The sequence below is a fragment of the Geomonas limicola genome (assembly GCF_014193675.1).
GTDB lineage: Bacteria > Desulfobacterota > Desulfuromonadia > Geobacterales > Geobacteraceae > Geomonas > Geomonas limicola.
In genome coordinates, this window is sequence record NZ_BLXZ01000009.1 from 173,014 (window position 1) to 230,684 (window position 57,671).

Genomic DNA, 57,671 nt, shown 5'->3' on the forward strand with positions numbered 1-57,671 from the left:
GTTGATCTCGTTGAAGTACATCTCGAGGATCTGCGCCTTCGAGTATTTCTTCTCGAAGTCCATGGCGAGCTGCGCTTCCTTCACCTTGCGGTCCAGGGTCTTCTCGCCGGTCAAGAACTTGTTCTTGATGAGCTGCTGGGTGATGGTCGAGCCCCCCTCGGCCATGCGCCCCTTGGCGACGTCCTTCACCAGGGCGCGCGCGATCCCTTTCAGGTCGATGCCGTTGTGTTCGTAGAAACGGGAGTCCTCAACCGCCACCAGGGCGTCCTGCAGGAACTTTGGGATCTGGTTGATGGGGGTCCAGTAGCGCCCTGTGGGGAGGATCCGTCCGGCGAAGCGGCCGTCGCGGTCGAAGACCCGGATCGAGCCGGTGTTGGCAGGGAGCAGGGGGAAGGTGGCGACCTTTTCCGCGAACGCGGAAGAAAGCGGGAATACGATCAAAAAGGCCGCCAGGGCAAGAGCCTTGAGCAGCCTGGTGGACAGCGGGGTAACGGGAGACGACAAGATAGGTTCTCCTTTGCAAGCGGGATGACGCTCGGTAATTTTTACTCCTTCCGGCCAAGCTGCGTCAAGCTGCAAATGCCAATGCTGCGGCAGAAGCGGCTTCACGGCAAAGAAGGAGGAGGATGCGGAACTGGTACCACGGTTTTCCCTTGACGCACATACCCCCAAGGGGTATCTTCAGTTCATACGATACCCCACCGGGGTATAAGGGAGTCTGCCATGGAAGAGAGTCAGAAAAAGCTGGTGGCCCGGGTCAAGAGGATCGGCGGACAGGTGGCAGGTGTCGAGCGGATGCTCAACGAAAAACGCTACTGCGTGGACATCCTGAACCAGATCGCCGCCATACGCTCGGCGCTGGATGCCCTGGGGGTGGAGCTTTTGACCCGACACCTGGAGAGCTGCGTGCTCGGCCACGGCAGTGACAACGAACACCCGGAAGCGAAGGCCATGTCGCAACAGGAACTTTTGGCCGAAGTGAAGACCGCCCTGTCGCGGTTTCTCTAGAGGAGATGGACCATGACTACAGCTAAGAGAGCACGCTGCGAACTGCCGCTGGTCGGCATGCACTGTGCCGGTTGCGCGGGGCGCATCGAGAAGGCGCTGGCCCAGGCAGACGGCGTGGAAACCGCCAGCGTCAACTTCGCCACCAGCCGCGCCACGGTCAGCTACAATCCGCAGGCGACGGGCGTGGAGGCATTGAGCCAACTGGTGCGCGATATGGGGTACCAGGTTATCGACACCCCGGCCGGGGCCGAGGGGGCAGCCAGCGAGGAGGTCCAGGCGGCCGAGAGCGAGGTGCGTGCGGCCGAGTACCGGGAGCAGAAGATCCGCTTCCAGTTCTCCCTGGCGCTCTCCCTCCCGGTGATCTTCCTTGCCATGGCGGGGCACCTGGTGCCGGCCTGGGAAGAGTTCCTGGATTTCCCGGGGCGTAACTGGCTGGAACTCGCCCTCACCACGCCGGTCCTTTTCTGGGCCGGGCGCGGCTTCTTCACCGGCGCCTGGGCCGCCGCAAAACACCGGGTGGCCGACATGAACACCCTCGTTGCCCTGGGGACGCTCTCCGCCTACCTCTACAGCCTGGCGGCCACCCTCTTCCCCTCCTGGTTCGCCGCGGCGGGCGGCAGCCACGCGGCCCACGCCGGTGCACCGGTCTACTACGAGGCGGCGGCGGCCATCGTGACCCTCATTCTCATGGGGCGGCTTTTGGAGGCCCGCGCCAGGGCCAAGACCGGCGGCGCGATCCGCGCGCTCATGGGGCTGCAGCCCAAGCTGGCCCGCGTGGAGCGCGACGGGGTGGCACTGGATCTTCCGGTGGCCGAACTGCGGGTAGGCGATCTCGTCCTGGTGCGCCCCGGCGAGAAGGTGCCGGTGGACGGTGAGGTCGTCGAAGGGGGGTCGAGCGTCGACGAGAGCATGCTGACCGGCGAGCCGCTCCCGGTCCAGAAGAAACCGGGTGACACGGTGATCGGCGCGACCCTCAACAAGACCGGCGCGTTCAAGATGCGCACGACCCGGATCGGGCGCGACACGGTGTTGCAGCAGATCGTGCGCCTGGTCCAGGAGGCGCAGGGGTCGAAGGCCCCCATCCAGCGGCTCGCCGACCTGATCGCCTCCTATTTCGTCCCGGTGGTACTCTGCCTGGCCATCGCCACCTTCGTCGTCTGGTTCGACCTGGCCCCGGCGGAGTCGCGGCTCACCATGGCGCTGGTCACCATGGTTTCCGTGCTCATCATCGCCTGCCCCTGTGCCCTGGGACTCGCCACCCCCACCGCCATCATGGTGGGGACCGGCCGCGGCGCGCAAAGCGGCATCCTGATCAAGGGGGGCGAGGCCCTGGAGAAGGCGCACCGGCTCACCACCGTGGTCCTGGACAAGACCGGCACCATCACCCGGGGGGTTCCGACGGTGACCGACCTCGTGGCAGCGAACCTCGAGGAAACCGCGCTGCTCACCCTGGCGGCCTCCGCCGAGACCGGGAGCGAGCACCCGCTGGGCGAGGCTATCGTCCGCTCGGCGCAGGAGCGTGGGCTCCCCGGCTACCCGGCCAGCGGTTTCCAGGCACTCCCGGGTCAGGGGATCGAGGCAGAGGTCGAGGGACACCAGGTCCTGGTGGGGACGGCGGCGCTCTTGCGCGAGCGCGGCCTTACGGTCGATGAAGACGCGGCGCACCGGCTGGCCGACCAGGGGAAGACACCGGTATTTGTCGCACTGGACGGCAGCTTTGCCGGCATCATCGCGGTCGCCGACCCGGTGAAGGAAGGGTCGCGTGAAGCCATCCAGCGCCTGCACGCCCTGGGGCTCGAGGTGATCATGCTGACCGGCGACCACCGGCGCACCGCCGAGGCGATCGCCCGCGAGGTCGGTGTGGACCGGGTCCTCGCCGAGGTGCTCCCCGAGGCCAAGAACCAGGAGATCAAGCGGCTGCAGGGAACCGGCAAGCTGGTCGCCATGGTGGGCGACGGCATCAACGACGCTCCGGCGCTGGCCCAGGCCGACGTCGGCATCGCCATGGGGACCGGTACCGACGTGGCCATGGAGGCGGCCGACATCACCCTGGTGCGGGGCGACCTGAACGGGGTGGTCGCGGCAATAGCACTCTCCCGGGCCACCATTGCGAACATCAAGCAGAACCTGTTCTTCGCCTTCATCTACAACATCCTCGGGATCCCGATCGCCGCGGGGGCGCTCTACCCCTTCACCGGCTGGCTCTTGAGTCCGATCATCGCCTCGCTCGCCATGGCGCTTTCCTCGGTGAGCGTGGTGAGTAACGCCCTGCGACTGCGCGGCTTCAAGGTAGAGAGGAGCTAAACCATGGACGGCATCCAGATTATGGTAACCCTGGGCGGCATCGCCCTCATCGCGGCAACGCTCTGGTTTTTCTTCGGCGCGAGCACCGGTCCCGGGGCAGGGAAAAAGAAGTTCGCCTGTCCCATGCACCCCTGGATCACCAGCGACGATCCCGCGGTCCCCTGTTCGTTGTGCGGGATGCCGCTGGTTCGCAGCGATGAACTGAAAACCTGAGGAACCGGCGTTTCCCGGTCCCTCCCCGCGTCAAAATGACGACTCGCGCAGGCTGGCTTTTTCCAAAAAATTGGCGGTAGCGCCGGAGGGAGCAGGTCTGGACAGTGGACCGGCCCCTCCGCCCCCCGGCAGCCCTAAAGGTTCGAGATCAAACGAAAGTCAGCTCCCCCCACCGGATAACCTGCAACGCCAGGAAAAGGCAAACGCACGCGATTCCCCTCTCCCTCTCCCGACCGACGCCCCGGGCCTGACCACCCACCAACTGCAACATACCGATTTGACAGCAGTTTACCCCTCCATCCCCCAGGACAGCTTCCTTTTACCGTACTTTACCTATCTTTACCTTCGGCAAACCTAACCGAGCAATCCGCAGCACGCTCCTTGCTCCCTCCCCTACTGCGGGCCGCTCCCGGGCAAACCGGGTCCTGGTCCGGAATCCATTCAAGGAGGTACCGGCAGACATGACCACAGCATCGGCACGAGGCCCCGGCTAGCGGGTGCTTCCAGCGGACCTGAGACCACGGCAACCAACCACCACAAGGAGGCACCACGATGTCAATTTCCGCAATTTCCTCCGGTAGCACCAGCTACCTCGACCTCGCCACGTTGCGCGAGGAGTTCAAGAACCTCGGCAGTGCGCTCACCTCGGAAAACCTCTCCGACGCCCAGAGCGCCTACAGTGACCTGAAAACCGACAGTGCCAGCGCAGGCAGCGACACCAGCAACCCGATGGCGAAGGACCTGAGCAGCCTGGGGAGCGCCCTCGATTCGGGAGATCTCTCCAGCGCCAAAGAGACCTATGCCGAAATCCAGAAACACCTCGCCGGTCACGGCGCATTCGCCCGGCAACAGATGGAGCTGAAAACGGCCTGGGACAGCACGAGCGACTCCTCCACGAGTTCGGCGGACCAGGAAAGCGGCACAAGCTCCACCGACCAACTGGGCCAGGAACTGCAGAGCCTGATCGCAGCCCTTGGCTCCGGCAACCTCTCCGACGCCCAGGCCGCCTTCGCCACCTTGCAAAGTGACGTTTCCTCGAAAACTGGCGGCAGCTCCGACGACCCCTTCAGCAAAGACCTGCAGAGCTTGGGGGATTCGCTCACCTCGGGAAACCTGAGCGAGGCCCAGCAGCAGATGGCAAAGATCGAGGACAAGCTGAGCCAGCGCCCGCAAGGTCCGCCGCCGCCCCCGCCGCCGCAGAGCGGCTCCGAGGAAGACAGCAGCACGCTGCAAAGCGACCTCGACACCTTGAGCGCCGCGCTGCAATCAGGCGATCTCTCTGCGGCCCAGAAGGCCTTCGCCAGCTTCGAGAGCGACCTCACCGGCCAAAGCAGCGACACCACAACCGGCGCGACCGGCACCTCGGGGACCAGCCAGGTGAAGCACCACCACCCGCACCACTCCTCGGCGACCAGTGCCCAGAGTTCCACCGACTCCAGCGCGGAGAGCAGCACAACCGCCAGCACTGCCAGCAGCACCAGCTCCGAGACCGGCTCCAGCGCCAGCAGCGCAACGAGCGTCGAGTTGAGCCGGTTGCTTCAGACGGCTCTTACCAGCTACCTGCAATCAAGCAGCAAGTACTCCGCGCAGGATTCCGCGTCGGCCGCGCTGTTCATGTAACTCGGCGACGCAGGGTGTAGGCTGGACCGACCACCAGGAAGCCTCTCCGCGCCGACCGACCGAAGCGCGGGACACCGCACGCTGCACAGCACGAGGGTCAGCCGTATCCAGGCTGGCCCTCTTTTCGTAGCGTCGGGCGCGCCGGCCCTACCCTCGTGAAAGTATTTCGCCCCCCTCCAGGGGGAGGTTTCCCGAACAGGATCTTGAGGCACCTGGTGCCGCAGCGAAGTGGTGATCACGATCACAAACTGGCACTGATTGTGCTTCAGCAAGTAACTGTTGGGAAAGTAACTATGCCGGTTGACGCCGGGATGGCGGTAAGGAAGAGGAGCCGACGATGCTTGTTCAGGTTCAGTGGACCAACAGTATGTACGACTACGTTCAGGATGTCCTGCTCGACGATCTTATCGAGGCGGGCGGGGTGCAGCGTTTCCTGCGCAGTTCAGGATGGGCGACCATCGGCGTGGACCAGATCCGCTCCAAAACACCTGCAACGGGGTACATCGGCCCGGAACGCCGGGGGACCTGGCAACCCGACCCGCAGGCGGAAGCCACCGAGCTCCAGGCACACAGTTTTAACCACTGCGGCGCCTGCTGAAGGTCCCCGTGATCCGGGCTAACGCTGCGAAGGATCGGGCTGGGTCTTACCCCTGCGCCCCATGATCAGCCCGCCGGATACAACCGCCAGGGCAGCCAGTACCAGGTTCGCCATGAGGAAGGCGTAGCCCCGTCCCCGGTGTTCCAGCGATCCCCAGAGTACCCCGGCCAGCAGACTCCCCAAGGCCTGCCCCACCACCCGCGCGATGGAGAGGAGCCCCGAGGCCACCGAGTCGGTCTCCTCCGGAGCCAGCGAGAGCACCGCGGCGTTGTTCGCCGCCTGGAACAAGGCGCGCCCCAGCCCGATCCCGCCCAAGCCCAACGCCACACTCCCGGTGATCCCCTGCAGACAGGAAGAGAGCGCCATCACCGCGCTCCCTGCCCAGCTCACCAGGTTGAACCCCTTGCGATCCGAGAGTTTGCCTGCCCAGGGCCCCAAAAACAGCAGCATGAGCGGCGGTACCAAAAGCACCAGCCCGACCCGCCCCGGGGTCATCCCCCCCGCCTCCAGGTAAAAAGGCCACAGCAGGTTGGTACCGAAGGATTGGGCGAAGAAGAGCACCGTCGCCAGGAGCGCCAGCAGAAAGCGCGGCGCTCGCGCTGCCCGGCGCAGCCCTTCCTTAAGCCCCACCCCGCGCAGCTCCCCCAGGCGCCCCGACAGCGCCAACGCCACCATCCCCAGCGGCAGGTTCATATAGAAGATGCTGCGCCACCCCAAGAGATCGACCAGGAAGCCTCCCACCGGCGGTCCGGTCAAGGTGCCGGCAGCCACCGAACCGGCCACCATTCCCAGCGCCCACCCCTTGCGTTCCGGGAAGGTCGCCGCAGCAAGCCCCGGCACGAGCCCAATCACCCCGGCCCCCGCGATCCCCTGCAGGAACCGCAGCGTAAAGAGCCATCCCAGGTTGGGGGAGACCCCCAAGAGCAGCGAGATGGCGCTGAAGGTGAGCAGCGAGACCCGGTAGACCCGTACCGTCCCGTAGCGGCCGGCGAGCCCCGACAAGGGGAGAAAGGCGAGCGCCGAGCCGATCAGGTAGAGCGAGGCCGCCCACTGCACGGTAGCGGCATCGGTGTGGAAATGGGCCGCCAGCGAAGGGAGCGCCAGGTTCAGTGCACTCGCATCCAGGGTGGAGAGGGTGACGCCGATGAGCAGCGCAGCCAGGCGCAGGTCGGCGCGAAATAGGGTGAATCGTCGAAACATCTGAAGCTTCCTCGCTGCAAGCCGTGCCGTGGTGCCTGGGCACTTCATCACGCCGGGCTTGGTTGGAGCGGCATTTCGTAGGCCTACCGGCGTACACACCGGCAAGGTGAAGGGTGCCAAATTGAAACAGTACTCCTTTTTTGGTCAGCGCAACAGGGATCGTAATTCTAATGAGTTAACTGCCGGACTTGGCAAGCCCTCGCAATTAAGCACACCCTTCCCGTTCGCCACCTCGCAGCACTTCCACGTCTTTTCGATCACTTACAAAGATTAACAATCTGGCACCATTCCTGAATTGTCTCATGAAAGGATCCGGGATACGCCGGCAACCATTACACCGGAGCCGGATCACTTGATATGTCATGCAAATGGGGAGGAATTATGAAAAGGAGATCCGTTGTTTTGTTGTTGTTCTGCTGGGCGCTGCTCATTGCCGCGTGCGGCAAGAGCTCGTCGGGGATCGTGGTCCAGGCGAGTTCCGGAAAGGACCTTCTGGATCCACTGGCACTGCAGCAGTTCGCCAGCGACCTGCCGCTCATTCCCGTGGCGGTGCCGGATACCACGAGCGTCCCGGGAGCCGAGTACTACACGGTGGTTGCCGAGCAGACTGCCGGCTACGACTTCGGCCTGCGCAGGAAGGACGGCAGCGAGCTGGTCAACCCGGCAACCGGCGCCCCGATCCGCACCACCGTCTGGGGCTACACCACCAACGGGATCAAGGCGGGCTACCTGGGCGCCACCATCGAGGCACGCTCCACACTCCCCGGCGAGACCGGGAAGCCGGTGCGGGTCAAGTACCTCAACAACCTGCGGGGCTCGGACGGTCAACTGCTCGCCAAGCACCTGCTCACCGTGGACCCCACGCTGGGGGGTGCGGGCATGGGCGACCCTGAAATACGCATGGTGACGCACCTGCACGGCGGCCATGTGGCACCCGAGATGGACGGTCACCCCGAAGCCTGGATCACCAACAACCCGGCGGCAGCCGGACTCCCCGCCGACCCGGTCAGCGGCCGCCCCGAGCGCCCGGCCGGCAACACGGTCACCTACAGCTATACCAACGACCAGCCTGCCAACCAACTCTGGTACCACGACCACGCCATGGGGATCACCCGGCTCAACGTCTACGCCGGGCTGGCTGCCAACTACCTGTTGCGCGACAGCAAGGAGGACGCCCTCAACCTGCCGCGCGGCGCCTACGAGATCCCCCTGGTGATCCAGGACAAGTCCTTCAACGAGGACGGCTCGCTGCACTACGACTCGAACGCCCTGTTGAACCCGGACGGCACCCCGGTGACGGTGGACGGCAAGCCGGTGTTCAGCTCCAACCCGGAGTTCTTCGGCAACGTAATCACCGTTAACGGCAAGGCCTGGCCCAAGCTCGAGGTGGAGCCCCGCAAGTACCGTTTCCGCATGCTGAACGGCTCGGATTCCCGCTTCTACCACATCTGGCTCGAGCGCAGCGACGGGCTCCCGATCCCCGCCGGCGCCATCACCCAGATCGGCAACGACGGCGGTCTCATGCCCGTTGCGGTTGCGGACATCGGCAGTGGAGAGGAAAAGGGATTGCTGCTCGCCCTGGCCGAGCGCGCCGACCTGATCGTGGACTTTTCCAAGTTCCCGGCCGGCACCAGAATCACCGTGCGCAACGACGCCGCCACCCCCTATCCGAGCGGCTCCGAGGTAAACCCGGCAAGCACCGGACGGATCATGCAGTTCAGGGTCAGTAAGCCCCTGGCACAGGCCGACACGACCCAGGTCCCGAGCAACCCGCGCCCGCTGGTGGCGCTGGGTACGGCCGACAACGTGCGCCTGGTCGACCTGCAGGAGACCGAGGAGAATGGCGCCTACCTGTACGACCCCATGACCGGATCGATCTCGAAAAGGCTGAAGATCCTCTTGAACGGGCTTCCCTTCGACGCACCGGTTACCGAGAACATCCGGCTCAACGACGTAGAGGACTGGATCATCATCAACAACACGGTGGACATGCACCCGATGCACCTGCACCTGGTGCACTTCGAGGTAGTCGAGAAAGGGAGTATCGCCCCGGGCGCCTACACGCCGGCCGACGGCGCGGGGGGGATGCCGCGGGTGGCACCGGGCGGGCTGCGCCCTTCTATCAATCCGGACGGCACCGCCGCGGACGCCGATTCACCCTACACCGTGCAACCCCAGGAAGGTGGCCTCAAGGACACCGTCCGGGTTCCCCCTGCCGACGACGTGCTGGGTGCCCAGGGGTACGTGCGGGTCCGGGCCAAGTTCGACCTGATCGGCACCTACATGTGGCACTGCCACATCCTGGCCCACGAGGACCACGAGATGATGCGCCCGTTCAGGGTGCAGTAGCTACGGCTCGATGACCGGTAACAAAGAAGCGGCGCTCCCCTGCGGGGCGCCGCTTCTTCTTTGCCAGGCAAGGGCAGGGCCCGAGGTACTAAGCTCCAAATCATCGGCCCATCGGGCAGCCAGCATCCCAGTTCCCTGATTCCTGCCCCCTTATCACTACTCGCCAGTCCCTACTCGCCACTCCCTACTCCCTACTCCCTACTCCCTACTCCCTACTCCCTACTCCCTACTCCCCAGTCCCCAGTCCCCAGTCCCCAGGCCCCAGTTCCTAGCCCTTAGTCCCTATTGGCCAAAGCCTCTCGACAACCTCGCGCCGGTAGGCGAAGATGGCGCGGATCTTTTTGCGGACCATGCCGGAGGCGATGCGCCCCAGGGGGCCCAGCGGCAGGGCGAAGTGCACGATGTCGCGCATTTCCACCCCCTGGGGCACCTCGCGGAACAGGTGCTGGTGGTGCCAGAGCCGGTACGGTCCCAGGCGCTGCTCGTCGATGAAGTAGCGCGGCGCCTCGCAGTGGGTTATCTCGGTTACCCAGGAAAGCGGCAGCCCCAAAAGAGGGCGCACCGTGTAGGTGATGATCATGCCCGCGTACATCTCGGGCTGGGGGGGCGAGGTCACCTTGAAGCCGAGCCAAGGGGGCGTTATGGTGGCCAGGTTCTCGGGGCGGCCGAAAAAATCCCAGGCCTTTTCCAGGGTGATGGGGAGCAGGTGCACCTGCTCAAAGCGTTCCACAGACATCAGTCACCTTCCTTTGGTTCGGGGGACGGCGCGCAGATCACCACGAACCGCCCGTCGAAGTACTGTTCCAGGAGCGGCCGTACCTCGCTCCAACTAAGGCCGCCGCCACCGCACCCCGGCCGCGGCACCAGCACCCGGTCCCACCCCTCACGGTCCGCCAGCTCCCTCAATTCCCCGGCCGAACGGGCGATGAGCCTCAGGTCGGGATTGGCCCAGGCCGATTCCTCGACCGGGAAGCTGACGATACCGTGCTCGAGGAGGTGCACGTGGTTTCCGCTGCGGCCGATGATGCCACCCAGCAGTTCGGGGAGTTCCGGGTAGCGCTGTGCCGCCTGCCCCGCGACGCCGCGCCGCAGTACCGCCCTCCCCTGCCGGCTCACGCTACCGCTCGTGGTGATGGCGATGATGGCCCGTCCCGCTTCGGCCCAGATGTCTCCGGATGCCTCGATCATGTCATGTCATCCTCATAGGGCTGAACGTCGCTGTCTGATCCACCCGAAGGTGATGGCATACAACCTACCAGAGTTCGAGGTGTGACTCAACCGCTGTGCACCGGTTTATCTGTGAGTGAACCGGTAGTGGCAGCAAATGGGTTTCACATTGACATTGGTAACGGCTTGACCTAATTTACCTGCACACGGTTCCTTGGGCGTCTGGCTCGGCTCCACCCAGGTTCAGTCGAGCGGATGCACCAGATTCTACCATCCCGCAAAACCAGGAGGTACTATGAAGAAGTGGCGCTGCATCATCTGCGATCATATCCACGAAGGCGACGATCCGCCGGCAACCTGTCCGGTGTGTGGAGTTGACTCCAGCAATTTCGAAGAGGTCGCCTAGCGGCACGAGCCCGCGCAGTTGCGGGTCGTTGTGGCGAGAATGACAAAGGGGGCGCACCGGATGGTGCTCCCCCTTTTTTTGCGCTGAGGCTGCGGGATCCGGGACGCAGATTTCCGCAACCGGAACTCGTGGTATGGCAAGGGATCAGTGGATGGTCTGGTCCGCGAGCATGCTGACATTCTTGCCGCTTCGTTTGGCACGGTACAGCGCCTGGTCGGCCTTGGCCAGCACATCCTTCAGGGTGCACTCCCGCTTGTCGCTCCGGCTCGCGACGCCGAGGCTCGCGCTGACCTGGACCGTGAGCGGGCCCATGGCAAGCCGCAGGTTCGCGATCCGGCTGCGGATGCGCTCCGCAACCCGTAGGGCATCCTTGGCGCGGGTCCCCGGCAGGAGCACGGCGAACTCTTCACCACCGTAGCGGGTGGCCAGGTCGGCTCCGCGCAGCGCGTCCCGGATCACCCCGGCGACTTCGGCGATGACCTGGTCCCCGGCGGGATGACCGAAGGTGTCGTTGAGCGCCTTGAAATCATCGATGTCGATCATGATGAGGGCCTGGGGGCGCTCCTCGCGGCGTCCCTCCTCGATCTCCAGGAGTTCCTCGAAGGCACGCCGGTTCAGGAGCCCGGTGAGTGCGTCGCGCAGCGAGAGTTCCTGGAGTTCCCGATACTCACGCGCCTTTTCCAGTGCGGCGGCCAGGGACTCGCCGATGCCGGAGAGAAACTCGGTGGATACCCTCGGGCCGGCTGCCTCGCTCATCCTGAGCGTCCCGAGCCCGGTGGGCAACTGCACGGTGATCTCGTACCCCTGGTCCTGCGCCCCAGCGGGGACGCTGAAGCGCCGCGGCTGAGCGGCAGCCCCGGAGATGCGGGAAACCTCGGCTGGCGCGTGCTGGGAAGCGCCGGGAAAACTCATGTTCTCCAAAATGTCGTTAGGAAAGGCAAAATGGGCCTGGCTGAAACCGAAATAGCGGTGCAGCCACTGTGCGGCGGTAGCACAGACCAGCTTGGGGTCGCGCTCCCCGAAGACGGCACAGCAAAAAGCGGCGAGGAACCGGGCCTCGTTGAGCAGCTGAACATCGCTCGGGCTCGGTTTCACACCCACCTCCACAAAGTTCGAGGCAGGTGCAGACTCCTCGAAGCCCTCGTACACCTGATACGCCATTTCTGAACCACGGATTCTCGGACTCACGGTTGGTCCTTTCGTCGGGCTGGCACCCTCTGGAAAATCTGCTGCGGTTCCCGTAAACAGCAACCACCGTGCCAACGGTAGGCCTTGTCTTACATCCACCGCCCGGAGGGGCCGCGACCCACCCGAAGAGGCAGCACCCCTTGTGCCTGCGCCCTTCCGCTGCCATTGCAGATGCTCCGGTCCCGGGACGACACCCACGTAAAAAAAGCGCCGTCGTTACGGCCTAAGGTCAAAAAACCGTCACGCGTCGCTTTTTTGGTGTCAGAAAATGCTGGAAGCCGCAGCGCTATGTGGAGGTTACTTGGTCTGCGGGGGGCCCGGAAGGTTCGAGGAAAGCGACAGGGGGGCCGACGGCTTCCCCTGGTGAGCCTGCGACTCGGCAGAGATCAGCTCGGCAGTGACCCTCCCCAGGGCGATGGTGGTCACCATCTTCACCGGGACCTTGCGCGCGTCGTCGGTCATCCAGATCAAGAGATCGCCGGTACGCCTGAAGATGCCTGCCGTTTTCTGCACCGGTTTCACCACCACGGTTGCCACCTTGTCGAAGTTGGCGAGGCGGATCTCCTCCTTGCGCAGGACTTCCACCGGGACCTCGGCGTAGACCTCCGAGTCGTAGATGTGCAGGAATTCGGTCTTTCCTACTTCCAGTTGCCGGTTGCGCAGGTAGTAGATACCGGAGAGCGAGTCGAGCACGTCGTCTTCGGGAACATCGGTGCGCAGCACGCGGTGCTGCAGGAAATCCACCCAGTTGACCTGTTTTTTCCCAAGGTTGATGGTGATCATTTCGTCACTTTGGAAGCTCCCCTCGGTCTGGCGGATCTTGGTCATGATGAATTGACCGTCCACGTGCCGGGTCTCGATCAGGTCGTCGACCGGGTAGAAACTGGAGATGGCGGCGTTGGACCTGACCCTGAGGACGATGCTGGTGGTGCCGTTTTCCAGCTTGGCCTCAAGCTCGGCGCTGCCGATCGGTACGCCGTGCATGCTCAGGACATAACTCAGTTTTTCCTGTTGTGAGGAGAGGAAATCGCTCCCTTTCAGGCGCGGGCCCGGTGCCTGCGCCACGACACGACGCAGCGGGAAATCGGCAGGCAAGGGGGCGGGGGTTGGAAGCGGTCGCGCCACCCGGGCGCTGGGGCGGCGCACCCTGGGTTTGCGGATCCGGGGCTGCTCCTCTTCCGGATCGACCGGCTCGCTGGACGCAGCCGGGGTTACAGCCGGTGGCTCTGGCTGGTTAGGAGGGGCATGCGGTTTTAGTTGCGGTTCGGGCTCAGGCGCGGGTTCGGGCTGGGCAGCGGGGGGCGCTGCGGCGGCCTGCACCGGTTGAGCCGCGGGGAGCTTGGCTGCGGCAACCGGGCTGGGCGGGGGCACCGCCCGAGCCGGAGCGGCAGCGCTCTTGGCCTCGGCGAGATCCACCATGACGACCGGTGGCTGCTGGACCGGAGCCCCGAAATTGTAACTGGCAAACATACCCAGGAGTAGCCCGGGGAGAAAATGGAGGAGCACCGAACAGGCGAGGCAGAGTGCGAAGGTTCGTATCTTGTGCGGGCGGAGTGTCATGACCTTAACGATGCAAGTTCTGCACCGCGCGAAGGGAGCCTAAAGGGGGGGGCGACGCATGCGGAATCTTGTCCGCCGGACGTAGCACTCCCGCGCACCGGCGCCTGGGCGACGGGATCGGGGTACGACAGGCGGCGTGGGCCAAGCGCAGGCTAGAGACAGCTCAGCTGACGCAGACAGCAGTGGGTACGGGGTTGGGCGGGAAGTTTCGGACAGGGCTTCAAAGAGGAGACGGCGATCCACCCGGTGGCACCCAGAAACTCGCTGATCAACCCATTGTCGATCAGCTCTTCCAGCTTGGACGCCAATGCAACGGTTACCGATTGATCGGGGCAGCGCACGAGGATTACCATGGCGAGTCTCCTGGGCCGTAAGAAACCGGCGCTAGATGCTGCTGTTACGAAAATACATGCGTAGTCTGGGGGGAATGACTTTCGGTTTATACACAACCTGCGGGGAATAGTAAAGCTTAAAATGCACTAAGACTTCCCTGTCCCGCAACTCACGCTTTTTAGCCGTGTCAGCACGACGTTGGCAGCCGCCTCCTGGGCAGGGGGCGGGTTCAAGATTCCGGGCACCTTCAGCCGGCCGCCCCGCGCCGCAGCTACGAAAAAGGGGCGCCGTCGCTGGCGCCCCCTCCCCTTTCAACCAGTTGATCACCTGCATCTAAGTCCCCAGGGCGTGCTGCAGATCCTGGTCCGCCGTCGAGATCGGGCCCAGGTCGTAGTTCTTCACCAGGACGTCCAGCACGTCGGGCGAGACGTAGGCCGGCAGGGACGGCCCGAGCCGGATCCCCTTCACCCCGAGGTAGAGCAGGCTCAAAAGGATCACGTGGGCCTTCTGTTCGTACCAGGAGAGGATCATGGAGAGCGGCAGGTCGTTCACGCCGCAATGGAAGGCCTCGGCAAGCGCGGTGGCGATGCGTACCGCGGAGTAGGCGTCGTTACACTGCCCCACGTCCAAGAGGCGCGGGATCCCGCCGATGTCGCCGAACTCGAGCCGGTTGAAACGGTTCTTGCCGCAGGCCAGGGTCAGGATCACACAGTCCTGGGGCACCTTCTCGGCGAGTTCCGTGAAGTAGTTGCGTCCGGACTTGGCCCCGTCGCAGCCGCCGATCAGGAAGAAGCGGCGGATGGCGCCGTTTTTCACCGCATCGATGACCCGGTCCGCCACCTTTAACACCGCCTCGTGCCCGAAGCCGACCAGGATCTGCTGCCCCGGCATCTCGGGGAGGTCGGGAAGCGAGAGGGCCTTGTCGATCACCGGGGTGAAGTCGTGCCCTTCCAGGTGTGGGATCCCCGGCCAGGCCACCTCCCCCCAGGTGAAGAGCCGGTCGGTGTACTCGCCGGCAGGCTTCTGGATGCAGTTGGTGTTGAAGACGATGGCCCCCCTGAAGTCCGGGAGCTCCTTCACCTGGTTCTGCCAGGCGGTGCCGAAGTGCCCGGCGAAGTGCGGGTACTTCCTGAGGCCGGGGTAGCCGTTGGCCGGAAGCATCTCGCCGTGGGTGTAGACGTTGATCCCCTTTCCGTCGGTCTGTTTCAGGATCTCTTCCAGCATGGGGAGGTCGTGCCCGGAGACCACGATCCCCTTGCCGCGCCGGGTTCCCAGGTTCACCAGCATCGGTTCGGGTGCCTGGAAGCGCTCTGCGTGCCCCTGGTAGAGCAACTCCATGGTGCGCAGGTTCCACTTGCCGCACTCAAGCGAGAGGTTCACGAAGTCGTCCAGGGTTGCCTGAGGGTTCTCGGTCATGGCCAGCGAGTGGTGGATGAAGGCGTAGATCTCGTCATCCTCCTGTCCCAGTTCGGTGGCATGCCAGGCAAAGGCCGCCATCCCCATCAGGCCGTAGATCAGGATCTCGATACCGGAGAGGATGTTTTGATCCTGGTGCCAGGTAAAGACGCCGTGCTGGCGCCCCTGTTCGATGAGTCCCTGGGTGTCCCCCGCCGGGGTCCACTGGGCCGGCCCCTCGCCAAGTTCCGGGGCCGCTCCTCCGTTTTTGGCCTGGTAGGCGTCCTGGTAGAGCACCTTGGCCCGCTCCTTCATCAGGTGGCACTTCCTGAGCCGGCGCGCGATGTCCTCGGGGTCGAAGTTCACGTTGGTCACCCGGGTGAAGAACCCGTCGAGCATGAAGCGATCCACCTCCTGGTCCTTTTGTCCCAGGGTGCGTGCCTGGTTGGCGTAGAGCGCCACCCCTTTCATCCCGTAGATCATCAGGTCGAGCAGTGCCGAGACCTGCGGGTCCTTGCCGCAGTTCCCGATCACGTCGCACCCCACCCCTCGCGCCGCCTGTTCGCACTGCCGGCAAAACATTTCCCGTTCCATAGGCTCACTCCTTAATGTTAGAAATTACCAACCGAAAGAGTGTTGCAGATGCGGCGGGATTTTCAAGGATGGCGCGAGGAATGGTGCCGAGTTGCACGGAAACCCGATTCAAACGGAAATTCGGGAAAGCGCTGGAGGGGCTCACCCCTCCCCTGGCAGGACAGGGTGAGGAGGATGTAGCACATGGGGGTGGCCGGCAGTTGGCCGATCAGGACTCGATGAGAGAGAAGAGGAGTTCCACCAGTTCGGGGTCCAGGTTCCTCCCCTTCATGCTGGCCAACAGGGCGTGCAGTTCGGGGCCCACGAGCCCCTTGCGGTAGGGTCGATCCATGGTGAGGGCGTCGCAGATGTCGGCGGCCGCCACGATCTGGGCCGGCAGCGGGATCTGGTGGCCTTTCAGGCCGAAGGGGTAGCCGGTGCCGTCGAAACGTTCGTGGTGGTAGAGCACGATGTCCTGCACCGTCTTCGAGAGGTTTGCCTTGCGCACCACCTCGGCCCCCCACTCGGGGTGCTTCATGACCACCTTGAACTCCTCCTCGCTGAGCGCCCGCTCCGCGTTGAGGATCGCCTCGGGGACCCCGATCTTGCCGCAGTCATGCAGCCAGCTGCCGTAACGGATCTCCTTGCGGGTGCGCTCGGGGATATGGCGCGCCTCGGCAAGCCTCAAGGCGAGGGTGGCCACCCGGTCGCAGTGCCCCTTGGTGGAGGCATCCTTGAGTTCGATGGTCTGGGCCAGCGAGTGCAGGATGAACTCGTCCTCGCGCTGCAGGGACTGCAGCACCCGGTAGCGGCGGATGCCGTCCTTCACCGCGAGAAGCATCTCCGATTTCTTCCAGGGCTTCAGGACGAAGCGGAACACCTCCCCCGAGTTGATGGCAGCAAGCGCCGTGGCGAGGTCGGCACTGCCGGTCATCATGATCTTCACGGTATGGGGAGAGACTTCCTTGATGCGGGCGAGCAGCTCCACCCCGCGCATGCCGGGCATCTCGTTGTCCGAGACCACCACGGCGATCGACTGTTCCTCCACGATCTGGAGCGCCTCGAGCGGTGAGTTCGCCGAAAGCACGTTGAGACCGCGGTTGCGGAACATGGCGCTGGTGTAGGTCAGCACGCTTTTTTCGTCGTCGACGAAGAGCACCGTTTCCTGGCTCATGCGCTCCCCTTCCCGATCGACGTCCCCATTTCCTTACCCATTACGAGCTCCCGTTCACGACCTGCAGCTGCCAGAACCGCAGCAGGCGGCCTGTTGCAGCTTAAGGACTCATCGGCTGGGACCTGAAAAACTGAAACCGAATCAGGGGGGGTATCAGAAAATCTAAGCTCGGCGTGTACCGAGCCTGCCGCTTGAGAAAAACGCCTGTCGGCTCACGGTTTCTGCCCCAGGAAGAGAGGTGGGGCAGGCAAGGAGAGGGAAAGAAAGGTAGCTGCCGTTAGCCGTGCAAAAGACGCAGCTCGTAGCTCAGCTCTTCGGCCTTGTAGGGTTTGGCGACGGCGGCACAGAACCCGTACTCCTTGTGCCGCGCCATTACCGGGTCGTAGGAGTAGCCGCTCGAGACGATGAGTCTTGCCGCGGGATCGATGGCGAGGATCTTCCGGGCCACCTCGACCCCTCCCATGCCGCCGGGGATGGTGAGATCGAGGATCCCGGCGAGGAAGGGTTGCCCGGCCTCGAAGCGGGCGCGGTACGCCTCGACCGCCTCGGCCCCCTCGGCGCAGACGACCACCTCGTAACCCAGGAATCCCAGGGTCTTGCGGGAGAACTCGCGGACCATCTCCTCGTCGTCCAGGATCAGCACGGTTCCCCCGGGGCCTGCCGTAAAGAGCGTCGCGGGGGCAGCCTCCGCCACCGGTTCCCCTGCCCCCCCGCTCACCGGAAGGCAGATGGTGAAGGTACTCCCTACCCCCACGGTAGACTCGACGGTGAGGTGACCGCCGTGCTTGTAGATGATCGAGTGCACCGAGGCGAGCCCCAGCCCGGTGTTGGTCTGCTTGGTGCTGAAGTACGGGTCGAAGATCTTGGAGAGGTCGGCCTCGGCGATACCGTGTCCCTGGTCGGTAAAGGAGATGCTCAGGTAGGTCGCCAGGTTGCCGTGGTTGGGGTCCTTGCAGCTGCGCGACCCGACCTCGGCGCGCACCGTGATGGTCCCCCCCTCCGGCATCGCCTGCATGGCGTTCAAGACGATGTTGCTGAAGGCCTGGATGAGCTGCCCCTCGTCGCCACGGATCTGGGGAAGTTCGGCGGGGAGCTTAAGCTCGGGACGCACGTTCGAGCCGTTCAGGGTAAGCGAAACCGCCTCCTCGATCAGCCTGCCGAGGGCCACCGGTTTTTTCACCGGGGCTCCGCCGCTGGCGAAGGTGAGCAGTTGTTTGGCCATTCCCGCGGCGCGCTGCGAGGCCTTGGTGGCGAACTGCAGGTACTCCTGGGCGCAGTGACCGGAACCCACCAGGTTGGCGGCAAGCGAGATGAAGCCGAGCACCCCGGTGAGGGCGTTGTTGAAGTTGTGTGCGATCCCCCCCGCCAAAACCCCCAGGGACTCCAGCTTCTGCACCTTGATAGACTGCTCCTTGATGAGCTCCCGGTCGGTGAGGTCGATGACGATGAAGATGGTCTGGTCGCCGTGACGCTGGTTGGACATGATAACCTGGCGTACCCGGCCGTCCTTGCAGGTGACCCGCGCCTCTAGCGGGTCGCCGTGCTGCCGCGCCAGCGATTCCGCCTGGGCCAGGGACATGGCACGGCAGTACTCGGGGTCCGGAAAGACCCGGGCGAACCACTCCTCGATGCTCCCGATCTCCTCGAGCCCGTAGCCGAAGCATTCGGCGAAGAAGCCGTTTAAGTACTGCACCCGCCCTTTCTGGTCGGCGGTCAGCACCCCCACCGGCATGACGTCCATGAGCGCCTTCAACGCCTGTTCGGAGGTGCGGGCGGCCTGCTCGGCATGGATGCGCTCGGTGATCTCCTGCTCCAAAAGCTCGTTGGTCTGGGAGAGTTCCTCCTTGGCCCGCACCTCCATCTCGATCGACGAGACCAGTTGCCGGTGCAGCCGCTGGTTTTCCGTCTGGCGCTGCTCGAGGGTCTGGGCGAGACCGTTGAAGGCCTGCGCCACCCGTCCCGACTCATCGTTGGAGAGCACCTCGATGCGCGAGGAGTAGTCACCCTCCTCGATGGACTGCACCCCCTTGACGAGCGCGTTATAGGAGCGGGTCAGCCGCCGCAGCACCGGCAGGCTCAGCCCGGAAACCGCAAGCCAGAAGCAGAGCGTCAAAAGGCCGGAAACCAGCACGTCGTGGTACAGGGAGAGCTTCAGGTCCTCGGTCTGCCGCTCGATCTGCACGGTGCCGATCAGGGCTCCACTTCCCGGGACCGGCAGAGCGCTTTCCGGAGAGGGTTCGACCGCCAGACTCAGGACATCCTGGGTTTCGGAGATCAGATCACCGGTGTGAGTGGGTTCCCGGGACTCGAACCGCGCCAGCACCCTGCCGTCCACGGTGCGGATCACCACCCGCGCGATGCCGGGGACCTGCCCGGCCTTCTCGGCAACGCTTACCAGCGCGTCGACGTTCTCGGCGAACAGCGCCAGACGCACCGTGTCGGCCACCTGTCGGGCCAACAGGTGCACCTCTTTCTTGGCGTGGCGACGCAGGGTGCTCGCTTTGTCGAAGCTGTGCAGGGTGATGAAGAGGCAGGATATCAGGAAGGTGACCACCGTGAAGATGGTAAAGAGCGTGGTCTGCAAACTTCCGGTACGGCTGGAACCTGGCTGAGTTTGCACGGTGGCCTCCGGGGGACCTTATTTCCTGGTGAGGGACTGGATCAGTTCCGTCGGGTAGTTGAGACGTCTGGCCACGGCATCGTTGACCTTCAGCGTCACCCGGCGCGGAGCGGCCAAGGCGGGATCCGGTACCACGCCCTGGAGCAGTTGTTGCGCCATCTCGCCGGTCTGGCGTCCCAGGTCGAAACGGTCCACCTCGAGCGCCACCAGGGCACCCAGTTTCAGGTGCATCGCCGAGAAGGAGAGCACCGGCACCGCCTGGGACTGGGAGAACAGGAAGTAAGCCTCCAGCGTTTCGCCGGTCACCGCGGTCGGATCGGGCAAGAGCCAGAGGGCGTCGACCTTCCCTTTCAGGCTTTCCAGTTGCGCCAGGGTCTGGCGGGGATCGTGAACCTCGCGGGTCACCAGGTCCACCCCGTGCTGGCGCGCCGCCTGACGGGCCAGTTTCAGGTACCACTCGTTGCGCGACGGGTCGTAGACGATCCCGATCCGGTGCGCCCTGAGTTTTTTCGCGACCGCGAGGTACTGCTCGGGTTTCACGGCCAGGCCGACACCGGCGGCGAGGCCGCTGTGATTGCCCAGCCCGAGCGCCATAAGGGAGACAACCGGGGTGCCGCGCACCTTGCGCAACGCGGAGAGTGCGGTATCCCCGATTGCGACGATGAGGCGCGGGCGCTCCTCGCGGACCACACGCGGCAGGTCCGGGTCCGCATAGTCGGAGAGCACCAGGGTACGCGAGCGGGCCGGGAGGCTCTCCTTCAGGCCGCGCAACGCCTCGTCGTAGAGCGGCGAGCGCAGGCTCTGGACCACGAGGATCTCGCTTGCCAGGGCACCTGACACGGTGACGCAGAGGGTCACTATGAGAAGAAGGAGCGCTCTCAAAACTTGAACCTCGCTCCGCCTTCCAACCAGCGTCCGGTATTCTGCCAGCGGTCTTTCAGGTACTGGCTGTCGTTGAAAAGGTTGTGCACCGAGAAAAAGAGCTCAGGCGATTGCTCGGTTTCCGGAGAAAGCTTCTGGGTCAGGCTCAGGTCAAAAATGGTGGAGTGGTCGCGCGCGCCGTTGCCGGGGTCGGCGAACCAGCGCACGTAGTTGCCGGTCAAAATACCGGTGAGCCCCAGTGGGTGGTTTTGGTAGGTAAGGCCGAGCTTCACCCCGTGTTCTGGCACGTCGTAGAGCCTGAGACCGGTGTCCCGGTCGCGCGCGTCGATGTAGGTGTACCCGCTGGAGAGCGCGAAGTTGTAGACCGGTACCGTGTGCGCTTCGACCTCGAAGCCCTGCTTTACCTGGCTCCTCAGGTTGACGGTCGGGTTAGTCGGATCGAAGTTGCCGACCTCCACGTTCCAGATGTTGTTGTAGAAGTAGGTTCCCTTCAGCCAGAGGTTTGGTATCTCGCCGGTCTCGAGCCCCCCCTGGTAGGTAATCACCCGTTGCGGGCCGTTATTCCAGATCGCGTTGGGGAGGCTGTAGCCCCGGGCGAAGTAGCCACGCAGCACCGTCTTCTCGGTGAGCCCCAGGGTGGCACCAGCACTGTAGCTCAGGGCATCGCCGCTTAGACCGGTCTGGTCGAAGCGGATCCCCGGGAGGATGGTAAGCGGGCCCAGGGTCAGCGAACCGTTGCTGTACACACCCCAGCGGTCCCAGCTCTTGTTGGTGTAGAAGGAAGGATCGTCAACCAGTACCTCCCACTGGTGAGTCTCGTCATGCTCGTACTCCCCCCCCAGGACGAGGTTCGCGACCTGGTCTCCCAAGGTCAGCTTGACGCCGCCACCACGGGTAGATTCGTTCAGCTTGAAGTGGCGGTAGGGAAAGACCACACCACCGAAATAGTCGCCCCACCAGGTCTGGTCGTTTTTACGGCTCTCCCTGAGGTCGATATCCAGACGCAGTTGGTTCCCAAACGGCATGAATAGGTTGAGGAAGGAGTAACCACGGTCGGACCGCGCAGCGTCGTGGGTGTTCACCGTCTCGTTGCTGCCGCGGCTGACCTCGTAAAAATCAGTGCCGAAGGTGAGGAGGCCCTGGCCAGGGAGCTGGTAGTTGAACTTCGCGTAGACGGAGTTCTTGTCGACGGCAGTGTTGTGCAGCAGTCCGTCGGAGTGGAGATTGCCGGCCGAGAGATAGTATCCAAAGCGCTGCACGGTTCCGGTGAAGTCGCCGTGCAGGTCGCTGGTGAAGCGCTCGCCAATACTTGAGAAGAGCGTGCCGCTTGCCTGCCGCTCCGTGTTGGGTGACTTGGTGATGACGTTGATCACCCCGCCCAATGCCTGCCCCCAGGCAGTCGAAGCCGCCCCCTTGATGATTTCCACCCGCTCGATGTGCTGCACCCCGATGCTCCCCGGGTCTACCTGGTTCTGCAGGAGATCGAGCTGGGGCACCCCGTCTATGAGTAGTTGCAGATGGGCACTCGAGGCACCTTGCAGGGAGACGTCGCTCCAGGATCCGGGGGTGCGGACCTGTTCCAGTTGAAATCCGGGGACCGTCTGGAGGACCTCGGCAAGGGTGTGGGCGTTGAGGGCGGCAATTTGGTCGGCAGTGATGACCGTGACGTTTTCAGCGATGCGGGAGGTTGGTCGGGGAATGCGGGAGGTGGAGACGTACTGGTCGTCTCCGCCAAACAGGTCGAGCACCTCGCGGTCTTCGACTCCGGCAGCCCGCGCGCCAGCCACTGACATCACGAGTGACGTGATCAGTAGGAAGCTTATCTTGGCAAGCCGAACGAATTCCACGTAAGTCCTCAAGCTCGGATCCTGCCAGCCAAAGGCCGGGAGAGAATCAGAACTTTAATGAAGTCTGCGGCGCAAACGTAGCACAGCACGTCTCATTAGTAAAGAGCCGACCCCCGTTTTATGCAAGGAATTGTACCTTTTTGACGGTACAACAGCGACTTTCAGGTTTTGACTTGCCTCGAGATAAGGAAACCGGCGCCACGTTAGTTGGATCTTCTTTATGACCACTTGCTCCAAGTTCATCCCGGGAACCTCCTCAGCACTCCTATTGTGTCGGAATATTCGTACTTTAGAATCCTGGGCTTGCGACGATGGATAGATAGAGTTTGTAAGGGCTCACCGCAGATTCCGGGGATACAGGAGTCTCTCACCGTATTGGTGCCGCGGCAACGCGCTCAGCGGGGGGGCTGCTGAACCCTGTCGGGCCCAGGCAGAAACCTTCAGAAAATAACGGTGGCACTAAACGTTGGCAAGGGGAACTACATGAGAATCGGGGTAAGACTGGGTATCGGCTTTGCGGCAATCATCGTCATCATGCTCGCCGTGAGCGCCTTCACGGGAAATAGACTCTCCTACATCAACCAGAAGGTCAAGGTGATCACCGAGGACGAGTACCCAAAGACCGTGCTGCTGAACCAGGTGCACGAGAACATCAACATCATCGCCCGGGTGATGCGCAATGCGGTCATCATCGAGGACCCCGCCGAGGCCAAGAAAGAGCTGGACCGGATACCTCCGCTCAGTGCCCAGACCGTGCAGTGCTTCGAGAAACTCGGCAAGGTTGCCCACACCCCGGAAGAAAAAGCGGCTCTCGAGAAGATCAACGGCGTCCGAGCCCCCTACAAGAAGGCTCAAAAAGAGGTAATCGCGCTCATCGAGGCGGGGAAGAAAAAGGAGGCCGGGGACCTGTTGCTGGCCCAGTACCGCACCACGCAGAACCAGTACATCGCCGCGTTGAAGAAGATGATCAGCGTGCAGGAGAAAGATCTGGCCAAGGCGGGGCAAGCGGTCGAGGACGCCTATCGGTCCACCAGGAACCTCAGTTTCTGTTTCGCTGCGCTGGCCGCACTGATCGGAGCGGCCTTCGGCTTCCTGGCGACCCGCAGTATCACCCAGCCGGTCGCGCACCTGGTGGCGGCAAACGCCCGACTGGCCCAGGGGGACCTCACGGTTGCTATCGAGCTGGAAAGCCACGACGAGATCGGTCAGCTCGCCGACTCTTCGCGCACCGTGGTCGCCAGCATGCGCAGCATCCTCGGGCAGGTCGCCGACGCCTCGCAGTCGGTGGCCGCAGCGTCGCGGCAGTTGCAGCAGACCGCCCAGCAGATAGCCAGCGGCACCGAGGAGATGGTCTCCGAGATCAGCACGGTTGCGGTAGCAAGCGAGGAGATGGCAGCCACCAGCAACGATATCGCCTGCAACTGCGGCATGGCCGCCCAGAGTTCCCAGTCGACCAGCAGTTCTGCCGGTAAGGGGAGTGCGGTGGTCCAGGAGACCATCGAGGGGATGGGCCGCATCGCCGAGCAGGTCAAACAGAGCGCCCAGACCGTGGAAAGCCTGGGGGTACGCTCCGAGCAGATCGGCGAGATCGTCGGGACCATCGAGGATATCGCGGACCAGACGAACCTCCTGGCTTTGAACGCCGCCATCGAGGCGGCCCGGGCCGGCGAGCAGGGGCGCGGTTTCGCCGTGGTGGCCGACGAGGTGCGGGCGCTTGCCGAGCGGACCACCAAGGCGACCCGCGAGATCTCCGGGATGATCCTGAGCATCCAGAACGAAACCAAGGCCGCCGTGCGCGCCATGGAGGAAGGGGTGGCCGAGGTCGAGCGCGGTGCCGCCAGTTCCGAGAAGTCCGGCGAGGCACTGGAGGAGATCCAGAGCCAGGTGAACGAGCTCTCCCTGCAGATCAACCAGATCGCTACCGCAGCGGCCGAGCAGACCGCCACCACCAGTGAAATCACCGCCAACGTGCAGCGGGCAAGCGGCGTGGTCCAGGAGACCGCCCGCGGCGCCGGCGAGACTGCGGCAGCCTCCGCCCAGTTGGCCAGCAGTGCCGACCAACTGCAAGACCTGGTGCGTCGCTTCAAACTTGCCTGATCGGGCAGCACAATGAACCGGCGGGAGCTCTGGCAACAGGCTCCTCCGGCCCTAATTTAGATGCAGTCTCGGGCCACCGCACAAAACGAGCCTCCGGAGTAAACCGGGGGCTCGTTTGCGTTGTTGCTCGTGTCAGCGTTGGAAAAACAGAGGACATCGGAGCATCGGGCAAAAAATGTGCAGGATCGCGCTACCCCCTTTCCGGTGCCGGCGCTACACTTGGACAGTCGCAGACTGCGGGGCGCAAGGGCACGGGCGAAAGCGCTCGCACTCCCGTTTCTGCAACGAACATCGAGACCAACCTGCCACCTTAAAGGAGGAGATGAGATGCAGAAACGTGTACTTGGGAAAAGCGGTTTGGAGGTTTCGGCATTGGGACTGGGCTGCATGGGGATGAGTTATTCTTACGGCCCGCCCAAAGACAAAAAGGAGATGACGACCCTGCTCCAGGCGGCTGTCGAGCGCGGCATCACCTTTTTCGACACCGCCGAGGTGTACGGACCCTTCACCAACGAGGAACTGGTAGGCGGAGCGCTCACACCGCTACGCGACAAGGTGGTCATTGCCACCAAGTTCGGCTTCGACCTGAAGCCCCAGGCCGACCCGCGTGGCATGAGCGGCTCCCCCGCCCTGAACAGCCGGCCACAGCACATCAAGGAGGTCGCCGAGGCCTCGCTCAAGCGCCTGAAGATCGAGGTCATCGACCTCTTCTACCAGCACCGCGTCGATCCGCAGGTACCGATCGAGGAGGTGGCCAGTGCCGTCAAGGAGCTGATCCGGGAGGGAAAAGTGAAGCACTTCGGCCTTTCCGAGGCGGGGGTCGACACCATCCGGCGGGCGCACGCCGTCCAGCCGGTGACCGCGGTGCAAAGCGAGTACTCACTGTGGTGGCGCCGCCCCGAGCAAGGGCTTTTGCAGACCCTCGAGGAGCTCGGCATCGGTTTTGTACCCTACAGCCCGCTCGGTCGGGGCTTCCTGACCGGGAAGATCGACGCGAACACCAGCTTCGACAGTGCCGATTTCCGCAGCAACCTGCCGCGCTTCACGGCCGAGGCGCGCCAGGCGAACCAGGTGCTCGTCGACCTGATCGCCGGCATCGCCGACCGCAGGCGCGCCACCCCGGCCCAGGTATCCCTCGCCTGGCTTTTGGCCCAGAAGCCCTGGATCGTCCCCATCCCCGGCACCACCAAGCTGGAGCGGCTGGAGGAAAACATCGGCGCGGTGTCGCTGCAGTTGAGCGCCGACGACCTGCGCGATATCGAGGAGGCCTCCTCGAAGATCCACATCGAGGGGGAGCGCTATCCGGAACGACTGGAGAAGATAACTGAAGGCTAGCCAGCTGACCTTCGCACTGCCATTCCAGAAAACCCGCAGCCGCAGAGGGGTGGCACCACCACTCCTCTGCGTTAGACCACTTCGAGGTAGGGATGCATGGCGATCCGGCCGTCGTGGACCCCGCCCCCCCTCACGATCGCGCCGAGCGCAGCCACGATACCATCGGCGGCGTCATCCGAGGAGATGATCTCGAGCTTCACCTTCTCGGCGACGTTGGCCACCAGTTGGGCCCCGCGAAACACCATCACTCTCCCCTTCTCATGGCACATGATGGTGCTCTCCATGAAATCCACCACCCCCAGATCCTCGAGAGCGCTCCGCACCTCCTGCACCTTCAACTTAGTCACCACCGCCTCGATCAATTTCATGACGTCCCCCTTTGCGTGCTGGACCTGCAGGCTGTCCGTTTCATGGGTCGTGCCAACAGGCAGGCCGCGAACCAGGCCCGTCATATCAGCCAGTTAACCGCGCCACGTGCGCCGCGGTCCACGCAGCTGCCGCTATCTTGTGCAGCACGGCAGCCGCAGCCCGGGAAAGCGGCAGGCCGTTTTGCCCGACCGCCTCCCCGGTAGCGAGGCTATTTCAGAACTTGTAGGTGACCCAGGTGGTTAGGTAGTCGACGTCGCGTCCCGGCCCGGATTCGCGTAGAAAGGGACCCGCCAGGAAGTGGGCGTAGATCCCCACCAGGCTCAGGTGGCGCTGCACATTCCATTCGCACTGAAGCTGCGGCTGGCTCCCGATGAAGCGTGCTGAACTGGTCCTACCCGAGCGTACCAGGACCACCGAGTTGTTGTAGATGCCGTCCCGGGTGCTCTCCCGCCAGAAGAAGTCCCAGTTGAGGCTCAAGTTCACCCGTTTGGGGAGGTGGAACTCGACCGAGGGGTTGAGGTTTATGAAGTTGCTCGGTCCGACCAGCCCGTTTTCGCTGAAGTAGGCCCCTTTGGGGAACAGCGGGTTGAAGGTCTCCAGGTCCCGGTCGCGGGGGTCGCGGTCACCGCTTGCGATGTCAGCCTTCAGGGCAAGGCGCGGGGTTGCCGGGAGCTCCTCGAGCCAGTATCCCGTGTCGGAGGCCGCGGTCCAGGCCCGGATAGAACCGTCGCCGAAGCTCCCCCACTGGTAGAGGAACTCGAAGTTGTAGTCCAGGGGCTTCGCGGTACGCCAGATGCGGGTACCGAGCGAGTGGCGGGTTTCCCGGGCACTCCCCTGGTCGAAGAGCGCCTGCTTCTTGTACAGGCCGAGGTAGTAGAGATCCAGGCTGGCCCTGGTCTTCTCCGGCAGGGCCAGGACCGAATAGGCGCCCCACAAGGCCTGGTTGTGGTTGGTGGAATCGTCGAAGCTTGAGCGGTTGCTTTGCACCGGACGGGTGGCGATACCGTCCAGTGCAAGACCGCCGGCGCGGTAGCTGACCCGGAAGCCGTCGAAGCTCTGGCGCACGTTGGGCCCTTCGCGTACCGAGATGATACGCTGGGAGCCGAAGCTCAGTTCCTGCCGCCCGGTGCGCAGGGTGACGGTGCGCTGGGGGCTCCTGACGAGGTCGAGGTCCAGGAACCCCTGATGCAGATCGAGCAGGTTGCGGTCCACGCCGGGACGGGGGCCGCCGCTACGGCCGTACTCCAGGCTGCTTTGCAGCTGCCCGAACAGGCGGACCCGCTCGCCCAGGTGCAGGTCGGCATGGAGGAAGTAGCGCTGCAACGAATAGCCGCTGTCCTGGGGCTGTTCCCTCCAGTTGTAGTTCTCGAAAAATTCGTAGCGCTCCCGCACCTCGCCGCCAAGGCTCAGGTACCAGTCCCCTTCCCTGTCGAGCGGCAGGTACTTGACCGGATCCCAGAAGTCGACCTTTTTCGCAGGGTCCTTCAGGTAGCGGTAATCCTCGTCGGCCCGGTTCAACTGGTAGTTGGCTACCTGCGGCTCGGTCTGCTGGGCAACGACCGCGGTCGCTGTCCACTGAGCCAGCAAGACCGTTACCACCCCCGTCAGCAGCAATCGGCCCATATCCCCTCCCCTTCCCGCTGCGGATCCCCCCCAATGCAGCGGGAGTGCCGTCGGTCCGCGGACGAGCGCCCCGGGATCAGAACCCCCTCACCCCCTGGCCCCTGATCCCTTCCCTCGTCCCCGACTCTAGAATGCGAAGCAGTCGCAGCCGATCCCCCACAGGGGGAAGTGGCGCCGCTCCGCCCGGCTCACCGCGGCGCAGCCGCAGGCCTGCCTGGCGTGCCCACCGGCCGCCGTGTAGTGGTAGCCGCCGTAGCGCCCCACCGGCGACCAGTTTGGGCTCACCGGCAAGGACGGCGGTGCGAGGTTGCCGAACTCTCCTGCCCCGTACACCACCTTGCCGTCCACCATGGTGAGCAGCGACTCTATCCCCTTGATCTCCTGCTCGGCAACGGTGAGGTAGTCGGACGAGAGCACCGCGAGGTCGGCGAACTGGCCGGGGACCAACCTACCCTTCGCGTCCTCCTCGCCGGAAAACCAGCTGCTCCCCACCGTGTAGAGCCTGAGGGCGGCAAGCCGGTCCAGGCGGTTTTTCTCGGGGTAGAGCTGCAGCCCCCCCACGGTGCGGCCGGTGACCAGCCAGTACAGGGACACCCAGGGGTTGTAGCTTGCCACCCGGGTCGCATCGGTACCGGCACCGACCGGAATCCCCATCTCCAGCATCCTCGCCACAGGCGGCGCTTGCTCGGCGGCCTCGTGGCCGTAGCGCTCCCTGAAGTACTCTCCCTGGAAGGCCATGCGGTCCTGGATGGCGATGCCGCCACCCAGCGCCCGTACCCTTTCCAGGTTGCCGGGGGTGATGGTTTCGGCGTGGTCGAAGAACCAGCGCAGCCCGGCAAAGGGGACCTCGCGGTTCACCGCCTCGAAGACCTCGAGGAACCGTGAGATCGATTCGTCGTAGGTGGCGTGCAGCCTAAAGGGCCAGCGCCGCTCGACCAGCAGGCGCACCACCCGGGTAAGCTCCGCCTCGAGCTGGGGCAGGAGATCGGGACGCGGCTGCAGGAAATCCTCGAAGTCCGCCGCCGAGAAAACCAGCATCTCGCCGGCGCCGTTCAGCCGGTAGAAGTCGTCCCCCTGGCCGGGGGTCAGGGAATTCACCCAGGTACTGAAGTCTGCCAGCTCCGCCGTGGGGTGCTGGGTGAACAGGTTGTAGGCGATGCGCAGGGTCATCTCGCGGTCCCGGGCCAGTTGGCCGATCACCTGGTAATCGTCCGGGAAGTTCTGGAAACCGCCCCCCGCGTCGATGATGCTGGTAAGCCCGAAGCGGTTCAGCTCGCGCATGAAATGGCGCGTCGAGTTCACCTGGTCCTCGAAGGAGAGCTTCGGCCCTTTGGCGAGACTTGCGTAGAGGAGCATCGCGTTCGGCTTGGCGATGAGGAGACCGGTGGGGTTGCCGGCCCGGTCCCGCTCGATCGCGCCCCCCGGCGGGTCGGGGGTCTCCCGGTCGTAGCCCAACTGGTTGAGCGCCGCCTTGTTGAGCAGCGCGCGGTCGTAGAGGTGCAGGACGAAGACCGGGGTGTCGGGGGCCGCCTCGTTGAGCTCTGCCAGGGTCGGCATGCGGCGCTCGGCGAACTGGAACTCCGTCCAGCCACCGATTACCCGCACCCACTGGGGGGGCGGCGTGCGCTGGGCCTGCTCGCGCAGCATCCTCAGTGCGTCGGCGAGGGAGGGGACCCCGTCCCAGCGTAGCTCCAGGTTGAAGTTGAGGCCGCCGCGGATCACGTGCAGGTGCGAGTCGTTGAGCCCCGGGACCACCCGGCGTCCCTTGAGGTCGATGCACCGGGTCTCCCCGTCGGCCGATTGAAGCAGTTCCTCCCCACCTATCTCCGTTATCCGCCCTCCGCTGACCGCCAGCGCCGAGACTTGCGGGGTTTTCTCGTCGAGCGTCGTTATCGCTCCGTGGTGCAAAATGATTTCAGGTGCGCTCATCACGTGCCTCCGTGGGGGGGGCTCGCGCCTGCGGGCTACGCGTTTCCGCTGCCTGATGCCCCGGTCAGTGCGGCTGGCAGCCGGTTGGCGGCACGGGGCACTGAGCACAGGGAGAACCTCCCCTTTCGAGCGTTCTCCGGGTGCTCCGCGTCTTACCGGCCTGCCTCCCGGTCCTTACGCCGGCGATTCAGGGAACCAGGAGGTGCCGCAGGCGGCTCCCCACCTTCCCGTTCACGCCGTTACTTGCCGAGTTCCTTTTGGCCTTCGCTTGCATGCTCCCCGAGCATGCTCTTCGCGTAGTTGATCCCCAGGCCGTACCCGCCGGCGTGCTCCTTGGCCAGGGTCATCACGGCGTTGTAGGTCTCCTGGCGCGCCCAGTCCCGCTGCCACTCCAGCATCACCTGGAGCCAGGTCATCGGGACGGCGCCAGCCTGGATCATGCGCTGGATCGCCATCTCGTGCGCCTCGCTGGTGACCCCGGCCGAGGCGTCGGTGACGATGTAGACCTCGAAGCCGTCATCGAGCGCCGAGAGCGCAGCGGTTGCCAGACAGACCTCGGTCCAAAGAGCCGCCATGACGACCTTCTTGCGATCCGTTGCACGCACCGCCTCGACCACCTTGGGATCTTCCCAGCTGTTCATGGTGGTGCGGTCGATGGGATCCACCGTGGGATACACCTCCTGGACCGTGGCGAAGAGCGGGCCGGAGAAGCTCTTGGCGGCCACGGTGGTGAGGACGACGGGAACGTTGAAGATCTTGGCGGACTTGGCGAGGCCGGTTACGTTGTTGATGAGCAGCTGAACATCCATGGAGTGTGAAGCGAAAGCCATCTGAGGTTGGTGATCGATGAGCAGAAGCGACGAATTCTGAGGGGTTAACAGGCGTGGGCTCGGCCCACCCTTTGCGATCGAGTTTGCCATGGTCGTGCCTCCTTTGCGTTGCACCTGTCGGCCGATTGCCGACTTCCACATTTTACTCCTGTTGCCGCAAAGGGGGTTCGTTTCTTTCGACACCCTCCACAGGTATGCCCGCCAGGCCCTGGGGAGCCGGGCGGGTTCCTCGGCAACAAAAAGCTTTCCGAAGCAGAAACCGCCCGGGCAGCCGTCCCTCCTGATTTTTTCTTTTCAGCTGACAGACAGGTGCCGATATGTTATTCGGTAGCGCCGCATGCTAACCCTCCCCCCCCGTAACGTTCGGGGCAACTGGAGACCGCGATGAGCCGCACGTTCAGTATCCAAAACAGATCAGACCGGGAACTGCTGGCACAGCAGATCAGCCGGCAGTTCGAGGAGGCGGGGAAGTCGGAGCACCTTCCCGACCCGACCCGCTTCCTCTCCTACCTCAACGTGGCGCTCGAGAACCGGTCCCCCACCCTTTTGCTGAGTTACCTCACCTGGTGCCAGGGGAGCGCAACGGACCCCTCCGGCGGGTTCCTCAGAGCGATCGAGCTGCTGCGCGATACCCTGGCAAGCGCCCTGGAACCCGCCCAGGCGCCCGCCGCAGGCAACTGCATCGACCTGGTACTTAGGTGCGCTGGTCCAGCAACCGGCGGCCGACACCTCCTTTCTTCCGGAAGGGTCCCCGCTCTCCGACCTGGCCCGGCGCTACCTCGCCGCGCTCCTGGCCGGTGAGCGAAGTGAAGCGACCCGCACCATCCTCTTCGAGGCGGACCGCGGCACCAGTATCGAGCAGATCTACCTTGAGGTACTCCAGCCGGTGCAGTACGAGGTGGGGAGGCTCTGGCAGCTGAACCGGGTCACCGTCGCCTTGGAACACTTCTGCACCGCGGTTACCCAAAACATCATGCTCGAGCTCTACTCAAAGATCATCTCCGGGAAAAGGGTGGGAAAAAGCGTGCTCTCCTGCTGTGCAGGTGCGGAACTGCACGAGGTGGGGATCCGCATGGTGAACGACTTCTTCGAGATGGCCGGCTGGGACAGCTACTACCTTGGTGCCGGGGTGGCTCCCGAGCAGCTGATCGAGGCCTTTTGCTCCCGCAACCCCGACCTGGTCGCCATTTCGGCCACCATGACCTACCATGTCCCAACCGTCGCCGACTTGGTCCGTGCGGTGCGAGAGGCGGATCCCTCCCGACGCACCCGGATCGTGGTGGGAGGCGCCCCCTTTACCCGCAACCCGGGACTCTGGCGGAGCGTCGGCGCGGACGGCTGGGCACCCGACGCCGAGCGGGCCATTAAGCTGGCCCAGGAACTGGTCGCATTGGAGCAGCCATGAGCCTCACGGAGACAGCGGTCACCCGGGGTTTGGCCGTCATCTGTGACGATGCCGACACGGTGGACTGCGTACTGAAAAACGACTTTTCGCTGGCCACCACCCTCGCCCCCGGCGACCTGGTCACCAGCATCTTCGACGACCAGAACCAGGGGAAGGCCCTGCAGTTCTTCCACGAGGCGAGAAGCCTCGGGGCCGCCTTTGACTGGGAGCTGGTGGTCTGCCTGGGGAGCGGCCCGGTGGCCCTGCACTGCGCAGCGGCAACGCTCGAGGGGGGCCTGCTGGTGATCGTCGCCGGCACCCGCGATTCGACCTTCACCATGATCGAGGAACTGCTCAGGATCAACAACGAGCAGACCAACAGCATGAGGATCCTGGTGAAGGATCTCCAGGTGGCCTCCCGCCGGCTCAAGGAGCGCGACCGGAGCACCTACGACGCCATGACCACCCTGAACAGCCAGATGGCCTCGATGCAGCGGGAGCTGATCAAGAAAAACCGCGAACTGGCCGAGCTGAACCAGCAGAAGAACTACCTGCTCGGCATGGCTTCGCACGACCTCAGGACGCCGCTCAACTCGATTGCGCTCATCGCGCAGTACCTGCAGACCGCCAAGGGTAACGTGCTTGACCAGGAAACCCTCGAGATGGTGGACGCCATCCGCACCTCCAGCAAATTCATGGCGACGCTGATCGACGACCTGTTGGACCTGACCAAGATCGAGGCGGGGAATCTGGAACTGCACCGGACCCGCTTCGCGCTCCTCCCGTTTCTGGACAAGGTAGTCCAGCGCAACGCGACCCTCGCCCACTCAAAGCAGATCGCAATCGTGCACCAGGCCGCGGCCGAAGTGGAGATCGAGGTGCACTGGGACGCCATCAAGATCGAGCAGGTGCTGAACAACATCCTGGGAAACGCCGTCAAGTTCAGTTCGGCGGGATCCACGGTGACGGTGAGCACCACGGCCTGCGCAGGGACCGCGGTCATCGAGGTGCGCGACGAGGGGACCGGGATGAGCGCTGCCGAACTGGAGCGGATCTTCACCCCCTTTGCGGCGGGAAAAGAGGGGACCGGCGGCGAGAAGAGCACCGGCCTGGGGCTCGCCATCGCCCGGCGCATCGTGGAAGGGCACGGAGGAACCATCGACGTGATATCTGCCGAAAAGGTGGGAACCACCTTCACGATAACCCTGCCGGTGTGAGCCGGACGTCCTCTGAAGGCTTAACGGGTCAGGTTGCCAGCGCCTCCAAAACAGGCCCAAGCGGCGTGCCGCAGTACGGGCAGACGGTACAACTCGGAGAGACGTAGCGCCGGCAGTACGCGAAACTGCACTGTTTGGGGCGCACCTTGGCGACAAAGCTCATCTCTTTTTCGGCGGCCTGTTTCAACGCCTGGCACTCCAGTGCCTCCTCCATCTGACGCCGGCGCTTCTCGACGTTCTCCGCCTTCTTCTCTTTACCGCGTTTGGACATCTACTCCTCGACCTCCCCATCCCGCGACAACCGGATCACCTGTCGTTCTCAGAGATGGCAGTGTAGTAAGGTAGGTGCGACGGCGCAGGTCTGCCCCTGCAGGGGCGAATCAGCGTGCGCCCGCCGCGCCGGCAGGCGCGTACGACGCACCATGGCGAGCATTCAATCCTCTCATTCGGCCTTCGGCCGCCACTGCCGCTGGCAGGTGGACGAAGGGTTCTTCGCCCCTACGGCCGGTAGCGGAGACACCTTCGAAGACCTGCGGCCTCCGTTGGTATCACACAAATCCGACGGCGCCAAGAACTCTCTGTCCTTGCCAGTTCCGTGTACCTGCCCCTACCCTCCTCGATACTGTGTACTCAAATGAGTACACCATCAACTTCATTTTTACCGTTTACACAGGACAGCTGCGCACCCTTTCACGCTAACCTCCCGTAAAACCGTCTGGTGCAAAAATCGGCACTGTTGTTGCTATATTGGACCGTCACTCGCTCGCAGGAACACTATCCCGAAAAGGTTGCATCACATGAAAACTACCGGATTACCCAAGAAGCAAGGGATGTACGATCCCCAGTTCGAGCACGACGCCTGCGGCGTCGGCTTCGTCACCAACATCAAGGGGAAAAAATCCCACGAGATCGTTCAGCAGGCCATCACGGTCCTCGCCAACCTCGACCACCGCGGTGCGGTCGGCAGCGAACACAATACCGGCGATGGTGCCGGTATCCTGATCCAGATGCCGGACGCCTTCTTCCGCAAGGTCTGCCCCGAGCTCGGCATCGAACTGCCGGCGGCCGGCGAGTACGGCGTCGCCATGCTCTTCACCTCTTCCGACGCCACCGAGCGCAGCGCTGCCAAGCACATCTTCACCCGGATCATCCGCGAGGAAGGTGTCGAGGTCATCGGCTGGCGCGAGGTCCCCACGGACAACTCGCTGCTGGGCGACACCGCGAAGGCCGGCGAGCCGCTCATCCGGCAGATCTTCTTCAAGCGCCCGGACTCCTGCGCCGACGAGGACGCCTTCAACCGCAAGCTCTACGTGGTGAAGCAGCGCGCCCTGCACGAGATCCGTGACAAGGGTGTCGATCCCTACTGGTACTTCCCCAGCATGTCGACTCGCACCATCGTCTACAAGGGGATGCTGATGCCGGCCCAGCTGGACCAGTACTACCCGGACCTCAAGGACGAGGCTGTCGAGTCCGCGATTGCGGTGGTGCATTCGCGCTTCTCCACCAACACCTTCCCGAGCTGGGACCGCGCCCACCCGTACCACTACCTCGCCCACAACGGCGAGATCAACACCTTGCGCGGCAACGTGAACTGGATGCACGCCCGCCAGTCCATGTTCTCCAGTGAACTCTTCGGCGACGACATCAAGAAGCTTTTGCCGGTGATCGACAACAACGGCTCCGACTCCGCGATGTTCGACAACTGCCTCGAGCTGCTGGTCAAGTCCGGCCGCTCGCTCCCCCACGCCATGATGATGATGGTCCCGGAGCCCTGGGAAAACCACGAGGGGATGAGCAAGGACAAGCGCGCCTTCTACGAGTACCACTCCTGCCTCATGGAGCCCTGGGACGGCCCGGCCGCGCTCACCTTCACCGACGGCCGGATCATCGGCGCCATCCTGGACCGTAACGGTCTGCGCCCCTGCCGCTACTACCTGACCGACGACGACCTGGTGATCATGGCCTCCGAGGCCGGCGTCCTCCAGGTGCCGCCCGCCAAGGTGATCAAGAAGGGTCGCCTGCAGCCGGGCAAGATGTTCCTGGTCGACACCGAGCAGGGGCGCATCGTCCCGGACGAGGAGATCAAGAACGAGCTCGCGACCGCCAAGCCCTACGCCGACTGGGTCAACGTGAACCACACGCGGCTCTCCGCCCTCCCCGGCCCCGGCAAGACCCCGGCGCTCGAGCCGTCCACCCTGGTGCAGCGCCAGAAGGCCTTCGGCTACACCTTCGAGGACCAGGAGACCATCATCGGCCCGATGGCGACCGACGGCGTGCAGCCGCTGGGCTCCATGGGCACCGACACCCCGCTTGCGGTCCTCTCCGAGAAACCGCAGCTTTTGTACAGCTACTTCAAGCAGCTCTTCGCCCAGGTGACCAACCCGCCCATCGACCCGATCCGCGAGGAGATCATCACCGCGACTGCCGTTCGTATCGGCAGCGAATCGAACCTCTTGAAGCCCTCGGCCCTCTCGGCGCGGGTCATCCGCCTGGAGCACCCGATCCTCACCAACGAGGAACTCAACAAGCTGCGTGACCTGAACCAGCCCGGCTTCAAGAGCGCCACCCTGTCGCTGCTCTTCAAGGCCTCCGACGGCGCCGAGGGGATGGAGAAGGCGCTGGAGAGCCTCTTCAGCACCGCGATCCGCCACATCGAGATGGGGACCACCATCCTGATCCTTTCGGACCGCGGCGTGAACGAAGAGTACGCGGCGATCCCGGCACTTTTGGCCGTGGCCGGCCTGCACCACCACCTGATCCGCACCGCGACCCGCACCCACGCCTCGATCATCCTCGAGTCGGGCGAGCCGCGCGAGGTGCACCACTTCGCGGTGCTTCTGGGCTACGGCGTCACCGCCATCAACCCCTACCTCGCCTTCGAGAGCATCGAGGACATGATCCAGCAGGGGATGCTCCCGGGGCTCGACTACAAGAAGGGGATCAAGAACTTCCTCAAGGCCTCGGTGAAAGGGATCGTGAAGACCATGGCCAAGATGGGTATCTCCACCATCCAGAGCTACCGCGGCGCCCAGATCTGCGAGGCGGTCGGCCTGCACGAATCGCTCATCGAGCGCTACTTCACCTGGACCCCGTCCCGGATCGGCGGCATCGACCTGAACGGCCTCGCCGCCGAGCTTCTGGAGCGGCACCGCAAGGCCTACCCGAAACGGGTGCCGGTGGAGCCGACGCTGGAGCCGGGGGGGCAGTACGCCTGGCGCCAGGATGGGGAGGAGCACCTCTTCAACCCGCTCACCATCCAGTCGCTGCAGAAGGCGACCCGGACCGACGATTACCAGGAGTTCAAGGTCTTCTCTAAGCTCATCGACGAGCAGAACGAACGGCTCTACACCCTGCGCGGTCTTTTGGACTTCAACACCGAGATCCGCATCCCGGTCCCCATCGAGGAGGTCGAGTCGGTCGAGGAGATCATGAAGCGCTTCAAGACGGGCGCCATGTCCTACGGCTCCATCAGCCAGGAGGCCCACGAAGCGCTCGCCATCGCCATGAACCGCATCGGCGGCCGCTCCAACACCGGCGAAGGGGGCGAGGATCCCGAGCGCTTCACCTGGACCAACGAGCTGGGTGACTCCAAGAACTCGGCTATCAAGCAGGTCGCCTCGGGGCGTTTCGGCGTCACCGCGAACTACCTCACCAACGCCAGCGAACTGCAGATCAAGCTGGCCCAGGGCGCGAAGCCCGGCGAAGGCGGGGAACTTCCGGGACACAAGGTGTACCCGTGGGTCGCGAAGACCCGTCACACCACCCCGGGCGTGGGGCTCGTGTCCCCCCCGCCGCACCATGACATCTACTCCATCGAGGACCTGGCGGAACTGATCCACGACCTGAAAAACGCCAACCGCCGCGCCCGGATCAGCGTCAAGCTGGTCTCCGAGGTAGGGGTCGGCACCATCGCGGCCGGCGTCGCCAAGGCGCATGCCGACGTGGTGCTCATCTCCGGCTACGACGGGGGCACCGGCGCCTCGCCGCTCTCCTCGATCAAACACGCGGGTCTCCCCTGGGAGCTCGGTCTCGCCGAGACCCACCAGACCCTGGTCCTCAACAACCTGCGTTCCAGGATCATCGTCGAGGTGGACGGCCAGCTGAAGACCGGCCGCGACGTCGCCATCGCCGCCCTTCTGGGCGCCGAGGAGTTCGGCTTCGCCACCGCCCCGCTCGTTACCCTCGGGTGCGTCATGATGCGCGTCTGCCACTCGAACACCTGCCCGGCAGGGGTCGCGACCCAGGACCCGGTCCTGAGGGCCAAGTTCGCCGGCAAGCCCGAGTACGTGGTCAACTACATGCGCTTCATCGCGCAGGAAGTCCGCGAGATCATGGCCGAGCTCGGCTTCAGGACCTTCAACGAGATGGTGGGCCGTGCCAACCGGCTCGAACCCAAGCGCGCCATCGCCCACTGGAAGGCCCAGGGGCTCGACTTCTCGAACATCCTCTACCAGCCGAAGCTCGCCATCAACGGCAGCCGCTACTGCGTCGAGGCCCAGGACCACGGCATCGACAAGTCGCTCGACATGACGAAGCTCCTCGCCATCTGCAAGCCCGCCATCGAGCGCGGCGAGAAGGTGCGTGCCGACCTCCCCATCACCAACGTGGACCGCGTGGCGGGGACCATCGTGGGTAACGAGATCACCCGTGCCTACGGGGCCGAAGGGCTTCCCGACGACACGATACGCCTCAAGTTCCACGGTTCCGCAGGCCAGAGCTTCGGCGCCTTCGTCCCCAAGGGGATGACCCTCGAACTCACCGGCGACGCCAACGACTACCTCGGCAAGGGGCTTTCCGGCGGCACCATCGTGGTCTACCCGCCGGACGGCTCGCCGTTCAAGGCCGAGGAGAACATCATCGCCGGCAACGTCGCCTTCTACGGCGCAACGAGCGGCACCGCCTACATAAGCGGCATCGCAGGCGAGCGTTTCTGCGTACGTAACTCCGGGGTGAACGCGGTCGTCGAGGGGGTGGGCGACCACGGCTGCGAGTACATGACCGGCGGCATCGTGGTGGTGCTCGGTGAAACCGGCAGGAACTTCGCGGCCGGCATGAGCGGCGGCGTCGCCTACGTGCTCGACACCGAAGGGGACTTCAAGAACCGCTGCAACACCGAGATGGTGGCCCTGGAGCTCTTGGGCGAGAAGGACCTGGCGACCCTCAAGGAGATGATCGAGCAGCACGCGAAGAGGACCGGCAGCGCCCGGGCGACCAGGATCCTGCACGACTGGCGCACCGCTGCACACCACTTCGTCAAGGTCATGCCGACCGACTACAAGCGCGTTCTGAAGGCCATCGAGCGTGCCGAGGCGGCTGGTCTTTCCGGCGACGCGGCCCTCGAGGCGGCTTTCGCCGAGAACGCGGCAGTCGGCGCCCACTAACAGAGGCAGGTTAAGGCCGAGGTTACCAAAAGACCTCGACACAGTATCGATCACACTAAGAGGCAGGGAAAAATGGTTATGGGTGCTTGAAGTCCCCTCAACCCTGACCCGAACCTCGATTTAATAGGATTTGAGCTATGGGAAAACCTACCGGATTCATGGAATACCTTCGCGAACTCCCCGCCGACCGCGAGCCTTTGGAGCGGCTCAAGGACTGGAACGAGTTCCACCTGCACCTGCCCGAGGAGAAACTCCGCACCCAGGGCGCCCGCTGCATGGACTGCGGCATCCCCTTCTGCCACACCGGTAAGCTGGTGAGCGGCATGGCCTGCGGCTGCCCGGTCAACAACCTGATCCCCGAGTTCAACGACCTGGTGTACCGCGGACTCTGGAAACAGGCCCTGGCCCGGCTTTTAAAGACCAACAACTTCCCCGAGTTCACCGGACGGGTCTGCCCCGCCCCGTGCGAGGGTTCCTGCACCCTGGGCGCCACCGAGCCGGCGGTCACCATCAAGAATATCGAGGTGAGCATCATCGACCGCGGCTGGGAGGAAGGGTGGATCGTCCCCACCCCGCCGCAGCTGCGCACCGGCAAGAAGGTGGCGGTGGTCGGCTCCGGTCCGGCAGGTCTCTCCGCGGCCGCCCAGCTCAACAAGGCGGGGCACCAGGTGACCGTCTTCGAGCGTGCCAGCCAGCCCGGCGGCCTCCTCATGTTCGGGATCCCCAACATGAAGCTCGACAAGAAAGAGGTGGTGCTGCGCCGCATCCGGCTCATGGAGCAGGAAGGGATCGCCTTCGTCTGCAATACCGCCATCGGCGCTGCCGACTATCCCGTCGAGAAGCTCAAGGCCGAGTTTGACGCGGTAGTCATGGCGACCGGCGCGACCGTCCCCCGCGACCTCCCCATCGAGGGGCGTCCCCTGAAGGGGATTCACTTCGCCATGGATTTCCTGACCGCCAACACCAAGAAGGTCCTGGGCGAAACCGTGGAGCTCATCTCCGCCGAAGGGAAGAACGTGATCATCATCGGCGGCGGCGACACCGGTACCGACTGCGTCGGCACCTCGCTGCGTCACGGCTGCACCTCGGTCACCCAGCTCGAGATCATGCCCCGCTTCCCCGACACCCGCGCCGAGGACAACCCCTGGCCGGAATGGCCCAAGACCCACAAGGTCGACTACGGGCAGGAAGAGGCTGCGGCCAAGTACGGAGCCGACCCCCGCGTATTCCTCACCACCGCGACCAAGTTCGAGGGAGATGCCTGCGGCAACGTGAAGTCGGTGCACACCGTCGAGGTGAAGTGGGAGAAGAACGCCCAGGGGCAGTTCGTGCCGACCCAGGTGCCGGGTACCGAGAAGGTGCGCCCCGCCGACCTGGTGCTGTTGGCCATGGGCTTTCTGGGACCCGAGGGAGAGCTCCCGAAGGCCCTGGGAGTCGCGCAGGACGGCCGGAGCAACATCAAGGCCGAGTACGGCAAGTACGCCACCAACATCCCCGGCGTCTTCGCCGCCGGCGACTGCCGCCGCGGCCAGAGCCTCGTCGTCTGGGCCTTCAACGAAGGTCGCGGCGCGGCCCGCGAGTGCGACCGTTTCCTGATGGGCGAGACCGAGCTGCCGTAAGGCACGCCAGAACGTCCCGGCAACAAAAAGCCCCTCCTGATCGCGCAGATCGGAGGGGCTTTTTTTAGGGTTAAGGTCGGGAGCTCGGCCCTGCGTCCTCAAAGCGCAGCCCCCTCACCCTCGCCCCCCTTTTCCAAAGGGGGGAACGTATGAGCACTGTTGCCGACTAAAGATCACCCTTCCCGGATATCCCGGAAGAGCTAAAAAAAGACCCTCGCAAGCCGATTGCGAGGGTCCTTTCGTTTATTACGCGGTACCTCAGGTAGCCCGTAAGCCTACTTCTTCCCCGAAGTCCTCAGCGCCAGGCAGTCGATGAGCAACCGCTCGCCGGTGAAGGAGGCGTCCTTTCTCTTCACGATGCGCCAGCCGCCGGTGTTGAAGGAGCTGTGCGTGGTGACCTCCTCGGCCAGCCCCGAGATCCCTTCCAGGTGCTCCACCAGCCCCTGGTCGTGCCCCAGGACCACCGGTTTGAACCCCTTCCCCACGATGATGGTGATCGGCTCCACGATCAGGTTCGCCAGATCGTAGGGGGTCGGCTCCACCGGCGCGACCTTACCCTGCAGCCGGATCATCCGGGCCCGCGAGTCCGGCCCCACCGTCCCCTTGGTGGTCGAGATCAGGTCCAGGAGGTGGTCACGGATGTCGTTCAGACTGTCAGCCGAGTCGAGCTTCTCCACCGGGTAGATCTCGAGCGCCTTGGCGAGCAGCGAAACCTCCCTCAGGTAGTTGCTGCGCTGGTTCTCGGGGACCAGGTACATGGCGATGATCTTCACCGGCCGGCCGTCCGGGGCACCATAGGCGATCCCCTTGGGACTCCAGCCGACGACGCACATCAGGTCCTCCTCGAAGCCGACCCGGGCGTCGGGGCAGGCCCACCCTTTCCCCAGAGAAGTCCGCGAGGACTCCTCACGGGCCAGGATCAGTCCGGCCACGTCGGTGTCCACCGGCAGCGAGGGGACCGCCTCCAGGATGTGGGCCAGGAAGCGGAGGGAGTCCTCCTTGTCATAGTCCTCGGGAATCTCGAGAAGACGTCCTTCCTGCAAGGCATCGAGCAAGCTGTCCATTGTCAGTCACCTCCAAAGCGGTTGAAGAACCAGGTCTTCACAAAGTGGGTAATGAGCGAGTAGCTGATGAGGAATGCAACGATCCAGACCCAGTATATCGCCGGCAACGGCACCAGGCTGAGCGAGGCGGCAAACGGGGAGTACGGCAGCCAGGCTCCGAGCCCCATGATGGCGAGCGTGGTGAGCGTCATCGGGACCGAGGCGCTGGAGCCGAAGAATGGGATGCGCCGGGTGCGGATGATATGCACGATGAGCGTCTGGGTCAAAAGTGACTCTACGAACCAGCCGGTCTGGAACAGGTGCGCGAGCCCCTCCTTGGTGGCAGCCGTCGCCCCCGGCGCGTTGTAGGCGCTGCAGGCGAAGAAGTACCACATGAGTGCAAAGGTCGCGTAGTCGAAGAGGGAACTGATCGGCCCCACGCAGATCATGAAGCGCTTGATGTTCTCGATGTTCCACTTAAGCGGCTTCGCCACCAGTTCCTCGTCGACCCGGTCGGTCGGGATCCCGGTCTGCGAGAAGTCGTAGAGCAGGTTGTTGGTGAGGATCTGGATCGGGAGCATGGGGAGGAAGGGGAGCAGGTAGCTCGCGCCCAGCACCGAAAACATGTTGCCGAAGTTGGAGGAGGCCCCCATCCTGATGTACTTGACGATATTGGCGAAGACGCGCCGCCCCTCCATGATCCCCTCTTCCAGGACCAGGAGGCTCTTTTCCAGAAGGACGATATCCGCGGTCTCCTTGGCCACGTCGACGCCGGAGTCCACCGAGATCCCCACGTCGGCCGCCTTGAGAGCCGGTGCGTCGTTGATGCCGTCGCCCAGGAAACCGACCACGTGCCCCGAGCCGCGCAGCGAACGGACGATCTGCTCCTTCTGTGCCGGGCTCAGCTTCACGAACACGTCCACGTCCTGGACCACCTGGTCGAACTCGGCGCCCGAGAGCCGGCCCAATTCGGCGCCGGTCAGCATCCGGTCCGCCTTGAGCCCCACGTTGGTGCAGACGCGTTGGGTCACCAGCCCGTTGTCGCCGGTCAGCACCTTGACCCTGACCCCGGCCTGCTGCAAGAGCCCCAGGGCCTCGCTCGCCTGCGCCTTGGGGGGATCGAAGAAGGCCACGAACCCCAAAAGCACCATCTTCGACTCGTCCTCGACGCTGAACGAGGTCTTCTGGCGCGGGAACTCGCGGTAGGCGATGGCCAGGACCCGGAACCCCTCGCGGTTCTCGCGCTCCACCTCTTCGAAGAGGTTGTTGCGGATCATCTCGAAGAGCGGGAAGACCTCCTCGCCGTTTTGGTAGTGGCTGCAGCACTCGTAGATCTCTTCCACGGCCCCCTTGCAGATCAGCACGTGGTCGCCCTCGTAGTCCACCACCACCGACATGCGGCGCCGCTGGAAATCGAAGGGGAGCTCGTCCACCAGGCGGCAGTACTCCACGTTGAGCTCGGTGTGGTCCATGATGGCCCGGTCGATCAGGTTCCTTAAGCCCGTCTGGTAGTAGCTGTTCAGGTAGGCGTAGGTAAGGACGTCCTCGTCGGTGCGCCCGGTGATGTCCACGTACTTCTCCAGGACGACCTTGTCCTGGGTGAGGGTACCGGTCTTGTCGGTGCACAGGATGTCGATCGCCCCGAAGTTCTGGATGGAGGGGAGCCTCTTGATGATCACCTTCTTGGCAGCCATGGTGAGCGCGCCCTTGGCGAGGTTCACCGTGACGATCATCGGGAGCATTTCGGGGGTGAGACCTACGGCGATGGAGAGGCTGAAAAGCAGCGCCTCGAGCCATTCACCCTTGCTGATCCCCACGATGAGGAAGACCGCCGAGGTCATCACCAGCATGAAGCGGATCATGAGCCAGGTAAAGGAGCGGGTCCCCTTGTCGAAGCTGGTCTCCTCGGCGCGCTCGGCAAGCGATGCGGAGATGGAGCCGAACAGGGTGCGCATGCCGGTGTTGATCACCACGGCGCGGGCCGTGCCGCTGTTCACACTGGAGCCCAGGTAGCATGCATTGGGGAGTTCCCAGGCGCTGTGGTCGGTATCGTGCCCCTTTTCGGTGTGCGCGGTTTTCTCGACCGGCATCGACTCGCCGGTGAGCGCGGACTGGCTCACGAAGAAGTCCTTGGCGGACAGGAGCCGCACGTCGGCGGGGATCACCGAGCCGGCGAACAGCAGCACGATGTCGCCGGGAACCACCTCGGAGATGCGCACCTCGACTTCCTTGCCGTCCCTCACCACCAGGGTCCGCGACTGCACCCTCTTTCCCAAGGCTTCCACGGCGCTGCTCGAGCGGCGGTCCAGGATGAAGGAGAGCCCCACCGACAGAAGGATCATCGCTCCGACCACCAGGGCGCTTTTCATATCGCCCATGATCCCGGAGATGGCCGCAATCACCAGGAGCTGGATCACCAGCGGGCTCTTGCTGCGTTCCCAAAGGTCGGCGAGGATCCCGAGCCGCTTGGCATGCGCCAGTTCGTTGGGACCGAACTCGTCCAGGCGCTTTTCTGCCTCCTCGGTGGAAAGGCCTTCCTTGGCCTTGCTGTCGAGATCCTTCAGGGCGTCGCGCACCGAGATCGAGCAGAGCTCGACCAGGCGGCGCTCGCTTTCCCCCTGGGGCACGTTTTTATTCGGGGCCGACGTGCTGGCGGACCGGCCGGTTAGAATGCTGGAAAACATGAACATCTGAAACTCTCCTTCGCAACGGCAACGAACTTACGGGCGACGGCAGTTGCCGGGCGAACCTGCGCAGGCGACTCCGGACGCTGCCGGGGGTCAGGACGCACCGCGACGCAACGGTACCTGACGGACCTGGCGTCCAAGCGGCGCACCCGTCGGGCAGAGGATCTGCGCGCAAGGCTCGAACCGATGGTTAATCTGTACAGAAGGGGAGTTGCTTTTATAGGCAAGAACTCCCTGCATCTCTCGTGTCCCGTTCCGAAAAACGGCGACCGTCAAAGCGTGCAGGAAGAGAGGGGGCTTTGAGGGGGCTACCGCATGAGGAACGGGATGGGTAACGGATATTCGCTACTATGACTGTCCAATGTGTAGAACCACCACCTTTTCTTTTCGACGTAAACGGCAACAAAAAAGGCCGCGGGGGAACCGCGGCCTTGTGCGCCGAAATCCGATTCCCCACTCGTAGTTTTTTCAGCAGTGCACAACGTAGGTCCCACGGGACCAGCTACCTTAAGTAGAGCCTTAAGCCGGCAATACCTGGTCTACCCATTGGCGTCTTTCGACGTTTCCGGGCAGTAGCCTGTGTTTGTGCAAACGCCTCATGCTAACGAGGAACGTTCTCTGCCGGCCGTGCGGCCGACGTTTTGTAAGTACCAGTCCATCTTCAGGAAAATGGAGCAGCACCTGATTGTGTAACAGATTCGGCAGCCGATTGCAAGTTCTTTCATTATGATTTTTCCCCGCTCAACCGCAGCGTTGCCGGCCGAGGTCGGTCCCCGAAAGCGGTTCCCCGGGCGGGGTATCCGCGCCTGACAGGACGATCGGAAAACAGGCCGGGGTCAGATATTCCGGCACCCTCTTCGGTCAGGACGGCAACCGGCGCAGGCATAAAAGCGACAACTCTTGTACTTTAAGGATCATTGCTGTTATAGTGCGGGCTTATCGGCCCGAGCTATCATTTTCTGACACTTCTGCCGTCCACGTGCCTCTCGACGAGATTTCCATGGAAAACCTCTACTCCAGTTCTGACCGATCGATCTCCTGCGGCGAGCTTTACGATCTCTCCCCTGTCCCCCACGTTGTCCTCAACGGTGCTGGCACCGTGGTGCACCTGAACGGCGCTGCGGCGGACCTGCTCGGCAGTGGCGCCACGCCGCCCGAGGCATCCCTGGCAACCTATTTGCCGGAACAGGAGCGCCCCGCCCTCCAGAGCTTCCTCGACAAGATCATGGCGGGGCAATGCGCAGCCTGCACGATCACCCTGCTGCGGGGGGCCGCCGCCCCGATTCCCCTGCGCCTTGCGGGTCGCCAGCTCCCCGATGCTGAGCTTGGCCTGGTGGCGCTGCTCGAGCTTTCCGGCCCGGATTACCATCCCCGCGAGATGCTGGAGCGCGGCATCCTGAAGGTCATCGACGAGCAGACCAACATCGTCATCTGCGTAAAAGATCGCGAGGGACGGGTCAGGTACCTGAACCAGGCGATGTCCCGCTTCCTCGGGAGGAGCCCGGAAGAGGTCCTGGGCAGGTGCGATCTCGAACCGATCGCCGATGCGGAACAGGTGGCGCAAATACGGGCCAACGACCGGCGCATCATGGAAACCGGCAGCACCGAGTGTTTCGAGGAAAGCGGCACCTCGCCCGCCGGTCCCTGGACCTACCTGTTCACCAAATCCCCCTACCTGAACCGGGAGGGGAACGTCGTCGGCATCGTGGGCATCGGGCTCGACATCACCGCCCGCAAGGAAGCCGAAGAGACCCTGAAGCGCTACGCACAGCGCCTCATCGTGGTCGAGGATGACCTGAGAAAGCGGATCGCCATGGAACTCCACGACGACGTCGGCCAGGAGTTGACTGCCCTCACGCTGAACCTCGGCATCATCGACCGCAACAGCGGTCCGGACACCGCACCGGCGCTCCGGGCCACCATGGACGATTCGCGCCAGTTGATCAAGGCCATCCACAGCTCGGTACGCAGCCTCATGGTGTCCCTGCACCCGCCCCAGCTCGAGGAGTATGGGCTCGTCTCGGCGGTACTGACCTACACCAAGCAGTACCAGGAGCGCACCGGTATTGCCGTGACGGTGCAGACGACGCCCGAGTTTCCCAGGCTCGACTCGGGTCGCGAGATCGCCCTGTTCCGCATTGTGCAGGAGGCCTTGAATAACGTGCTCAAGCACGCCAAGGCAACGAGGGTGTCGATCGCCCTGGCCCGGGAAGCCTGCGTGCTGAGACTCAGTATTTCCGACGACGGCAAAGGGATGGCCCTCCGGCCCGGCATTTCCAGGCTCACCGAAACCGGCTGGGGTCTCACCATCATGCGCGAGCGGGCCGAACTGGTGGGGGGGCGCTTCACGATGACCAGTGCACCTGGAGAGGGGTGCACCATAGCCATCGAGTTCGACGAGGTCACATGGCCATCAATATTTTAGTGGTGGACGACCGCGAGATGCTCCGCACCCAGTTGAGCCAGTTCCTGGGTGACTACCCCGAACTCTGCGTGGTTGGCGTAGCCGGGGACGGGGCGGAGGCGGTCGCCCTGGCGGAAGAGCTTCAGCCGGACGTGGTGCTCATGGACGTGTCGATGCCGGGGATGGACGGAATCGAGGCGACCAGGCTGATCACCGAGCGACTCCCCCGGGTGAAGGTTTTGATGCTCACCCTCTACGCCTCGGTGGAGAACCGGGAACGGGCCTTGCGGGCCGGGGCCGCCGGGTATCTCCTCAAGGACAATGTGGTCGAAGAAGTGGTCGAAGCCATCAACACGGTCATCACGGGAGGAACCTTCTTCAGCCCGCGAATCGAGGCAATGGATTCAGGACCTGATCGTTTCTGAATTGAAACGGCAATGCTGTCGTATCCCCCGGCAATCCCCATCCCCTTAGCGCCAGACTCTTCTTATGTTTCCGATCCCCTGCTCCCGGCACCGGCCTTCCCGCTTTCCAGTCAACCTCCGCCTAAGGGCCTATGCCGCCAGCAGTGCTAACACCCTGAAATAGCAGTCTCCCCTCCCCTTTCAGCTCCCGCTCCCTTTTTTCCTGCACGATCCGGTACAATGGAGTGGACGGAACAACCGGAAGTTCACCCGAAACCCGTGAGGACACCGTGCGCAACTACGACTACTTTTCCAACGAAGAGGACGATCCGTGGGCCAGTGTACAGCTCACCAAGGAAGCTATTCGGGCCCGCTCGACCCTCATGATATATACCGTCCTGCTGACGGCCCCCTTTGTCACCCTGGTCGCCTTCGGGGCTCACTTCTGCGGTTTAAAGCCCCACGAGGTGCTGGGGATCTCCTGCTACAAGAGCATGCTCTCGGCCCTTTTCTTCTTCGACACGCTCAGAAACGCAGCTCACGAATGTTTCGACGAGGCAAAGGCCGGCGGGCTGGTAAGCTGCCCCAAAGGGGTCCCGGTCATCGACCCGAGCTACCCGCACCGGCGTCTGGCACGTCTCTCCTTTGCCATCGGCGGGCGCATAACCCGCAGCAGGGACCGCTAGGACCACAACCGACAAAGACCCCCAGAGGGCGAATCCTCATGCGCCCTTATTTGCCCTCCCCGCTCTGTCCCCCCTCTTTCGCCGCTAAAGTCTTACCGCATAAGGGTCGATAAGCCCAGAAACCTGCGCTTGGGCAGGGCAATAACCGAGCAGGCGTCACTGCCCCCCTTGGCAGTGGGATCCGCTCTTTCAGGCAGGATGTGTGGAGGGCCGAGGAACGCCTCGGGCTAGCGACATGGTTTCCTTTCTCATCGACAAGTACTACCGGCTCACCATCAAAAGACGCCTTTTTCTGCTCTGCGTCTGTTATTCCTTCTGCATACTGACGGCCGCCTACGCTGCGCAAAGCAGCAGCTATCTCATCCGCTACGGGACCTTGGTAGTGTCCATCGTCGCCGGCTTTGTCTTCGGCTTTTTGAACATGGTCGGAATAAAGAACTCCATCGAGCGCACCCTTGGTTGCGTCAAGGACCTGGCCGACGGCAACATCGCCAAGCCGATCGTCTCGCGCCGCAACAACGAAATCAGCAAGATCCTCCAGGCGCTGGAGGTGCTGCGCCGGGCAACCCGGGAAAGCGTGACCCACTCGGCAGCGGCCTCGCACGAGGCGGCTCAGGCGAGCCAGCGGCTTTCCAAGGTGGTTGCCAACCTCTCCGAGAACATCCAGTGCCAGTCGGGCCTCATCAGCGAAAGTCATCAGCTCACCCAGGATGTCACCGTCAACCTCGACGTGACCGAGGAGATGTCGGTATCGACCACGGAAACCATCGAGGCGACTCGATCCACCCTCTCCCGGTTCGTCGAAGACCTCAATGACGCGGGAAGCACCATCATAACCGAGGCGGACCGGCAGGTGATTCTGAACCAGCAGACCCAGGAACTCTCTCGCAAGGCAGCCGACATCAGCAACATCTTGAAGATCATCTCCGACATCGCCGACCAGACCAACCTCCTGGCCCTGAACGCCTCCATAGAGGCAGCCCGGGCCGGCGAAGCAGGCCGCGGCTTCGCCGTGGTGGCCGACGAGGTACGTGCCCTGGCGGCAAAGACCCAGAACTCTCTGGTCGAGATCGGAACCGGCGTCAAGGCGGTGGTGCAGGGGGTTGACCAGGTCTGCAGGGACAACGAGAAGAGTGCCGCCGCAATGCGTGAAATCGAAGAAAAAACCCGGCGGCTCATCAGCGATGTCGGGGAGACCGATGCGCGCCTTAGGGGAGCGGTCGAGATCTCCTCCGACCTGGTGCGCAAGAGCACCTTCATCGCCACCCGCACCAAGCAGCTTTTTGGCCTGATGCAGCAGGTCACTGAACTCTCCGAACGAACCGGTGCCGTGGTGGCTGAGGTTGGCGAGGTGTCGGTGAATCTGGCGCAAAAGTCCGGCAACCTTGAGAGCGAACTCGCCAGATACCAGGTCTGACGCTTTCGGGGTGTTCCTTCAGCATCCGTCCACCAAGGGACAGGCCCTGCCAGGCCTGTCCCTTTTCTTTTTGGTCTTCCCTCCAGCCCAGTTCCAGTTCCAGCCCTAGCCAGCTAATATCTGGAGGGGTCCACCTTACCCGTGCTACCATGGAATTATGTCAGGGAGGGTCCAGCTATGCGGACCACAGCAGGGGTAACGAGGGCGTCCGAGATCTTCACGGACCTGGTGCCGCCCGAACAGTGGGCGGTGTACGCCGGGTTCATGGCCGAAGCGGTTAAATCCGACATCCCTTTTGCCGTGGGGGGCGGGTTGGCAATCTCGGCCTATACCGGATGTGCCCGCAACACCAAGGACCTGGATCTCTTCATCCTGGAAAAGGACAGCCAGCACGCGATCCAGATCACCAAAGCGTTGGGTCTCGAGGAATACCTCGAGGTCCCCTACGATCCTACCTGGAGTTATCGCAGTTCGCGGGGCGGGTATATCCTCGACTTCCTCTGGAGGATGTTGAACGGGAGGTCTTCGGTTACCCCGCACTGGTTGAGCGCAGGGTGGGAGCTTGAGGTGCGCGGCGTGAGGTTCAGGCTGCTGCCGGTGGAAGAGCTTATCTGGTCCAAGCTGTACATCGTACGACGTGACCGCAGCGACTGGCCCGACCTGCTGAGCCTGCTGTACCGGCACGGGCCGGAGCTCGATTGGGAGCACCTTCTTGCCGATCTCGAGGCGGATACCTTGGTATTGGGGGGTGTCGTGAATCTCTTTCGTTGGCTCTGCCCGGGAGTGGCCAACCGGTTTCCGGAGTTAGTCTGGGCCCGCCTGGGGCTTACCCCTCCCGAACCCGACGAGCGGCCGATCGACCGCAACCGGGTGGCCTTGTTCAAGGCCGAGCAGCTTTTTTGCGAGGACCAGCCATGAAAATAGGGGCTATGAACCATCCGGCCCTCGATCCCCTCGCGGAGATCAGGGACTTCAAAGCACTGAACCTCGACTTCATCGACCTGACCCTGGAGCCGCCGGGGGCGGGCTGGTGGCAGTGCGACCCGCTGAGAATCCGCGAGGCATTGGCCGAGACCGGTCTGGAAGCGGTCGGGCACACCGCCTACTATCTCCCGCTTGCCCACCCCTTCGAAGAGGTGCGCCGGGGGGTGGTCGAGGCGTTTCGCAACTGCCTTGAGTTCTTCGCCATAGTCGGGGTCAAGTACATGAACGTGCACCCGGACAGCCACACGCCGATGCATGACCGCAGCTTCACCGTTCAGCAGAACCTGAAGAGTCTTAGGGAGATCATCGAGGCGGGAGAGAGGCTGGGGGTGGGGGTCATGGTGGAGAACCTGCCGCGCAACTTCAACACGGCGCACCAGTTGGCGGAGCTGCTCGATCCCCTGCCGCAGCTCGGGTTGCACCTGGACATAGGTCACACCGAGCTCATGCTGGCGAAAAGCAGCGCGGAGGAGATCCTCGAGCGATTCGGCGGACGGCTTAGGCACGTGCACCTGCACGACAACAAGCGAGGTGATGCCGATCTGCATCTCCCCCTGGGCGCTGGGCTCATCGACGTCCCGATGCATCTCGCCGCGCTTAAGAAGGCGGGTTACGACGGCACCATCACCCTCGAGGTCTTCACCCCGGACCGCAGCTTCCTGACCTACAGCGCCAGGAAGTTGCGCGCCATGTGGGACGAATCCTGAATGAAAGGGACAAGCTGCAACGACACTCCCCGAGACCTCGGTTAGATCCGCTGCTGTAAAGCCCGTAACTCCTGCTTGGTTCTCTCGTAGCCCACCTGGGCATTGACATCCCGTTCGCCCGGATTCTCCTGCAGTTTCAGGATGGCACGGCCGATTGCCGCGATCGTTTTCCGGTCCGTGGGACCCGCCAGCGGGGAGTTTTCGGCTTTCTTAACGAGCCGGTAGGCCACACTCAGCTCCTGATCAGCCTTCTCCGGCTCCTGGGTGGTCAGTTGGTAGGTCTCGGCAAAGTCAAGATGCAGGGAAGCTTCGATGAGATCGGAGTCACCCTTGAGTGTCGTCTCCTCCTCGGTTAACCGGGTGGAGAGGTACGCCACGGCGCGCTCCTCCAGCGCCTTGCACTCTTCCCAGAGCCCCTTCAGCTCGGATTCCTCGAGCTTCCCTTTTTCCTCTACCTTCTTCTCGACCCGTGCCACCTGCTGCGTCACCTGCCCGATCTCCGCCCTGCCCTGTTTCTCTTGCACCCCGGCCTGTTCGAGATTCTTCCTGGTATCGGACAGGTGCCTCCCGGCGGTCGAGCGGTTGCCCAAGGCAAGCCAACTGTTCTCCCTCGCCCCGTGCAGAGGAGAAGCCAGGTACGCGTTCACCGTCATAAGTTGTTCCTCGATCCTCGCCAGAACCCGGTCAGCCTTCCGATAATGGTACAGGTTCAGGTAGCTTTGAGCCTGGGCACTCGCCGCCAGGGCGACTGAAAGGGGAGATTCCACATTGACGGTTACCAAGAGCGCTTCCGCACGGGAAAGTTCATCCGCCGCCTTGCCAGATTCCCGGTGTTCCAGCAGTTTCCGGGCCCTTTCCAGATGGATTGCCGCCTTGTCCGTGGGAAGGTATACCGAGATCCGGTGCAGTTCGCTGAACATCTGGGGAAACTCGCCGAGCACCTTTGCAGGTGGGTCGTAGGTGAGATGCAGCCGGGCGATCCGGATACGGTTTTTAAGCGGTCCCGCGGTTAGGTCTTCCGCCACGCTGTTCATCAACCGCCTCGCGGCGGCAAGCTCACGTCCCGCAGCCTGCGGGTTCTGCCGGTAGAGGTAGAGGCGTGCCTGGGCGACCTGGCGGGCTATGATGAGGGTCGTGCGGTCGGCGGTCGATTCAAAGAGGGGCAGCACACTGCGGTACGGTATCCGCCCCGGGTCACGGTTCGCTTGCGCAGCCTCGGCTAAAACCGGCATCGACAACGAAAGGTGACAAAGGACGACTGCTATGCTTGTTCGCACGAAAAATCTGTCCATGATGTCCTCCTCCATGGTTCGGCAGTTCGCAGCGGTTCCCGGTAACTCGAGGAACCCCTTGGTGCCGTAAGGGTTGGGGAGCAAGAACGACAGCAGCCCGAGATGGGCTGCTGTCAGGTTTCTGCCGCACTGTTTCTGCAACTGCCCCTCAATGACCCGGCTTGAGCAGATCGTCCAACTGCGCGTTGACCTCCCTGAGCTTGCCCTGCAGGACCTTCAGGTCCTGTGCCGTGTACACCTTGGTTCCCTTGGCAATTTCACCGTTGAGCCTTGCCATCTTCTGCTGGATGGTGTCCACCTGATCGCTGCAGTTGCGGGAGGCGAGGAGACACTCATCTTTGTTTTGCGCAAGAGCGGGAACACCGCTCAAAACCACTGCTGCCACTGCCAGTACTGTTGCTTTCCGTAACATGGTGCACCTCCTGGTGATCTTTGTTGTGATCGTACATATCTTCTATGTTCATCGCGGCAAAAGCGGCTGTTCGCCCACTCCGGCCCCGTCAACCCTTGTCCAAGTTCAACCAACCGTCACGAAGAATTCCGTCCCTCCCCGGTGTACCAAGAGCAGCACCGGGGTTCCTTTTGCCGCCAGGGCATCGAAGAAGCCTGCCACTCCCCGGACCGGCTTGCGGTTCACCTCCAGGATGATGTCTCCCGGGCGGATCCCTGCGTTGGCGGCCGGGCCGTCCTCGTCGACATCGGTGACAACCACTCCGCGCCCCTTGGGCACCCCGGCGCGCAACTGCCGACGCTGGTCAAGCAGCGCGACCTTGAGCCCCAAGTCCGCCTCCGAAGTAACGGAGGCACGGGCAACCGTCGCCGACGAGGCGTCTTTAAGGGTCACCCGCAGCGGCAGTTCGTTGCCGTCCCTTACCACCGTAATGGCGATCTCCTTCCCCACCGGTGCTTCGGCGACGATGCGAGGCAGGTCGTTCGCCGTGGCCACTGGGTGGCCGTAGCAGGAGATCACCACGTCGCCGGTGTGCAGGCCGGCGGCGCTCGCCGGGCTTTCGGCGACCACCGAGGAGACCAAGGCACCCTTGGCCTCCTTGAGCCCGAGCGACTGGGCGATTTCCGGGGTCACCGTCTGCACCGCGACCCCGAGCCAGCCCCGGGTCACCTTCCCTTTTTCCCTGATCTGGTCGCTCACCGACCTGGCCAGGTTGCTCGGGATGGCGAACCCGATCCCCTGCCCTCCCTGGATGATGGCAGTATTGATCCCGATCACCTCGCCCTGCATGTTGATAAGGGGCCCTCCGCTGTTGCCCGGGTTGATCGGGGCGTCGGTCTGCAGGAAGTTGTCGTAGGGTCCCGAGCCGATCACCCTGCCGGTGGCGCTGATGATCCCCTGGGTCACCGTGTGTTCCAGCCCAAACGGGTTGCCGACCGCCAACACCCAGTCCCCCACCCGCATCTTGTCCGAATCCCCCAGGGGGAGTACTGGGAGGTTCTTGAAGGGGGAAGATATCTTGATCAGGGCGAGATCCGTCTTGGTGTCCCGCCCCACCACGCGTGCCTTGAACTCCCTGCCGTCCGAGAGCTTCACCTTGATGTCGTCTGCCTTGTCGACCACGTGGTTGTTGGTGACGATGTAACCGTCACGGTCGATGATGAAGCCCGAGCCGAGGCTCTGCTGCTTCACGGCCCGGTCCGGGATGTCGTGGAAGAAGTTGCCGAAGAACTCGCCCATCCCCTGATCCCCTCCGTCCTGGCCGAAGAAGTTACGGAAGGGATCGCCGGGGACCCTGACGGTGCTCGTGCTGCTGATGTTGACCACCGCGGGCTGCACCTTCTGGGCGAGTTCCGAAAAGGAGCGCGGAAAGGCGAGCACCGCTGCCGGCTCGGGTCTCTTGCACCCGGAGACGAGCGTCGCGAGCAAAACCAGCAGCGCGACGCCGCTCCTTTTCACCAGTCTTTTTACGCCTGTGCGGTACATGGTTTCACCTCGTCTGCCGACTTAAGAGCTCTACGGAAGGGTAAAGGCGACAAACAGGGATGCCTCTTTCCTCTTCAGCAGGAGTCGCACCGTGCTCCCCTTCTTAAGGTGTGCCATCGCGGCATCGTACTCCTGCACCGTGGTGACCTTCTTCTCGTTCACCTGGCGGATCAGGTCGTTCACCCGGATTCCCGCCGCCTGCGCTGTACTCTCCGGGGCCACCGAGGTGACGACCACTCCCGCTTGATAGGGAATCCCGGCGCTCTCCGCGTACTCGGGGGTCAGGTCCTGAACCGCCAGTCCGCCGCTCGAGGTACCGGCCTCGGTGGAGGGAGTACCCCCCTCGGCCGGCAGCCGTGCGAGGGTGACGCTCTTCGCGGTTTTCTTGCCGTCCCGTAACAGCTTGAGCTGCACGGTCTTGCCAACCGCCGTACCCGCCACCAGGCGAGGGAGTTCGGTCATGTCGCGCACCGCCTTGCCGTCGAACTCGAGGATGATGTCCCCGGCCCGAAGCCCCGCCTTCTCCGCAGGACTGCCGGGCACCACCTCGGCAACCAGGGCACCCCTCGCCTCGTCAAGACCGAAGGAGTTCGCCAGGTCATCGGTAACGGTCTGCACGTTCACCCCAAGATAGCCCCGGGTCACCTTCTTACCCTGCTGCAACTGGGGGAGTATCGACTTCACCAGGTCGATCGGGATGGCGAAACCGATTCCCTGGCCGGAGGCGATGATGGCGGTGTTGATGCCGATCACCTCACCCCTGCCATCGATCAGCGGCCCTCCGGAGTTCCCGGGGTTGATGGAGGCGTCGGTCTGCAGGAAGTCGTCGTAGGGGCCGCTGCCGATCACCCTCCCCTTGGCGCTGATGATCCCCGCGGTGACGGTGCGCTCCAGGCCGAAGGGGTTGCCGATGGCCATCACCCACTCTCCGACCCGGGTCTGGTCGCTGTCCCCCAAGGGCGCCGCATGCAGGGGCCCCTTGGCCTCAATTTTCAGCACCGCTACGTCGAGTTTGTCGTCGGTTCCCAGCACCTTGGCCTTGTAGTGGTGATGGTCGGAGAGCCGCACGGTGATCTCGTCGGCATCGGCTATCACATGGTAGTTGGTGAGGATCTCGCCACCGGCGCTGATGATCACCCCCGAGCCGAGGCTCTCCTGCGGCTGGGAGTGCTCGGGTATGCCGCGGTAGAAACGGTCGAAGAAATCCTCGAAGGGGTCCCGCCCCTGCCGGTTCGGCTGATGCGGGAACTGCGGCAGGTGCGCCTTGGCGCTCTTCCTGCTGCTGATATTCACCACCGCCGGGGTGAGATCCTCAGCGAGCTTCGCGAAGTTGGGGGTCTGGCCGGCCACGTGCCGCACCGGGGTTACCGCTGCCAGCGCCGCAGTAGCGGCACTAAGCGACAGCGCCAAAACGGCTGCAGCCAAACGTTTCCAGTAATGTCTCGGGTTCATGGTTCATCTCCACCTGCTACGGTCAGGTTATTTTTTCTGGTTGAGGCGAAAGATCTTCTCGGACTTTTTCGCCGCCTTTTCCGCCTCCAGTGCCGCCTGTTTGGCGTCGCGTGCCGCAGCCTCGCTCTTGCCGGCGTCGCTGCGCGCTGCCTGCGCTTCCGTTTCGGCTTTTTTGGCCAGCTCTAGCGCCCGGTTCGCCGTCTCCTTGGCGTCTTGCAGCGCCGCCCGGTCCGCCGGGGACATGCCGGTCGCCTGGACCTGGGCAAGTTTCGCCTCATCGGAGGCGAGCCGGTTCTCCAGGGCTCCCACCTTCCCTTCCAGGGTGTTCATCCGGTTCGCCAGCGGATCCACCTGGTCCTTGACGTAGCGGTCGGTTGCACAACCCGACACCAGCAGCACACACCCGAGAAACCCGAACATCGTCATCCTTTTCATGATCCTTACCTCCTCCTTGAAAGTGGCCCCGGCAAAAAACGGAGGCCTCGTCTGGCAACTGGCCCGGGCGCCTCCCGAGGAGAGACTGCCTCCCCCCTCTTAGGGGCCGGTACCTGGTCGAGTCACGGTCAAAAGATCAAACGAGCGGCCCTGGCGTCGGAGGGCGCTGCGCCGCCGACGCCAGGTGCCGGGAGAGCCGGAAAGCTCTGCCGGACCAAAGGGTGGGACGCCTGCTCATGACTCCTCTAGAGCACAGGGCGTGCCTAAGCGTGTTTCTTCGAGGTTACAGGAAGTTAGCCGGAGAGACCCGGCGCAAGGGAGGTGGGCAGTCGTGATAGTGGTATCGAAAATGGATAGCGGTGATCGATAGTGGGGGACCGGTTGGGGGGGAACGCCCCCCAACTCAGTCTTCGGCGCTCGCCAGGCCGTACTTTTCCAGTTTGCGGCGGAAGGTGTAGTAGTTCATCCCGAGCATGGCCGAGGTCTTCATCCGCTTCCCCCCGCAAAAGCGCAGCGCCTGTTCCAGGGTCCAGCGCTCCAGGGTTTCCATGGTGCAGGGGAAGGGGGGCGGCAGCGGGGCCTCACCGGCACCCAGAGGTTGCGTCGGGGTCGGGGGAGCATCGATGAGCGCTGCGACGTCGGCGGACCGGATCACCCCCTCGGTCTCCAGGGCGACGCGCCGCACCAGGCTCTTCAGCTGGCGGATGTTCCCGGGCCAGGGGAGTGTGGTAAGCAGGGCCTGGGCTCCCTCGTCGACCAGCGGGACCGGTATCCCCAGTTCCTCGCAACTCTCCCGCAGAAAGCGCAGCGCCAGGGGGAGGACCGCCTCCGGGGTGGAGCGCAGCGACGGTATGGCGATGACGGTGTCCGCCAGGCGGAAGTAGAGGTCCTGCCGGAAGCGGCCGGCGGCGGCCTCGTCCTTGAGGTTCAGGTTGCTGGCCGCGATAATCCGGACATCGACCTTCTTCTCCTCGGCGGCGCCGACCGGGGTGAAGCGTTTTTCCTCGACGAAGCGCAAAAGCTTGGCCTGCAGCTCCAGGGGGGCCGACTCGATGTCGTCGAGAAAGAGGGTCCCGCCGTCGGCACGCTCCGCGAGGCCGGTCCGGGTGCGCTCCGCACCGGTGAAGGCACCCTTGAGGTGGCCAAAAAGCTCGCTCTCCACCAGGGTCACCGGCAGGGCCCCCATCTGAACCAGGACGAACGGCGCCTCCCGGCGCGCCCCGAGCGAATGGATCAGCGAGGCAAGCCGGGATTTCCCCGTGCCGGTCTCCCCCTGCAAGAGGACGTTATAGGAGCTGCGGGCCACCCGGGTCACCTGCTCGGCCAGGGAGCGCTGCGCCGGCACTCCGCCGAGCTGCTCCCAGAGGCTCGCGCGCAGTTCGCCGGAGAGCCCTTCGATCTGGCGCCGCTGCAAAATGGGGAGAGCCACCCTGGCAAGGGTCGCCAGGAGCTGGTCGGTATCGGCCGGCTTGCGCACGAAGGCACCGATGCCGAGCTCGATAGCCTTCATGAGATAGCCGGTCTCGGTGAAGGCGGTGCAGAGCACCACGGGGGTGGCCGGGGAGAGTTCCTTGAGCCGGGTCGCCAGTTCGAGCCCGTCCATGATCGGCATGCGGATGTCGCTCAATACCAGGTCCGGCTCCTTTAACGAAAACTGGGCCAGTGCTTCGGCCCCGTTGGCGGCTTCGAGGACCTCCCGGCAGTACAGGGAGAGAAAGGCCGCGGTCTCCTGCCGGAGCTCGGCTTCGTCATCCACCAGCAAAACGGTGAGTTTCTTCAGATCGGTCATGGTAGTTTTCCTGTCGTGAGTTCGATCCGGAAGGTGGTCGCCGCGCCGTCACGCACAAAGCTCAAGCTCCCTCCCATGCTCTCCTCGATGATCATCCTGGAGAGGTAGAGCCCTATCCCGCTCCCCCCCCTTTCCTTTTTCGTGGTGAAGTGCGGGGTAAAGAGTTTGGCCTCGGCCTCCTCGGAGACGCCGCAGCCGTTGTCGCTCACCTCGA

46 protein-coding genes and 1 riboswitch (2 of these 47 only partly in view) are annotated in these 57,671 nt (G+C 63.7%); of the genes, 20 read left to right on the forward strand and 26 right to left on the reverse strand.

The window, feature by feature from the left end:
- A protein-coding gene (locus tag H7688_RS19690; protein WP_371873210.1) for a penicillin-binding protein 1A crosses the window boundary here: on the reverse strand, positions 1-504 show its start. 1,524 nt of this gene lie to the left of the window's left edge; 504 of the gene's 2,028 nt are visible here — the first part of the coding sequence; its start codon is at positions 502-504; its stop codon lies beyond the left edge, outside the window.
- A 219-nt stretch (positions 505-723) separates the two neighbouring features.
- Between H7688_RS19690 and H7688_RS19695 the strand changes: the two genes are divergently transcribed.
- From H7688_RS19695 to H7688_RS19715, 5 genes are all read left to right on the forward strand, one after another.
- A complete protein-coding gene (locus tag H7688_RS19695) occupies positions 724-1,008 on the forward strand; it encodes a metal-sensitive transcriptional regulator (protein WP_183362957.1) in 285 nt (94 codons plus the stop codon).
- 12 nt (positions 1,009-1,020) lie between these two features.
- Complete coding sequence (locus H7688_RS19700; RefSeq protein WP_183362958.1) at positions 1,021-3,312, forward strand: heavy metal translocating P-type ATPase; 2,292 nt, start codon at positions 1,021-1,023, stop codon at positions 3,310-3,312.
- Between the two features lie 3 nt (positions 3,313-3,315).
- Positions 3,316-3,525, forward strand: a complete 210-nt coding sequence (locus H7688_RS19705) for a heavy metal-binding domain-containing protein (RefSeq protein WP_183362959.1) — start codon at positions 3,316-3,318, stop codon at positions 3,523-3,525.
- A 552-nt stretch (positions 3,526-4,077) separates the two neighbouring features.
- Positions 4,078-5,145 carry a hypothetical protein gene (locus H7688_RS19710; RefSeq protein ID WP_183362960.1) on the forward strand — a complete coding sequence of 356 codons (1,068 nt, stop codon included), beginning with the start codon at positions 4,078-4,080 and terminating at the stop codon, positions 5,143-5,145.
- Positions 5,146-5,482: 337 nt separating this feature from the next.
- Complete coding sequence (locus H7688_RS19715) at positions 5,483-5,743, forward strand: GSU3473 family protein (protein ID WP_183363024.1); 261 nt, start codon at positions 5,483-5,485, stop codon at positions 5,741-5,743.
- A gap of 18 nt (positions 5,744-5,761) precedes the next feature.
- On the opposite strand, the gene H7688_RS19720 is transcribed toward H7688_RS19715, so the two are convergent.
- Positions 5,762-6,943, reverse strand: a complete 1,182-nt coding sequence (locus tag H7688_RS19720) for an MFS transporter (protein WP_183362961.1) — start codon at positions 6,941-6,943, stop codon at positions 5,762-5,764.
- A 381-nt stretch (positions 6,944-7,324) separates the two neighbouring features.
- Here H7688_RS19720 and H7688_RS19725 point away from each other — a divergent pair, with 381 nt between their 5' ends.
- Complete coding sequence (locus tag H7688_RS19725; protein ID WP_183362962.1) at positions 7,325-9,292, forward strand: multicopper oxidase family protein; 1,968 nt, start codon at positions 7,325-7,327, stop codon at positions 9,290-9,292.
- 268 nt (positions 9,293-9,560) lie between these two features.
- On the opposite strand, the gene H7688_RS19730 is transcribed toward H7688_RS19725, so the two are convergent.
- Both H7688_RS19730 and H7688_RS19735 read right to left on the reverse strand, forming a co-directional pair.
- Positions 9,561-10,028: an SRPBCC family protein gene (locus H7688_RS19730; RefSeq protein WP_183362963.1), complete on the reverse strand. Its 468-nt coding sequence runs from the start codon at positions 10,026-10,028 to the stop codon at positions 9,561-9,563.
- The gene (locus tag H7688_RS19735) at positions 10,028-10,480 is read right to left on the reverse strand and encodes a macro domain-containing protein (protein WP_183362964.1); all 453 of its coding nucleotides are present in this window, start codon (positions 10,478-10,480) and stop codon (positions 10,028-10,030) included. Before H7688_RS19735 ends, H7688_RS19730 begins: the two co-directional genes overlap by 1 nt.
- A 274-nt stretch (positions 10,481-10,754) precedes the next feature.
- On the opposite strand from H7688_RS19735, the gene H7688_RS19740 reads away from it, so the two are divergent.
- The gene (locus H7688_RS19740) at positions 10,755-10,865 is read left to right on the forward strand and encodes a rubredoxin-like domain-containing protein (protein ID WP_183362965.1); all 111 of its coding nucleotides are present in this window, start codon (positions 10,755-10,757) and stop codon (positions 10,863-10,865) included.
- A 144-nt stretch (positions 10,866-11,009) separates the two neighbouring features.
- Here the strand turns inward: H7688_RS19740 and H7688_RS19745 are convergent, their stop codons facing one another.
- The 8 genes from H7688_RS19745 to H7688_RS19780 all read right to left on the reverse strand — a co-directional run bounded on the left by H7688_RS19745 (position 11,010) and on the right by H7688_RS19780 (position 22,383).
- On the reverse strand, positions 11,010-12,026 hold the full coding sequence (locus tag H7688_RS19745; RefSeq protein ID WP_183362966.1) for a GGDEF domain-containing protein: 1,017 nt from the start codon (positions 12,024-12,026) through the stop codon (positions 11,010-11,012).
- 324 nt (positions 12,027-12,350) lie between these two features.
- Positions 12,351-13,613, reverse strand: a complete 1,263-nt coding sequence (locus H7688_RS19750) for a DUF3108 domain-containing protein (RefSeq protein ID WP_183362967.1) — start codon at positions 13,611-13,613, stop codon at positions 12,351-12,353.
- A gap of 152 nt (positions 13,614-13,765) precedes the next feature.
- Entirely contained in the window at positions 13,766-13,966 is a 201-nt protein-coding gene (locus tag H7688_RS19755) for a GSU3473 family protein (RefSeq protein ID WP_183362968.1), read from the reverse strand.
- 313 nt (positions 13,967-14,279) lie between these two features.
- Positions 14,280-15,935, reverse strand: a complete 1,656-nt coding sequence (gene hcp / locus H7688_RS19760) for a hydroxylamine reductase (RefSeq protein ID WP_183362969.1) — start codon at positions 15,933-15,935, stop codon at positions 14,280-14,282.
- A gap of 208 nt (positions 15,936-16,143) precedes the next feature.
- Positions 16,144-17,088 (reverse strand): HD-GYP domain-containing protein, encoded by a 945-nt coding sequence (locus H7688_RS19765; protein WP_183362970.1) that lies wholly within the window; start codon positions 17,086-17,088, stop codon positions 16,144-16,146.
- Positions 17,089-17,365: 277 nt separating this feature from the next.
- Positions 17,366-19,708, reverse strand: coding sequence for an ATP-binding protein (locus tag H7688_RS19770; protein WP_183362971.1), 2,343 nt, complete (start codon positions 19,706-19,708; stop codon positions 17,366-17,368).
- Between the two features lie 18 nt (positions 19,709-19,726).
- On the reverse strand, positions 19,727-20,590 hold the full coding sequence (locus H7688_RS19775; RefSeq protein WP_183362972.1) for an ABC transporter substrate-binding protein: 864 nt from the start codon (positions 20,588-20,590) through the stop codon (positions 19,727-19,729).
- Positions 20,587-22,383, reverse strand: a complete 1,797-nt coding sequence (locus tag H7688_RS19780; RefSeq protein ID WP_183362973.1) for a TonB-dependent receptor plug domain-containing protein — start codon at positions 22,381-22,383, stop codon at positions 20,587-20,589. Before H7688_RS19780 ends, H7688_RS19775 begins: the two co-directional genes overlap by 4 nt.
- A 537-nt stretch (positions 22,384-22,920) precedes the next feature.
- Between H7688_RS19780 and H7688_RS19785 the strand changes: the two genes are divergently transcribed.
- Positions 22,921-24,534, forward strand: a complete 1,614-nt coding sequence (locus tag H7688_RS19785) for a methyl-accepting chemotaxis protein (protein ID WP_183362974.1) — start codon at positions 22,921-22,923, stop codon at positions 24,532-24,534.
- A 327-nt stretch (positions 24,535-24,861) separates the two neighbouring features.
- Entirely contained in the window at positions 24,862-25,869 is a 1,008-nt protein-coding gene (locus H7688_RS19790; protein WP_183362975.1) for an aldo/keto reductase, read from the forward strand.
- A gap of 71 nt (positions 25,870-25,940) precedes the next feature.
- Here the strand turns inward: H7688_RS19790 and H7688_RS19795 are convergent, their stop codons facing one another.
- The 4 genes from H7688_RS19795 to H7688_RS19810 form a co-directional block, all read right to left on the reverse strand.
- Positions 25,941-26,237, reverse strand: a complete 297-nt coding sequence (locus H7688_RS19795) for a P-II family nitrogen regulator (protein WP_183362976.1) — start codon at positions 26,235-26,237, stop codon at positions 25,941-25,943.
- Positions 26,238-26,451: 214 nt separating this feature from the next.
- Positions 26,452-27,861, reverse strand: a complete 1,410-nt coding sequence (locus H7688_RS19800) for an alginate export family protein (RefSeq protein ID WP_183362977.1) — start codon at positions 27,859-27,861, stop codon at positions 26,452-26,454.
- A gap of 126 nt (positions 27,862-27,987) precedes the next feature.
- A complete protein-coding gene (locus H7688_RS19805) occupies positions 27,988-29,790 on the reverse strand; it encodes an amidohydrolase (RefSeq protein WP_183362978.1) in 1,803 nt (600 codons plus the stop codon).
- A gap of 239 nt (positions 29,791-30,029) precedes the next feature.
- A complete protein-coding gene (locus tag H7688_RS19810; protein WP_308470315.1) occupies positions 30,030-30,761 on the reverse strand; it encodes a hydrolase in 732 nt (243 codons plus the stop codon).
- A gap of 243 nt (positions 30,762-31,004) precedes the next feature.
- Between H7688_RS19810 and H7688_RS19815 the strand changes: the two genes are divergently transcribed.
- The 3 genes from H7688_RS19815 to H7688_RS19825 are packed head-to-tail and all read left to right on the forward strand — an operon-like array spanning position 31,005 to position 33,221.
- Positions 31,005-31,421, forward strand: a complete 417-nt coding sequence (locus tag H7688_RS19815; protein WP_183362980.1) for a hypothetical protein — start codon at positions 31,005-31,007, stop codon at positions 31,419-31,421.
- A 22-nt stretch (positions 31,422-31,443) separates the two neighbouring features.
- Entirely contained in the window at positions 31,444-32,025 is a 582-nt protein-coding gene (locus H7688_RS19820) for a cobalamin B12-binding domain-containing protein (RefSeq protein ID WP_246329901.1), read from the forward strand.
- Positions 32,022-33,221 (forward strand): sensor histidine kinase, encoded by a 1,200-nt coding sequence (locus H7688_RS19825; protein WP_183362982.1) that lies wholly within the window; start codon positions 32,022-32,024, stop codon positions 33,219-33,221. Before H7688_RS19820 ends, H7688_RS19825 begins: the two co-directional genes overlap by 4 nt.
- A gap of 28 nt (positions 33,222-33,249) precedes the next feature.
- On the opposite strand, the gene H7688_RS19830 is transcribed toward H7688_RS19825, so the two are convergent.
- On the reverse strand, positions 33,250-33,492 hold the full coding sequence (locus H7688_RS19830) for a hypothetical protein (protein WP_183362983.1): 243 nt from the start codon (positions 33,490-33,492) through the stop codon (positions 33,250-33,252).
- Positions 33,493-34,018: 526 nt separating this feature from the next.
- Here H7688_RS19830 and gltB point away from each other — a divergent pair.
- Together gltB and H7688_RS19840 are read left to right on the forward strand one after the other, a co-directional pair.
- Positions 34,019-38,602 carry a glutamate synthase large subunit gene (gene gltB, locus H7688_RS19835; protein ID WP_183362984.1) on the forward strand — a complete coding sequence of 1,528 codons (4,584 nt, stop codon included), beginning with the start codon at positions 34,019-34,021 and terminating at the stop codon, positions 38,600-38,602.
- Positions 38,603-38,739: 137 nt separating this feature from the next.
- The gene (locus tag H7688_RS19840; protein WP_183362985.1) at positions 38,740-40,221 is read left to right on the forward strand and encodes a glutamate synthase subunit beta; all 1,482 of its coding nucleotides are present in this window, start codon (positions 38,740-38,742) and stop codon (positions 40,219-40,221) included.
- Between the two features lie 275 nt (positions 40,222-40,496).
- On the opposite strand, the gene H7688_RS19845 is transcribed toward H7688_RS19840, so the two are convergent.
- Both H7688_RS19845 and mgtA read right to left on the reverse strand, forming a co-directional pair.
- Positions 40,497-41,285, reverse strand: coding sequence for a PTS sugar transporter subunit IIA (locus tag H7688_RS19845; RefSeq protein ID WP_183362986.1), 789 nt, complete (start codon positions 41,283-41,285; stop codon positions 40,497-40,499).
- Positions 41,286-41,287: 2 nt separating this feature from the next.
- Positions 41,288-43,954, reverse strand: coding sequence for a magnesium-translocating P-type ATPase (gene mgtA / locus H7688_RS19850; RefSeq protein WP_198424512.1), 2,667 nt, complete (start codon positions 43,952-43,954; stop codon positions 41,288-41,290).
- A 442-nt stretch (positions 43,955-44,396) separates the two neighbouring features.
- Positions 44,397-44,567: riboswitch (M-box (ykoK) riboswitch) on the reverse strand.
- Between the two features lie 384 nt (positions 44,568-44,951).
- Here mgtA and H7688_RS19855 point away from each other — a divergent pair.
- From H7688_RS19855 to H7688_RS19880, 6 genes are all read left to right on the forward strand, one after another.
- Complete coding sequence (locus H7688_RS19855) at positions 44,952-46,376, forward strand: PAS domain-containing protein (RefSeq protein WP_183362987.1); 1,425 nt, start codon at positions 44,952-44,954, stop codon at positions 46,374-46,376.
- The gene (locus tag H7688_RS19860) at positions 46,358-46,780 is read left to right on the forward strand and encodes a response regulator (RefSeq protein WP_183362988.1); all 423 of its coding nucleotides are present in this window, start codon (positions 46,358-46,360) and stop codon (positions 46,778-46,780) included. The genes H7688_RS19855 and H7688_RS19860 overlap by 19 nt, the downstream gene beginning before the upstream one ends.
- Before the next feature lie 224 nt (positions 46,781-47,004).
- A complete protein-coding gene (locus H7688_RS19865) occupies positions 47,005-47,445 on the forward strand; it encodes a hypothetical protein (protein WP_183362989.1) in 441 nt (146 codons plus the stop codon).
- A 235-nt stretch (positions 47,446-47,680) separates the two neighbouring features.
- A complete protein-coding gene (locus H7688_RS19870; RefSeq protein ID WP_183362990.1) occupies positions 47,681-48,862 on the forward strand; it encodes a methyl-accepting chemotaxis protein in 1,182 nt (393 codons plus the stop codon).
- Positions 48,863-49,039: 177 nt separating this feature from the next.
- Positions 49,040-49,780 carry a nucleotidyltransferase family protein gene (locus H7688_RS19875; protein WP_183362991.1) on the forward strand — a complete coding sequence of 247 codons (741 nt, stop codon included), beginning with the start codon at positions 49,040-49,042 and terminating at the stop codon, positions 49,778-49,780.
- Positions 49,777-50,553, forward strand: coding sequence for a sugar phosphate isomerase/epimerase family protein (locus H7688_RS19880; RefSeq protein ID WP_183362992.1), 777 nt, complete (start codon positions 49,777-49,779; stop codon positions 50,551-50,553). Before H7688_RS19875 ends, H7688_RS19880 begins: the two co-directional genes overlap by 4 nt.
- 41 nt (positions 50,554-50,594) lie before the next feature.
- On the opposite strand, the gene H7688_RS19885 is transcribed toward H7688_RS19880, so the two are convergent.
- From H7688_RS19885 to H7688_RS19915, 7 genes are all read right to left on the reverse strand, one after another.
- Entirely contained in the window at positions 50,595-51,845 is a 1,251-nt protein-coding gene (locus H7688_RS19885; protein WP_183362993.1) for a YfdX family protein, read from the reverse strand.
- A gap of 148 nt (positions 51,846-51,993) precedes the next feature.
- Positions 51,994-52,257 carry a hypothetical protein gene (locus H7688_RS19890; protein WP_183362994.1) on the reverse strand — a complete coding sequence of 88 codons (264 nt, stop codon included), beginning with the start codon at positions 52,255-52,257 and terminating at the stop codon, positions 51,994-51,996.
- Between the two features lie 105 nt (positions 52,258-52,362).
- Positions 52,363-53,781 carry a DegQ family serine endoprotease gene (locus H7688_RS19895; protein ID WP_183362995.1) on the reverse strand — a complete coding sequence of 473 codons (1,419 nt, stop codon included), beginning with the start codon at positions 53,779-53,781 and terminating at the stop codon, positions 52,363-52,365.
- Between the two features lie 30 nt (positions 53,782-53,811).
- Entirely contained in the window at positions 53,812-55,233 is a 1,422-nt protein-coding gene (locus H7688_RS19900) for a DegQ family serine endoprotease (RefSeq protein ID WP_183362996.1), read from the reverse strand.
- Between the two features lie 27 nt (positions 55,234-55,260).
- Entirely contained in the window at positions 55,261-55,668 is a 408-nt protein-coding gene (locus H7688_RS19905) for a hypothetical protein (protein ID WP_183362997.1), read from the reverse strand.
- 403 nt (positions 55,669-56,071) lie between these two features.
- Positions 56,072-57,457 carry a sigma-54-dependent transcriptional regulator gene (locus H7688_RS19910; RefSeq protein ID WP_183362998.1) on the reverse strand — a complete coding sequence of 462 codons (1,386 nt, stop codon included), beginning with the start codon at positions 57,455-57,457 and terminating at the stop codon, positions 56,072-56,074.
- Positions 57,454-57,671, reverse strand: the 3' end of a protein-coding gene (locus H7688_RS19915) for a PAS domain-containing sensor histidine kinase (protein WP_183362999.1). It continues 2,446 nt past the right edge of the window; the window shows 218 of its 2,664 coding nt (coding positions 2,447-2,664); its start codon lies beyond the right edge, outside the window; it ends in the stop codon at positions 57,454-57,456. Before H7688_RS19915 ends, H7688_RS19910 begins: the two co-directional genes overlap by 4 nt.

What these genes read in the sequence shown, in the direction of transcription:
- H7688_RS19735 (WP_183362964.1), bottom strand. Translation starts at nt 10,480, where the DNA reads ATGATCGAGGCATCCGGAGACATCTGGGCCGAAGCGGGACGGGCCATC.
- H7688_RS19730 (WP_183362963.1), bottom strand. Translation starts at nt 10,028, where the DNA reads ATGTCTGTGGAACGCTTTGAGCAGGTGCACCTGCTCCCCATCACCCTG.
- H7688_RS19765 (WP_183362970.1), bottom strand. Translation starts at nt 17,088, where the DNA reads ATGAGCCAGGAAACGGTGCTCTTCGTCGACGACGAAAAAAGCGTGCTG.
- H7688_RS19845 (WP_183362986.1), bottom strand. Translation starts at nt 41,285, where the DNA reads ATGGACAGCTTGCTCGATGCCTTGCAGGAAGGACGTCTTCTCGAGATT.
- H7688_RS19785 (WP_183362974.1), top strand. Translation starts at nt 22,921, where the DNA reads ATGAGAATCGGGGTAAGACTGGGTATCGGCTTTGCGGCAATCATCGTC.
- H7688_RS19800 (WP_183362977.1), bottom strand. Translation starts at nt 27,861, where the DNA reads ATGGGCCGATTGCTGCTGACGGGGGTGGTAACGGTCTTGCTGGCTCAG.
- H7688_RS19890 (WP_183362994.1), bottom strand. Translation starts at nt 52,257, where the DNA reads ATGTTACGGAAAGCAACAGTACTGGCAGTGGCAGCAGTGGTTTTGAGC.
- H7688_RS19705 (WP_183362959.1), top strand. Translation starts at nt 3,316, where the DNA reads ATGGACGGCATCCAGATTATGGTAACCCTGGGCGGCATCGCCCTCATC.
- H7688_RS19745 (WP_183362966.1), bottom strand. Translation starts at nt 12,026, where the DNA reads ATGGCGTATCAGGTGTACGAGGGCTTCGAGGAGTCTGCACCTGCCTCG.
- H7688_RS19840 (WP_183362985.1), top strand. Translation starts at nt 38,740, where the DNA reads ATGGGAAAACCTACCGGATTCATGGAATACCTTCGCGAACTCCCCGCC.
- H7688_RS19860 (WP_183362988.1), top strand. Translation starts at nt 46,358, where the DNA reads ATGGCCATCAATATTTTAGTGGTGGACGACCGCGAGATGCTCCGCACC.
- H7688_RS19795 (WP_183362976.1), bottom strand. Translation starts at nt 26,237, where the DNA reads ATGAAATTGATCGAGGCGGTGGTGACTAAGTTGAAGGTGCAGGAGGTG.
- gltB (WP_183362984.1), top strand. Translation starts at nt 34,019, where the DNA reads ATGAAAACTACCGGATTACCCAAGAAGCAAGGGATGTACGATCCCCAG.
- H7688_RS19790 (WP_183362975.1), top strand. Translation starts at nt 24,862, where the DNA reads ATGCAGAAACGTGTACTTGGGAAAAGCGGTTTGGAGGTTTCGGCATTG.
- H7688_RS19895 (WP_183362995.1), bottom strand. Translation starts at nt 53,781, where the DNA reads ATGTACCGCACAGGCGTAAAAAGACTGGTGAAAAGGAGCGGCGTCGCG.
- H7688_RS19720 (WP_183362961.1), bottom strand. Translation starts at nt 6,943, where the DNA reads ATGTTTCGACGATTCACCCTATTTCGCGCCGACCTGCGCCTGGCTGCG.
- hcp (WP_183362969.1), bottom strand. Translation starts at nt 15,935, where the DNA reads ATGGAACGGGAAATGTTTTGCCGGCAGTGCGAACAGGCGGCGCGAGGG.
- H7688_RS19755 (WP_183362968.1), bottom strand. Translation starts at nt 13,966, where the DNA reads ATGGTAATCCTCGTGCGCTGCCCCGATCAATCGGTAACCGTTGCATTG.
- H7688_RS19710 (WP_183362960.1), top strand. Translation starts at nt 4,078, where the DNA reads ATGTCAATTTCCGCAATTTCCTCCGGTAGCACCAGCTACCTCGACCTC.
- H7688_RS19830 (WP_183362983.1), bottom strand. Translation starts at nt 33,492, where the DNA reads ATGTCCAAACGCGGTAAAGAGAAGAAGGCGGAGAACGTCGAGAAGCGC.
- H7688_RS19905 (WP_183362997.1), bottom strand. Translation starts at nt 55,668, where the DNA reads ATGAAAAGGATGACGATGTTCGGGTTTCTCGGGTGTGTGCTGCTGGTG.
- H7688_RS19810 (WP_308470315.1), bottom strand. Translation starts at nt 30,761, where the DNA reads ATGTGGAAGTCGGCAATCGGCCGACAGGTGCAACGCAAAGGAGGCACG.
- H7688_RS19780 (WP_183362973.1), bottom strand. Translation starts at nt 22,383, where the DNA reads ATGTCAGTGGCTGGCGCGCGGGCTGCCGGAGTCGAAGACCGCGAGGTG.
- H7688_RS19740 (WP_183362965.1), top strand. Translation starts at nt 10,755, where the DNA reads ATGAAGAAGTGGCGCTGCATCATCTGCGATCATATCCACGAAGGCGAC.
- H7688_RS19910 (WP_183362998.1), bottom strand. Translation starts at nt 57,457, where the DNA reads ATGACCGATCTGAAGAAACTCACCGTTTTGCTGGTGGATGACGAAGCC.
- H7688_RS19700 (WP_183362958.1), top strand. Translation starts at nt 1,021, where the DNA reads ATGACTACAGCTAAGAGAGCACGCTGCGAACTGCCGCTGGTCGGCATG.
- H7688_RS19695 (WP_183362957.1), top strand. Translation starts at nt 724, where the DNA reads ATGGAAGAGAGTCAGAAAAAGCTGGTGGCCCGGGTCAAGAGGATCGGC.
- H7688_RS19805 (WP_183362978.1), bottom strand. Translation starts at nt 29,790, where the DNA reads ATGAGCGCACCTGAAATCATTTTGCACCACGGAGCGATAACGACGCTC.
- mgtA (WP_198424512.1), bottom strand. Translation starts at nt 43,954, where the DNA reads ATGTTCATGTTTTCCAGCATTCTAACCGGCCGGTCCGCCAGCACGTCG.
- H7688_RS19875 (WP_183362991.1), top strand. Translation starts at nt 49,040, where the DNA reads ATGCGGACCACAGCAGGGGTAACGAGGGCGTCCGAGATCTTCACGGAC.
- H7688_RS19855 (WP_183362987.1), top strand. Translation starts at nt 44,952, where the DNA reads ATGGAAAACCTCTACTCCAGTTCTGACCGATCGATCTCCTGCGGCGAG.
- H7688_RS19825 (WP_183362982.1), top strand. Translation starts at nt 32,022, where the DNA reads ATGAGCCTCACGGAGACAGCGGTCACCCGGGGTTTGGCCGTCATCTGT.
- H7688_RS19750 (WP_183362967.1), bottom strand. Translation starts at nt 13,613, where the DNA reads ATGACACTCCGCCCGCACAAGATACGAACCTTCGCACTCTGCCTCGCC.
- H7688_RS19880 (WP_183362992.1), top strand. Translation starts at nt 49,777, where the DNA reads ATGAAAATAGGGGCTATGAACCATCCGGCCCTCGATCCCCTCGCGGAG.
- H7688_RS19900 (WP_183362996.1), bottom strand. Translation starts at nt 55,233, where the DNA reads ATGAACCCGAGACATTACTGGAAACGTTTGGCTGCAGCCGTTTTGGCG.
- H7688_RS19815 (WP_183362980.1), top strand. Translation starts at nt 31,005, where the DNA reads ATGAGCCGCACGTTCAGTATCCAAAACAGATCAGACCGGGAACTGCTG.
- H7688_RS19885 (WP_183362993.1), bottom strand. Translation starts at nt 51,845, where the DNA reads ATGGACAGATTTTTCGTGCGAACAAGCATAGCAGTCGTCCTTTGTCAC.
- H7688_RS19715 (WP_183363024.1), top strand. Translation starts at nt 5,483, where the DNA reads ATGCTTGTTCAGGTTCAGTGGACCAACAGTATGTACGACTACGTTCAG.
- H7688_RS19725 (WP_183362962.1), top strand. Translation starts at nt 7,325, where the DNA reads ATGAAAAGGAGATCCGTTGTTTTGTTGTTGTTCTGCTGGGCGCTGCTC.
- H7688_RS19870 (WP_183362990.1), top strand. Translation starts at nt 47,681, where the DNA reads ATGGTTTCCTTTCTCATCGACAAGTACTACCGGCTCACCATCAAAAGA.